This window comes from Actinomycetospora sp. C-140 (assembly GCF_054796175.1).
Genome location: NZ_JBTWNF010000003.1, coordinates 55377 through 110215 on the forward strand (window position 1 = coordinate 55377; position 54839 = coordinate 110215).

The following is a 54839-nucleotide window of genomic DNA, read 5'->3' on the forward strand; positions in this document are numbered from 1 at the left end:
CCTCGAACGTGCCGCCGACGAGCCGGACCCGGCGCGCCAGGCCGTCGAGCCCGACCCCGCCGCCGGTGGTGTCCGGCGCGGCGCGGTCCCCCGCCCCGTTGGTGATCGTCGCGGCCACGTGCCCGTCCTCGTGGCGGACCGCGACCCGCACCGGGGCGCCGGGAGCGTGCTTGCGGGCGTTGGTCAGCGCCTCCTGGACCACCCGGTGCAGGGTCCGCCGCACGGTCGGGCCGGGACCGCGGGGGTCGCCCGTGACGTCGAGGTCGACGTCGACACCGACCCGCCGGGACTCCTCCACGAGCGTGTCGATCACGTCGGTGCCGACCTCCGCCTCTCCCACGGAGCCGACGGAGCCCGCGGTGCGCCCGGCCCGCAGGACGCCGACGAGGTCGCGCAGCTCGCGCAGCGCCTGGACCCCGGCCGTCCGGACCTCCTCGGCGGCCGCGCGGACGGCCCGGTCCGCGCTGCTGACCTCCAGGGCCCCGGCCTGCAGGACCATGAGGTTCACGCGGTGGGTGACGACGTCGTGCATCTCGCCCGCGAGGCGGGTGCGCTCGTCGGCGCGAGCCGCCTCGGCGAGCAGCTCCTGTTCGCGCTCGGCCCGCTCGGCGCGTTCGACGGCCCCGGCGATCGCCTCCCGGCGGGTGCCCACGTAGAGCCCGGCCAGGGTGACGAGCGAGGCGACGAAGAGCAGGAACGCGTGGTCGTTGGGGCGGAAGGCCACCCAGCCCCGCTGCCCGACGAACGACAGGCCGACCACCAGCGGGGCGAGGAGCCACAACGTCCAGCGCCGGCGGGCGTACGCGCCCGCGGCGTAGAGCGCGGCGTAGGAGCACCAGTTGCCGGGCAGGGCGACCGAGATCAGCGCGACGACGACGGTGACGGTCACCGGGGCCCGCCGCCGGAACACCAGGGCGACGCTCGACACGGCGATGCAGGCGACGGCGGCTTCGCGCCCGATGCCGAGCAGCGTGCCCGTGATCGAGCCCGGGAAGGCCGTGACCACGACGACCATCGCGGCGCCGACGAGCAGCGCGAGCGCGACGTCGAACGCCCACTCCCGGCGGGTCATGACCGGCACCGTAGCCGTGATCACCCGCCCGTCACCGGCGCAGCGGGGCGAGCTGCCACCACGTGACGCACCGCCAGACCCACTCGGCCGGCCCGTAGCGGAAGCGGTCGAGCCACCAGCGGCTGGCCACGGCCTGGACCGCCAGGATGCCGACGGTCAGGCCCGCGATCGCGGCGCCGTCGTCGAGGGAGTCGATGCCGAGGAGGGCCCCGAGCGCCAGGAAGAGGACGGTCGCGGCGAGGTAGTTGGTGAGCGCCATCCGGCCCATCGGGGCGAGGACCCGCCCGATCGCCGCGCCCACCGGGGTGCGCAGGGCGAGCAGGACCGCGGCGGCGTAGGCGACGGCGGTCGTCAGGGCGGCCAGCGGCGGCAGGAGGCTCTGGAACCCCCCGAGCCCGCCACCGACCACGCTCACCCGCGGCGGGACCCAGCCGAGCGCGATCGCGACCGCCCACGCGAGGGCGAGCGTTCCGGTGACCGCGAGGACCGCGGCGACCCGCTCCGGGCAGCGACCCATCGCGGCGGGCAGGCCGAGCCGGGCCAGCGCGAAACCGAGTGCCAGCAACGCGACCGTGAGGCCGTAGCCCATCTGGATCTGTGGGGCGATGAGGAGGAGCACCAGCGCGACGGCCAGGCACGCCCGGGGCGGCAGGAAGCTCAGCGGGAGCAGCAGCACGAGCCCGGTCAGCGCGTACGGGACCAGCGCCTCGCCCGGCTGCAGGACCTGGTGCGCGAGCCCGATGACGAGCAGGACGCCCAGCCGGCGCGCCAGCACGACCCGGGGCCGGGCGGTCCGCGCGGCCGCCCGGTCTCCGAACAGGCCGAACCCGATCCCGAAGAGCAGGGCGAACAGCGACAGGAAGCGTTCGTAGAAGACCAGCTCGACCGGGAGCGGGAGCATGCGGGCTCCGCGGTCGGACAGCGGTACGAGCTGCTGGATGATGTTGACGGCCAGGATGCCGCAGAGCGCGAAGCCCCGGAGGACGTCGAGCTCGCCGATCCGGCGGCCCGGGGTCGAGAGGTCGGCCGTGCCCGCGTCCCGCGCCGCGGCGTGTCGCGTCATGGTGATCGACGCTAGGCAGCGCGCGGACCCGCGCGGCAGCGCCGGACGTCGGGGCCGCGCACGACGAAAGTCGGTCCGTCGGCGCTAGGTCTCCGCGGTGACGACCTGCTCCTCGAGGTCGAAGGCGTCGTCGCCGACCCAGACGCGCAGGCCGTCGCCGTCGTCGGTGATCGCGCCCTCCTCCTCCTCGGAGAGCTCGCGGGCGGCGCCGAGGGAGCGCTCGTCGTAGGCGACGCGGCCGTCGCCGAGATCGCGCGGGCGGTACTCCGAGGCCAGCACGGCCGTGCGGCTTCGCGTGGCGAGGAACCCCGCGTTGTCTTCTCCGACCTCGGCGACCCACCGCTGCTTGCGCACCCGTGACGGTGTACTCGACCGGGCGCGGCGGCACAACGGAAACCGGTGGACCTCGACCCGGGTGGACGTCCTACCGTCCGGGACGCCCGGATGCCGAGGAGGTCGATCGCGATGCGCGCCCTGCGCCCGCTGCGCCGGTCCGCCTACCGGCGCCTGGCGGTCGCGCTGGCGCTGTCGGTGCTGGCGGAGGGCCTGTTGACGCTCGCCGTCGTGTGGCAGGTGATCGAGCTCGGGGGCGGGCCCGCCGAGCTCTCGCTGGTCTCCGGCGCGCTCGCCCTGGGGTTGATCGTCACCGCGCTGCTGGGCGGGGTGCTCGCCGACCGTGTGCCCCAGAAGCGCATCCTCGCGGGCGTCCAGATCGCCCTGGCGTCGTCGATCGGCGTCGTCGCGGCCCTCGCGGCGGCCGGGGCGCTCGCCGTCGCCGTGCTGGTGGTCGTGGCCGCGGTGATCGGCCTGTCGATGGGCCTGTTCTTCCCCGCGTACTCGGCGCTCGTGCCCGCCCTCGTCGATCCCGACGACCTGCTCGCGGCGAACGGGCTCGAGGGCGTCGTGCGCCCCGTGCTCCTGCAGGGCGCGGGTCCCGCGCTCGCCGGCGTCCTGGTCGCCGCCTTCTCGCCGGCCGCGGCGCTCGCGGCGACCGCGGTGGCGTGCCTGGGCTCGCTGGTCGCGGTGCTCGCGCTGCCCGCGCACCCGCTGCGCCGTGACCTCTCCGCCGAGGACCGCGGGCACCCCGTCGCGGCGGTGCTCCGCGACCTCGTCGAGGGCTTCCGCTACATGGTGACGACGCGGTGGCTGCTCGTGACGCTGGTCTTCGCGTCGCTGATGATCCTGCTGGTGCTCGGGCCGCTCGAGGTGCTCGTGCCGTTCGCGATCATCGAGCGGGCCGGGGGCGGACCGGGCGGGCACTCGTTGGTGCTCCTGGCCTACGGGGCCGGCGGGGCGATCGCCTCGGTCGTCGTTTCCTCGCTGCGCCTGCCCCGGCGCTACCTCACGGTCATGATCGTGCTGTGGACCGCGGCGTGCGTGCCGATGGTCGTGTTCGGTCTCGCGACGTCCCTGTGGCCGATGATCGTCGCGGGATTCGTGGTCGGCGGGCTGTTCAGCGCCCCGCAGGTCCTCTGGGGCACGCTGCTGCAGCGCCGCGTCCCGCCCGCGCTGCTCGGGCGGGTCACGAGCCTCGACTTCTTCGTCTCGCTGGCGTTCATGCCCGTGTCGATGGCCCTGGCCGGGCCGGTCAGCGAGGGGGTCGGGCTGACGCCGGTGTTCCTGGTCGCGGGTCTGGTGCCGATCGTCTTCGGTGCCCTCGCCCTCGTCCTGGGGCGCCTGGGTCCCGACGAGATCGCGCACCCGCTCGACGTGGCGACGCCCGACGACGCGGCCGCCGGCGAGCCGCGCGCGGCCTGACCCGGCGGGGCGTGGACGCGTTACTGGCTGGTATCGCTCGCTGTGCGAGCGATACCAGCCAGTAGGCATGACTCAGGTCGCGGGCTGGGTCAGGTCGTAGACCGTGGTCCCGCCGACCGTCGTCGCCGTGTAGTGCGCGGCGACCCACGCGGTGATCTGGGTGCCGACGCCGTCGCCGCCTCCGGGACCGCCCTGCCCGCTGCCCTGGCCGCTCGCGACGAACCAGTGGATGTCGCCGGCGGCGACGGACGCCTGGAACTGCGCGAGGCTCGGCGCGGCGTCGGACCCGGAGAACCCGCCGATCGCCATCACCGCGGTGCCGCTCGCGAGCTCGAGGCTCGACGCGCTCTGGGCCGAGACGGTGGCCGCCGACCAGCGCGTCGCCGACGATGTGAGCAGCGCCGTGAGCTCGGTCGACGTCGTGGCCTCGCCGGGGCCGCCGCCCTGCCCGCCGCCCCGGGCGCCGTCGCCGCCGGGCGGTGCCTGACCGGCCGGGGGCTGCCCGCCACCCGGCCCGCCCTGGCCGCCACCGGGGCCGCCCGTCTCCTGGCCCGTCGAGGGCCCGGCGCTGACGATCGAGCCCTGGTGGGCGGTCGACGCGGTCTGCAGGGCGTAGGCGGTCGAGCCGCCCGCGCCGGCGAGCAGCGCGCCGAGCAGCACCACCGGCAGCGCCCACCGCCCGGTGCCGCGGACGGCGCGCCGCCGCAGCGACGCGGGCACGACGAGCGCGATCGTGACGACGAGGCCGGCGATCGCGACGACCCAGCGCAGCCAGGGCAGGAACTCCGGGGTCCGGCGCAGGAGCACGACGCTCCAGCCGGCGGTCACGGCGACCATGAGCGCGAGGGTCAGGTCGGCGGTCAGGGCACCCCGCCGGCGCCACACCTCGCGGCCGCCGACGACCAGCGTGCCGACGAGCCCGGGCGCCAGGGCGACGGCGTAGTACGCGTGGATCGTGCCGCTCATGAAGCTGAACACCAGCCCGGTCACGAGCAGCCACCCGCCCCAGAGCACGAGCCCGGCGCGGGCCCGGTCGGTGCGCGGGGCGCGGCGCGTCAGCCACAGCCCGGCGACGAGCGCGACGAGCGCCGCGGGCAGCAGCCAGCTGATCTGGCCGCCGAAGGAGGTGTTGAACATCCGCGTGATGCCGGTGCTGCCGCCGAAGCCGGTGTTCCCGCCGCCGGCGCCGCCCCCCGGACCGCCCCCGCCGCCGTTGCCCTCGCCGCCGAGGATGCGGCCGAGGCCGTTGTAGCCGAGGACGAGGTCGAGCAGCGTGTTGTCCGTCGAGCCGCCGATGTAGGGACGGGAGTCGGCCGGCCACAGGTCGACGAGCAGGACGTACCAGGCCACCGACGCGACGAGCGCTCCCGCGCCGGCCGCGAGTGCGGCGAGCCGGCGACGCAGCGGCGCGGCCGAGGCGAGCAGGAGCACCGCCGCGAGGGCGGGCAGGACGAGGAACGCCTGCATCATCTTCGTCAGGAAGCCGAGGCCGATCAGCGCGCCCGCCGCGGCGGCCCACCAGAGCGCGGCGCGGGTGGCGCCCGCGTCCACGGCACGCACGATCGCGAACGCGGCGGCGACGAGCGTCAGCACGAGCAGCGCGTCCGGATTGTTGAACCGGAACATCAGCACCGCGACCGGCGTCAGGGCCAGCGCCGCGCCGGCGAGGAGCCCGGCCCCCGGGCCCGCCCAGCGGCGGACGGTCGCGTGGAGCAGGCCGACCGCGCCGACGCCCATGAGCGCCTGGGGCGCGAGCATCGACCACGAGCTGAACCCGAAGATCCGTCCGGACAGCGCCATCACCCACAGCGCGGCCGGCGGCTTGTCGACCGTGATGAAGTTCGACGCGTCCATCGACCCGAACAGCCACGCCTTCAGGGACTGCGTCCCGGCCTGCACGGCCGCGGCGTAGTAGGTGTTGGCGTAGCCCGAGGCGCCGAGCCCCCACAGGTAGAGCACCGCGGTCGCGACGAGCAGCGCGATCAGGGCCGGGCGGACCCAGCGCGGGTCGGCGGCACGGCCGCGCCAGAACGTCGCCACGCGGCCCGGAGCGGCGTGGCGACCGGCGCCGGGTGCCGCGGCGGGGCGTGGCGCCGGCGCGCGCAGGGGCACCCGCAGCTCCGTGGTGTGGGCGTCTCGGACTGTCATGGTCACGAGGATCGGGACGGTGGATGTCGGCGCCGTGGGTCGAGGTTGTGCGTCGGCTGTGAACGCCGGCGGCGCCCTCACGCCGACCCGACGCGGAGGGGCCACGGGTCGCGGACGAGACCATCCGGGTGATCGCCGGGTGACGACTGTGGGGCGGTGAGGTCACGGATGGGTGTTCCACACTGAGATGCCCTGCACTGGGAGGTGACGGGGCGGCGGGATCCGGGAACGCTGGCGGGGTGACCGGTCCCTTCGCGCGCTCCCGGCGTGTGCGGTTCGTCGTCCGCACCGCGGTGGGCGCGTTGTCGGTGGCCGTCCTCGCCGCCTCGGCGCTCGGGTGGTTCCAACTGCAGGCTCTGGATCGATCCACGCCCGCGGCCGCCGTCATCGACGGGCCGTCACCCACCCCCTCGGGCGAGCAGAACATCCTGCTGGTCGGTCTCGACAACCGCACCGACGCGCAGGGGAACCCGCTGCCCGACGACGTCCTCGCGGCGCTCAACGCGGGCGCGAGCGATTCCGGCGGCGGCACCGCCGACTCGCTGACGGTCGTCCACATCCCGGCCGGGGGCGGCCGGGCGACGGCCATCTCGATCCCGCGCGACTCCTACGTCGACCTCGGGCAGGGCCTCGGGCGACACAAGATCAATTCGGCGTGGTCCCGGGCCGCGGCCCAGGCGACCGACGCGATGACCGGCTCCGGGCCCACCGGCACGACGAGCCTCTTCGCCGCCGAGGCCGCCGGACCGCCGTCGCCGCACGACCCCGCGGTCGTGCGCGCCGCCGCGGCCGCCGGCGCCCGCGCCACCATCGGCGCCGTCCAGCAGCTCACCGGGCTCCCGATCTCCCACTTCGCCGCGGTCAACCTCGCGGGGTTCGCCGACGTCAGCACGGCGATCGGCGGCGTGCCCGTCTGCCTGCGGGCGCCGACCCAGGACTCGTACACCGGGCTCTCCCTGCCGGCCGGTCCGCAGGAGGTCTCCGGCGCGCAGGCACTGGCGTTCGTCCGCCAGCGCCACGGCCTGCCCAACGGCGACCTCGACCGCATCGCCCGCCAGCAGGTGTTCCTCGCCGGCGCGACCGAGCGGCTGCTCTCGGCGGGCACGCTCACCGACCCCTTCGCCGTCGCGCGCATCACCGACAGCGTCTCGCGCTCGGTGACCCTCGACGCCGGCTGGGACGTCCTCGGGTTCGCCCGGCAGATGCAGGGCCTGTCCGCGGGTGCGGTCACGTTCCGCACCATCCCGACCGGCAGCACCGAGCTCAGCACGTCCTCGGACGGCACCGCGGTCGAGGTCGACCCGCGCAGCGTGCGCACGTTCGTCGCGACGGCGATCGCCGCCGACGCCGGCAACCCCGCGGCGGCCGCCGCGCTCATGCCGCCCCCGGCCGTCGGGTCCTCCGACGCCTCGGTCAGCGCGAGCCAGGACCGTCTCGCCGCGGCCTCCGACGACGCCGAGAGCTCGGACGACGGGTCGGGGAGCTCCGGCGACGACGAGTCCGGCGGCGGGAGCTCCTCGAGCGAGGACGGCTCCTCGACCTCCTCGGCCTCCTCCGCGGCCGGTACCAAGGCCGTCGTCTCGTCGACACCGCCGATCACCGCCGCCGCGCCCGGCTGCGTCAACTGACCCGCCTCAGACACGGGGCGTCGCGGACGGTGCCTCCGTCGGCAACACGAACGGCGCTCTCGCTGCTTCGGTAGCAGCGAGAGCGCCGTTCATGTTCTCCCGGGCGTGGCGTCCGGAGGAGACGCTCGCCCGGATGGCCCGCCCGGGGTGCGGTGCCCGGGCGGGAGCCCGGGTCAGCTCGAGCGTTCCGAGCCCAGGGTCACCGGGACCTGACGCGGCTGGCCGCCGGGCGAGGTGACCGTCAGGGTCACCGGGGCGCCGGGCTGCTGCGAGCGGATCGCGGCGACGAGGCTGTCGGCGTCCTGGATGGTCCGGTCGCCTACCTTGGTGACGACGTCGCCCTGGTTCAGCCCGGCGGCCGCGGCGGGCCCGCCCGGGGTGATCTGGCCGAGGGTCGCGCCACCCTGGCCGTCGGCCACGCTCACACCGAGCACGGCGCGGGTGGCGAAGCCCTGGGTGACCAGCTCGTTGCCGATGCGGGCGGCCTGGTCGATCGGGATCGCGAAGCCCAGCCCGATCGAGCCGGACTGCGACTGCTCGCCGCCGGAGGACTGGCCGCCCAGGGACGCGATCGCCGAGGTGATGCCCACGACGCGGCCCTGCATGTCGACCAGCGCGCCGCCGGAGTTGCCGGGGTTGATCGCGGCGTCGGTCTGGATCGCGTCGAGCACCGTCGCCTGGCCGCTCTGGGCGCCGCCGCTGGCGACCGGGCGCTGCAGAGCGCTGACGATGCCGGTGGTCACGGTGCCCGACAGGCCGAGCGGCGACCCGACGGCCACGACGTCCTGGCCCACCTGGAGCTGCGAGGAGTTCCCGATCGTCGCCGGGGTGAGCCCGGAGACGCCCTGGGCGCGGACGACCGCGAGGTCGGCGCTCGTGTCGGTGCCGACCACCTGGACCGGCGCGCGGTTGCCGTTCTGGAACACCGCGGTGAGGCCCTGGGCCTGGCCGCCGGGCACCGGAGCGCCGCCCTGGCCGCCCTCGCCCTGGCCGCCCTCGCCCCCGAGACCACCGAGTCCGCCGAGCGGCGACTGCTGCTGCTGGGCCTGGCCGGCCTCGAGCACGTGGGCGTTGGTGAGGATCAGGCCGTCGGCAGAGATGATCACGCCGGAGCCTTCGCCGGACGGGCCTTCGAGCTGCACGACGCTGGGCAGGACGGTGTTGGCGACCTGCTCGACCGAGCCGGCGGGTGCCGCCGCGGCGGGTGCCTCGCCCGAGCCGGAGGGCGCCGACGAGAGCACCGAGGTGTTGCCGCCACCGCCGGAGGACGCGGCCTCGTAGCCCACGGCACCGCCGACGCCGCCGGCGACGAGCACCGCGGCGAGCGCGCCGGCCACGAGGGCGACCGGCCGCCGGCGGCGCGGGCCGGACGGCGGGGGTGGGGTGGGGCCCGGGCCGGGCGAGGTCGGAGGCCCGGTCGGCGGGCCGCCGGGGACGTCGGTCCGGGCCCACGGGGTGCCGGCGGGGGGTGTGGTGCCGGCCGTGCCGCCGTGGCGGCCGAGGCCCGAGCCGTAGGGGGCTGTCGGGTAGCCGCCGGGCCACTCCCCACCGGGACCGTGGGGCAGCGTCCCGGCGCCGGATCCGCTCGCGGAACGCGACGGGTCGGAGGGGGAGGAGGGGCTGGTGTCGCTCACGCCTCCCAGGGTCGGCCCGCCGACTGTGCCGACACTGCGCTGTACCTACGCGCTTCCTGAGAGGTGGCTGCGAACCGGGACCGAACCGGACGAACCGTTCAGGCAGGCGACCGACCGGTCGGGCTCCGTCCTGCTCCGTCTCCCACGACCCGGTACCAGTGCCCGGTCTCCCCCGGGCAGCTGCTCGAGGCGCACGCGGTCGCGGGTGCGGCGCGGGAACATCCGCGTCCCGTCACCGAGCAGCACCGGCACGACGAACACGACGATCTCGTCGAGCAGCCCCGCGTCCAGGCACTGCGTGGCCACGTCCGCACCGAGGATGTTGACGTCGCGATCGCCGGCCAGGAGCTTCGCCCGGTCGACCGCCGTCGCGAGGTCGGTCGCGAACTCGACGCCGGGCACCGGGGTGGCCGGCGGCCGGTGGGTGAGGACGACCGCCGGCCCGTCGTACTGCCCGCCGAAGGCGCCCTCGGCCTCGGTGCCCGCGTTCGGGTCGTCGCCGTCGTGGGTCACGCGCCCGACGAGCAGGGCGCCCGTGCGGGCGAGCAGGCGGTCGGCCGCGGGGTCCTCCCCGCCGACGAACTCGGTCAGCCAGGACATGTCACCTCCCGGTCCGGCCATGAAGCCGTCGAGAGACACGGCCGCCGAGAAGATGAGCTTCGCCATCGGGGGACTCCTCAGCGGGCGACGTGCTGGTCCAGGACGGCCCCGACGAAGCGCTCCCACGTCGGGGCCGGCGGCAGCTGGTGGCCCATGTCCTCGATCTCCAGCAGGCGGGCGCCGGGGATGGCCGCGGCGAGCGCGCGGCCGTGCTCGAGCGGGAACAGCGGGTCGGCCGTGCCGTGGACGACGAGCACGGGGACACCGGCCAGCGCACGCAGGTCGGTGCTGGCCGGAGGCTCGAACTCGGCGAGGAAGAGGTTCCCCGCGGCGGCGAGGTCCCGGCTGCGCGCCACGACCCGCGCGGCGATCGTCCGCATCCGCGCCTCGTCGAACGCACCCGGTCCCGCGAAGGGGCGCTCGGCCTCGACGAGGGCGGTGACCGCGGCCTGCGGGTCGGCCGGGTCGGGGGCCGGTGCGTCGCCGGCGAAGGCGGCCGTCACCGCCGGGGCCGGGCCGGGCAGGTCACCGGCGGCGGGGTCGACGGGGGAGGTCGCGATCAGGGTCAGGGCGGCCACCCGCTCGGGGTGCTCCAGGGCGAGGCACTGGGCGACGCCGCCACCCATGGAGAGTCCCGCCACGTGCGCCCGCTCGATGTCGAGGGCGTCGAGCACCGCCAGCGCGTCGCGCCGCAGGTCGCCGCCGGTGTAGCCCGGAGCGCCCGGCGGCCAGGTGGTCGACGCGCCGGTGTCGCGCTGGTCGTACCGGATCACGCGCAGCCCCCGGGCGACGAGGAGCGCGCAGAGCTCGTCGTCCCACCAGTCCATCGACCAGCCGCCGCCGGCGAGGAGCAGCAGCGCCGGGGCGTCCGGCTCGCCGAGCGACTCCACGCAGAGGTGCACACCCGCCTCGACCTCGATGTCCATCGTCGCGCCCTTCGACCGGTTGCACGGTACAACCGGTACTGAAACGGACGCCGGCAGTGGTTGTCAAGTGCAACCGGTAGCGCGCGCACAGCTGGCACACAGGTCGCGTCCAGCACCGGGACAGCCCCGGGGACGACGGTGCTCGATCATGGCGTCCCCGCTCCTCGCCGCCCTGCGCACCCCGCTGCGGCCGTCCGCCCCGCGCGTCCCCGCCGTGGCGGACACACCGACCCGCCGTCTCGCGGGCCGGGGCGACCCGCGCTGGGCGCGCTGGGGCCTGCCGGCGCTGCTCGCCGCCACCGCGGTGCTCTACCTGTGGGGTCTCGGGGCGTCGGGCTGGGCCAACGCCTACTACTCGGCGGCCGCGCAGGCGGGGGCGACGAGCTGGTCGGCGTGGTTCTTCGGTGCGTCCGACTCCCCCGGCCTGATCATGGTCGACAAGCCGCCCGCCTCGCTGTGGGTCATGGGTCTGTCGGCCCGGCTCTTCGGCGTGAACAGCTGGGCGATCCTCGTGCCGCAGGCGCTCATGGGCGTCGCCGCGGTCGGTCTGCTGCACGCGACCGTGCGCCGCTGGGCCGGGCCCGCGGCCGGGCTGCTCGCCGGTCTCGTGCTGGCGCTGACGCCGGTGGCCACGCTGATGTTCCGGTTCGACAACCCGGACGCGCTGCTCGTGCTCCTGCTGGTCGCGGGGGCGTGGGCGCTGGCCCGCGCCGTCGACGCGGAGACCCCGCGCGGGGCGTGGCGCCGGCTCGCGCTCTGCGCCGTGCTCGTCGGCACCGGCTTCCTCACCAAGTCGCTGCAGGCGTTCCTCGTGCTGCCGGCGTTCGCCGCGGTCTGGCTCGTCGCCGGGCCGGGACGGGTGCGCGCCCGGCTGCTCGCGCTCCTGCCCACCGCCCTCGTGCTCCTGGTGGCCTCCGGCTGGTGGGTCGCCGTCGTGGAGCTCTGGCCCGCGTCGTCGCGCCCGTACGTCGGCGGCTCGCAGACGAACTCCGCGGTGGAGCTCCTGCTCGGCTACAACGGGTTCGGGCGCCTCACCGGCGACGAGACCGGTAGCGTCGGGCCCGGAGGCGTCGGTGGTGGCGGTGGCGGCCGCTCGAGCGGCTCGGTGCTGCAGCTGTTCTCCTCCGAGATGGCGAGCCAGATCTCCTGGCTGCTGCCCGCGGCCCTGCTGCTGCTCGTCGCCCTGCTCGCCCTGACGTGGCGGGCCCCCCGCACCGACCGCACCCGGGCCGGGGCGCTGCTGTGGGGCGGCGTCCTGCTCGTCACGGCCGCGGTGTTCACGCTCTCGCAGGGGATCATCCACAGCTACTACACAGTGGCGCTGGCCCCCGCGATCGCGGCGCTGGTCGGGATCGGGACGGTGACGCTCGCCCGCCGGCGGGACCGTCTCGCGTTCGTCGTCGCGGCGCTCGTCGTCGCGGTGACCGCGGTCTGGTCCTGGTCGCTGCTGCGGGAGACGCCGACCTTCGTCCCGTGGCTGCGCGCGGTCGTGCTCGCCGGAGGTCTGGTCGTCGCGGGCGGGCTGCTCGTCCTGGCGCTGCGTCCGGCGTGGGGCCGGGCGGGCGCGGGGCGGGTCGTCGCGGGCGGTCTGCTGGCGGCCGCGGTGGTGCTCGGCGTCGCCGGACCGGCCGCCTCGTCGGTGGTCACCGCGGCGACGACGCACGAGGGCGCGCTGCCCTCGGCGGGGCCCGAGAGCGGGCGGGGGCCCGGCGGTGGTCCCGGACGTGGGTTCCCCGGGCCCGGTGGTGGGCCCGCCGGCCCGGGTCGCGGCGCGGGCGGCCCGGGCCCCGACGGGTCCGCGTCGCCCGGTGCCGCACGGAACGGCCTCGGAGGAGGATTCCGCGGCGGCGGGATGATGACCCTGCTCCGGGCGAGCACGCCGTCGGCCGAGCTCACGACGCTCCTACGGGACGGCGCCGCCGGCCACACGTGGGTGGCGGCGGCCGTCGGCTCCAACGCCGCCGCGGGCTACCAGCTCGCGTCCGGGGCGCCGGTGATGGCGCTCGGCGGCTTCAACGGCACGGACCCGGCGCCGACGCTCGCGCAGTTCCAGGCCTTTGTCGCGTCCGGGGCGGTGCACTACTTCGTCGGTGACGAGAGCTCGGCGTCGATCTCCACCACGGACAGCGGCGGCAGCGACGACGCGGCACGCATCGCGGCCTGGGTGGCGTCGCACTACCGCGCCACGACGGTCGGCGGCACGGCCGTCTACGACCTGACCGCCCCGGCGGTGGTGTGACGTGCACAGGCACAGGACGGCCACAGGTTCGGCACACGAACGGTCCACGATCGACTCCGACGCTGCGATCATGACCGCAGCGACCCCGCTCCGCGCCACCCCGTCCGCAGGCCACTCCGCCGTCCGGGAACCCATCGAGGCGACCGGAGGCGCCGTGCTCGACGTGGTCGTGCCCGTCTTCGACGAGGAGCGCGACCTCGGTCCGTGCGTGCGGCGGCTGCACCGACACCTGACCGACGAGTTCCCCTACCGGTTCCGCATCACCGTCGCCGACAACGCCAGCACCGACGCGACCCTGGCCGTCGCCGAGGAGCTCGCCGGCGAGTACGACGAGGTCGCGGTGTTCCACCTCGACGAGAAGGGCCGTGGCCGGGCGCTGCGGGCGGTGTGGTCGGCGTCGGACGCCCCGGTGCTGGCCTACATGGACGTCGACCTCTCGACCGACCTCAACGCCCTGCTGCCGCTGGTGGCGCCGCTGATCTCCGGGCACTCCGACCTGGCGATCGGGTCCCGGCTCTCGCCGGCGTCGCGGGTGGTGCGCGGGGTGAAGCGCGAGGTGATCTCCCGCTGCTACAACGTGCTGCTGCGCGGCACCCTGCGGGCGCGGTTCTCCGATGCCCAGTGCGGGTTCAAGGCCATCCGCGCCGATGTGGCCCGCCGGTTGCTGCCGCTGGTCGAGGACACCGGCTGGTTCTTCGACACCGAGCTGCTGGTGCTCGCCGAGCGCTCCGGGCTGCGCATCCACGAGGTGCCCGTCGACTGGGTCGACGACCCGGACTCGCGCGTGGACGTCGTGTCGACCGCGATCGCCGACCTCAAGGGCGTCGCCCGCGTCGGGCGCGCGCTCGCCACCGGCGCGCTGCCGGTGGCGCGGCTGCGCGAGGAGTTCGGTCGCGAGCCCTTCGCGGAGCTCTCTCCCGACGAGATGGCCGGCGTGACGCCCGGCCTGACCGGGCAGATGGTGCGCTTCGCCGCGATCGGGATCGTGTCCACCCTCGCGTTCCTGCTGCTGTACACCCTGTTCCGCGGCGTGCTCGGCCCGCAGCCGTCGAACCTGCTCGCGCTGGTGATCACCGCGATCGCCAACACCGCGGCCAACCGGCGCCTGACCTTCGGCATCCGCGGGCGCCGCCACGCCGGACGCTCGCAGGTCGAGGGCCTACTGGTGTTCGGCCTGGGGCTCGTGCTGACGTCGGGCTCGCTGGCCGTGCTCGGCGTCCTCGCGCCGGCCGCGTCGCACGTCGTCGAGCTCGCGGTCCTCGTCGTGGCGAACCTCGTCGCGACCCTCCTGCGCTTCGTCGCCTACCGCGCCTGGGTCTTCCACCCCCGCCGCCAGCGCGCGTGACAGCCGGGGTTGTCAGCGAAGTGCCGTCACAGGCACTCAGCGTCCGTATCCGTACTTCGATCATGAACCCGGAGAACCGATGAGCACCGCGACCGACCCCGACGTGGTCGCCGAGCCCGGCACCGAGACGACCGCGGTCCCGAGCGCACCGTGGGTGCGGCGGGTGTGGCGCGGGCGCGCCGACGACCCGCGCTGGGTGCGCCCGGCGCTGCTCGGCCTGCTCACCGTCACCGCGGTGACCTACCTGTGGGACCTCGGCGCCACGGGCTACGCGAACACGTTCTACGCGGCCGCGGTCCAGGCCGGGACGCAGTCGTGGAAGGCGTGGCTGTTCGGTGCCCTCGACGCCCCCGGGCTGATCACCGTCGACAAGCCGCCGGCCTCGCTGTGGGTGATGGCGCTGTCCGGGCGGATCTTCGGGTTCGGCCCGTGGTCGATGCTCGCGCCGCAGGCCCTCATGGGCGTCGCGTCGGTCGGCCTCGTCTACCTCACCGTGCGGCGCTGGGTCGGCCCGCGCACCGCGCTGGCCGCCGGGACGCTGCTCGCGGCGACGCCCGTCGCGGTGCTGATGTTCCGGTTCGACAATCCCGACGCGATGCTCGTGCTGACCATGGTCGCCGCGCTGTACACGACGACCCGGGCGATCGACGCCGCCGGGCGCCGCCCCGGCACGTGGTGGATCGTCGCCACCGGCGCGCTCGTGGGCCTGGGCTTCCTCACCAAGCAGCTGCAGGTCATGCTCGTCGTCCCCGCGCTCGCCCTCGGGGTCCTCGTCGTCGCCCCCTCCCGGCTGCGGCGCCGGATCGGCGATCTCGTCGCCGGCACCGCCGCGATCGTCGTGTCGGCCGGCTGGTTCGTCGCGCTCGTCGAGATCTGGCCGGCCTCGTCGCGCCCCTACATCGGCGGGTCGACGACCAACTCCCTGCTCGAGCTCGCCCTCGGCTACAACGGCCTCGGCCGCATCTTCGGCAACGAGCGCGGCGGGGGTGCTCCGGATGGGGGACCCGGCGGCGGTGCACCCCCCGCGGGCGCACCCGGCGCCGCGGGCGGTCCCGGCGTGATGGGCGGTCCCGGTGGTCCCGGCGGGGGCTTCGGCGGGCAGGCCGGGCTCGAGCGGCTGGTCACCGCGGAGTTCTCCGGCCAGGCGTCCTGGTTGCTGCCCGCCGCGATCGTGCTGCTCGTCGCCGCGCTCTGGGCCCTGCGCCGGGCCCCGCGCACCGACCGCACCCGGGGACTGCTGGTCCTCGGCGGCGCCTGGATGCTCGTGCACGCCCTGGTCTTCAGCTACATGAGCGGGATCATCCACCCGTACTACACCGTGGCCCTGGCCCCCGGGATCGCCGTCACCACGGCGGTCGGCGCGTCGGTGCTCTGGCGGCGCCGGACCGAGCTCTGGTCACGGATCGTGTTCGCGGTCGTCGTCGCCGGCACCGCGGCGTGGAGCGCGGTGATCCTCACCCAGCACGACTGGCTGCTGTGGGCGCGCTGGGTGCTGCTCGTCGTCGGCGTGCTCGGCACCCTCGCCGTGCTCGTCCCGCCGGCCCGCTGGGGCCGCGTGGCGACGGTCGGGGTGCTGGCCGCGCTGGTCGCGGTGCTGGGTGGTTCGACGGCGTTCGCCGCCGACACGGCGGTGACCCCGCACCGGGGCTCGATCGTCAGTGCCGGCCCGAACGGCGGCACGGGCCCGGGCGGGCCCGGCGGCCGGACCCGTGACGGTGCCGCGCGGGACGCCGACCGCGGCGGCGCGGTGCGTGGCGCTGCGGGCGGCATGGGAGCTACGGGCGGCCCCGAGGGCGAGACCCCGTCGCCGCAGCTCGTCGCCCTCCTGCGGAGCGCGGGCACCCGCTGGGCGGCCGCGACCGACGGTGCCATGAACCAGGCGAACCTCCAGCTCGACAGCGGGGTGCCGGTGATGGCGATGGGCGGCTTCATGGGCAGCGACCCGGCGCCGACGCTCGCCGAGTTCCAGGCGTACGTCGCGTCCGGGCAGGTGCGGTACTACATCGAGGGCGGTGGCCCTGGTGGCCCTGGTGGCCCTGGTGGCCCTGGTGGCCCTGGTGGCACGGCCGGAGACGCCGGACAGCCCGGCGCGCAGGCCGGTGGTCAGACCGGCGGACGGGGCGGCCGGTTCTCCCGCGGTACGGCCGGGGAGATCCGGACGTGGGTCACCCAGCACTTCACGCCGATCGACGTCGGAGGGCGCACCGTCTACGACCTGAGCGCCCCGACGTCCTGACCCGGACCACCGGCACGGCCGGTGCCCGCGAGGGCCGTGCGGACTCTCCCCCCGAGTTCGCGCGGCCCTCGCCCTGCTCGTCAGGCGGTGCGGTAGGCCGAGGTGAGGTGGGCGAAGACGACGACGTTGTCCACGTAGCTGCCGGCGCCGCCGTCGAACTCCCCGCCGCAGGTGATCATGCGGAGCTCCCCGTCCGGCGTCGGCGCGTACACGGCCTCGGTGGGGAACGCGGACTTCGCGACCTGCTCGACGCGGTCGACGGTGAAGACCGCGGTGGTGTCGTCGTCACGGTGGACCTCGACGGCGTCGCCCGCCTTCATCCGCCCGATGTGGATGAACGCCCCCTGCTCGCCGCGGTAGTTGACGTGTGCCGCGAGCACGGCCGGGCCCACCTCGCCGGGGCTGACGCCGCCGTCGTACCACCCGACTGTCTCGGCGTTCCGGGGCACCTCGAGGGCGTTGTCGGGCCCCAGTCCCAGGTCGGTGGTCTCCCGGGTGGAGAGCCCGATCGTCGGGGCGTCGACCCCGGTGATGTCCGCGGCGGGCAGCGGCACGGGGACGGGCACCCGCGTGCCGGGCGGGACCGGCGGACCGGCCGCCGCGGCGGGATCGGCCGGGCCGCTGCCCTGCCCGACGAACGCCACGAGCACGCCCACCGCGAGCACGGCGAGCACGAGGGCGGCGATCCGGCCGTTCACCCGGTCGAGCATGCCCCCACGCAGCGGTGACGGCGTGGGTCGGACCACCGGCGTGTCGGTCGGGCCGCTCAGATCGGCCGGTACGCCCCGGTGAGGTGCGCCCGGACGACGACGTTGTCCTGGTAGCTGTGGGTCCGCTCGTCGAACGCGCCCCCGCAGGTGATCATGTGGAGCTGACTGTCGGGCGTCGGGGCGTAGACGGCGTCGGTGGGGAAGGCGTCCTTGGCGAACCGGTCGACGCTCTCGACGGTGAACACGGCGGTGGTGTCGTCCGCCCGGTGGACCTCCACGGCGTCGCCCGGGCGCAGCTGACCGAGGTGGGCGAAGGCGCCCTGCTCGCCGCGGAAGTCCACGTGCGCGGCGAGCACGGCGGGACCGACCTCGCCCGGGCTCGCGCTGCGCTCGTACCAGCCGACCGTGGCCGCGTTGCTGGGCACGTCGAGCGAGTTGTCGTCGCGCAGGCCCAGGCTGGTGGTGTCGCCGGTGCTCAGCCCGATCGTCGGGGCGTCGATCCCCGTGATCGGCGCCGCCGGCAGCGGGGTCGGCAGGCTCACGCGCTCGGCCGGGGGCAGCGACGTGCTCCGCGGTCCCTCCGGTGCGTCGCCGCCGCCGGTGACGAACGCGATCACGACGCCCACGGCGAGCACCGCGAGCACGAGGGCGGTGATGCGGCCGGTCGCCCGGTCGAGGACGCCCTCGCGACGGGACGGGGTCTCGGGTGGCGCCTCGGGCGCGGCCACCTCAGACCGTCCGTCGCCGGGCGGCGACGACCTGGCCGCCGCGCACGACCCCGGCGCCCGCCCCGATGCCCGCGATCACCAGGAAGGCGACCTGACCGAACGTCACGCCGGAGCCGGAGCCGTCGCCCGTGGCGACGCCGCCGACGGGGTAGCCGTGGTAGTAGCGGGGACCGCCGACGCCCCACTCGCACGCCCGGCCGTCGTTGTCGCCGTCGAGGTTGTTCGGGTCCGACGGGTCGGCGATGAGCACCGCCTGGGCGTCCGCCCGGTCCGCGAAGTCCCAGCAGTTCAGCAGGTACACGGGACGCGCCGGGACCACGTAGTGGTAGTACGGGCTGCCCGGGCCGTAGCGCGCCGGCGGCACGGTCACCGTCTCGGTCTCCGTCGTGACGCTGGTGGACGGCGAGGTGGTCGGCGACGACGAGCTCGACGAGCCGCCCGTGCCGGGGAGCGGCAGCGAGGGGATCTCCGGCAGCGGCGAGGAGCCGTCGCCGCCGAGGAGCCCGGTGAGATCGTCGATCAGGCCGCCGATGACCGTCCCGAGGCTGCTGTCACCCGAGCCCGAGCCGCTCCCGCCGCCGTCCCCGTCCTCCGCGACGGCGATCCCGGCGGTGGAGATCATCCCCGCCGCGACCAGCCCGACCAGCGCGCTCGCCACGCGCCGACGCCCGTTCCCCATGTCCCGACCCGATCTGTTCGCCCGTGTGCTCCGATCGCCCTAACGGCGTGCGCCTCGGATGGGTACGGATGTCGGCCTTGCCGTCTTCGTCGGGCCGCCGCACCGTGATCACCTGCGATGACGTCGCGCCGTCACCTGAACGGGTGGTCTCCCGACGCGGCCCAAAGATCCGGTAACGACGGTGACTCTCCGTGCGAAGCGTGGGTCATACGGCTGAGAGCACTCGGCCGCAGGCACCCGATGAGGAGTACGGATGAGGGGTCGACGGAGCAGCCGCAGCGCCGCGGTGGTGCTGGCCGGCTGCGTGGGACTGGCGGTGATCGCCCCGGGTCTCGCGCTCGCGGCGCCGATCACGAGCGCGACGACCGAGGCCGAGTGCGACGCCGCCGGCGGGTCGTGGATCGGCGGGGCCTGTGAGGACACGAGCTCCACGACGACGACCACGTCGACCGCGGCCGACACCGACACCTCCAGCTCCGTCCCCTCGGGCGGCGTCGCGCCGGTCATCCCGGCGGAGGGCACCACCGACGTGGTCGACGGCGGCGGGTCGAGCCTCCCCGGTTCCGGGAGCGAGCGGTCGAGCGCCGCCCGCACCGGGCCGACCGCGACGGAGCCCACGACCGAGACCACCACGACGACCGCGCCGACGACCACGGGCGGTGACGACGCCACCGGCGCCGGCGCCCCGGTGGCCCGCGCGACGGTCGCCGACACCGGCCAGCAGCTCGCCCAGCAGCTCACGACCATCCAGCTGCCGGACGGCACCACGCTCCCGATCACCTTCGAGCCCGGGAAGGGCAACCTGCCCCTCGGCGGGAACCGCCTCACCGAGCTGCCGTCGAACCCGACCGCCCAGCAGCTGTGCCGGTTCTTCGCGAGCGGGCTGTCCGTGCCCGACGCGCAGGTCACGCAGGTGAGCCAGGCGCTCACCGGCCTGTGCGACCGGCTCGCGGTCAACGGCACCGCCGACCCCGGGCAGGTGCAGCAGGAGGTCGTCCGCTGCTACCACGAGTGCGTCACGTTCGACGTCCGGACGGTGTACTTCAGCTACTGGAACCACCGCTACGACGTCGACTGCGACGAGCTGAGCTACGACGAGGCCAACGCGATCCTCGACTGGGACCGCTCCGACCCCTTCCGCCTCGACGCGGACGGCGACGGTGTGGCGTGCGAGTGGAACGCGCACGACGACGACGAGGTCGCCTACGTCCACTACGACGGCTACCCCGAGGGTGGCGTCTCGACCGGTGACGGCAGCACGGAGACCGGCGCGTCGGACGTCGAGGTCGCCCTGGCGGCCGGCGCCCTCGCGGGCCTCGGCGTCACCAGCATGGTCGTGGTCCGCCGCTTCGCCCGGCAGGGCTGAGCGCCGTGACCACGACGACCGACCGCACCCCGGAACCGCGGGCCGACAGGACCGCGAAGGGCTCCGGCGTCGGGACCCGCGCGACGATCGGCATCCTCGTCGTCCTCGTGCTGCTCGCGGTGGTGGCCTACGTGCAGGGCACCTCCTCGCAGCGCACGGGCCCGGCGACCGTGCCGCTCCCCGCCCAGCGGACCGCGGTGGCCCTGCCGCTCGAGCCCGCGGAGACGGCGGCGCTGCGCATCCCGTCGATCGGGGTCGACACCCGCCAGCTCACCGAGCTGGGCCAGACCGAGGACCGTCGCCTCGAGGTCCCGGGCGACGCCACGACCGTCGGCCACTACCGCGGCGGCGCGGCACCCGGCCAGACCGGCCCGGCGATCTACGCGTCGCACGTCAACTACCACGGGGCGCAGGGCGGCTTCGCCCGTCTCGCCGACGTCGCGGCCGGCGACCAGGTGCTCGTCGAGCGCACCGACGGCGTCACGGTCGTCTACGCCGTGGACCGGGTCGACGAGGTGTCCAAGAACGCCTTCCCGACCGCGCAGGTCTACGGCCCGACCGGTGACCCGGCGCTGCGGCTGATCACCTGCGGCGGCGCGTTCGACGCCGACGTGCGCAGCTACGAGGACAACATCGTGGTGTTCGGCCACGCCGTGGAGGCCTACCGCGCGTAGGCGGAGCACGGCACGCGAACGACGGCCGGGTCCCTCTGCAGGAGGGGCCCGGCCGTCGGCGTGTCGGGCGAACGTGTCGCCGCGACCGTGTGGCCCTACGGACCCTGGCTGTCTGCGGTGGCCCACCGCCGGCGGTTCTCAGGTCCCGTACAGGAAGCGGTCAGCCGGGCCACACCGTGCGCGCGCAGCGTGGTGGTCATGACGTCGATCGCGCACGCCCGGACCGTGCCCCTGCTCGACGCGCCGCCGCGGCGGGCCGGGCGGGCCGGGACGGTCGCCGGGCTGGTCGCGGTCCTCCTCGGCGTCGGCACGGTGATCGTCTCCTACGTGGCGGGCGTGCTGGACGCGTCCGGCCGGGCCGTCGACGACGCCGTCCTGCGCGCCGCGCTCGGGCTCGGGCTGCGCCGCGAGGCCCTCGATCTCCTGGAGCTCGTCGGCATCCCGTCGGTCGCGCTCGCGGTCGTCGCGCTCGCCGGCCTGGCCCTCGCCCGCGGACGGGGCGACCGGGCGGTGGCCGTCGTCGCCCTGGTGCTCGGCGCCCAGCTGATCACGCAGGTGCTCAAGGCGGGCCTGGTGCGCCCCGACTCCACGGACGCCAACTCGCTGCCCAGCGGGCACGTCACGCTCGTCGCGTCGCTCGGCGTCGCCCTCGTGCTCGTCGTCCCGCGCGTGCTGCGGCCGCTGGCGGTCCTCGCCGGGCTCGCGGTCACGGGGATCGCGGGCGTGGCCACGATGGTCGCCGGGTGGCACCGTCCGAGCGACGTCGTCGCCGCTCTCGGCGTGGTCCTGGCGACCACCGGGGCGATCACCCTCGCGGGGGCGCTGCTCCGGGGGCGACCGCATCGACGATCTGCAGCACCGAGTCCCATCGCGTCGTGACCCGCACGAACCCGTGGCGCACGAGGGCGTCGGCCATCTCGCCGCGACGGAACAGCCGCGCCTGACCGCCGCGGGCGAGCCCCTCGGTGAGCAACCGGAACGGGCCGCGGCCGTGGGCCGGCACGGTGACGGCGAGGCGCCCGCCCGGGCGCAGCACCCGCCGGAGCTGGGTCAGGGCCGTCTCGAGGTCCGGCACGAGCTGCAGGCACAGCGAGCAGCACACGGCGTCGAGGGACGCGTCCCGCAGCGGCAGCGTCATCGCGTCGGCGCGCGCGAACACGGTGTTCGCGGCGGTGATCGCGCGGGCGGCGCGGGCGAGCATCGCGGGGGAGAGGTCCGCGCCGATCACCAGCCCGTCGGCGCCGACGCCGTCGGCGAGGTGCCCGGTCAGCGTCCCCGGCCCGCAGGCGAGGTCGAGCACCGTCTCCCCGCCGACGAGGTCCAGGCGTCGGGCGACGCCGTAGAAGTCGCGGAACACCCCGCCCCCGACGAGGTCCGGCACGTGCGCGCCGTACCGGTCGCCGGCGCCGACCACCCAGTCGTAGACCCCGGCGCCGCCCCCGGACTCCCACAGGTCCTGGATGCGTCCGCGGGAGCCGGGCCGGCCCTCGACGAGGTCGACGTACGGCGCGTCCCCGTCGGGCAGCGGGACGGTGAGCAGCGGCGCCAGACGCTCGCGGGCGGTCACGCGTCCCCGCCGGCGCGGACGGCGTCCCGCAACGCGTCGAACTCGGCGATGATCGCGTCGGCGAGGTCGGGCAGGTCCGGCAGGAGCTCCGCGCACCCGAGCAGGCCGAAGTCGAGCTGGTCGACGTAGCTCTGCACCGTGACGTTGAGCCCGACGCCGTCGGCCACCGCGGACACCGGAACGTAGTGCGTCATGGCCGCGCTGCCGAGGTAGAGCGGCTCCCGCGGCCCCGGGACGTTGGAGACGATGAGGTTGAACGGCGCCGGGCCGACCGTCGACCACCGTGTCACCGCGCGGCTGATCGCCGTGGTCATGAGCGGGGCGCCGAGCCCGACGACGTCCGGGGTGAGCTCGCCGGGGAGGGCGGCGAACACCTGCTTGGCCAGGGCGAGTGCCTCGTGCGCCGCGCTCAGCCGTGCGAGCGGGCCGTCGACGTCGGTGGGCAGGGCGGCGACGGTGCCCGAGACGCGGTTGGTCCACCGGTCCTCCTCGTCGCCGCTGCGCAGCGACACCGGGACCATCGCGGTCAGCGGGTCGTCGGGCAGCTCGCCGCGGTCGAGCAGCCAGCGCCGCAGCCCGCCGCCGCACAGCGCGACGACCACGTCGTTGATCGTCGCCCCGGCCTCCTTGCCGACCGCCTTGACCTCGGCCAGCGGCAGCGAGCGGTGCGCGAACCGCCGGTAGCGGCTGATCGGCCGGTTGAACGGCGTCGGCGGCGACGTCAGGGGCGGCAGCCGCGGCAGCCGCCCGTCCTCGTCGCGGGCGCGACCGGCGTTGAGCAGTGAGCCCAGCGGACCCCGCAGCGTGCCCCGCACCCGGTCGGCCAGGTCGATCACCGACGGGTTGCGCGTGGCCCGCGCCAGGCTCTGGCCGGCGCGGGCGGCGAGCAGCAGCCCGCGGGCGGGCCGGCGCACCCCGTTCGCCGCGGCCCGGGCCAGCACCTCGGTGGTCGACGGCGCCGCCTCGGAGCGCCAACGCCCCGCACCGTCGGGCCGTTCCGCGTCGGGCGTGTCCTCGAGCATGAGCTCGAGCAGCTCGGCGCCCGCGGCCCCGTCGACGGCGCTGTGGTGGATCATCGTGAGGATCGCGAAGCGGTCGTCCGAGAGCCCCTCGATCACGTGGGAGACCCACAGCGGGTGGTCGCGGTCCATCGGCGCCGCGATCAGCCGGCCGACCAGCTCGTCGAGGTCGTCGTCGGAGCCCGGCGGCGGCACCGCGCTGCGCCGCACGTGGAAGTCCAGGTCGAAGTCGGGATCGGCGATCCAGTAGGGGTGGTCGAGGCCGAACGGCACCTCGACCAGCCGGCGGCGCAGCGGCTCGAGCTGGTGCAGGCGGTCGGCCAGCTGGCGTCGCCACGCCGCGTGGGGCTCGAAGTCCGCCGACGGCCGCTCGAGGATCAGCAGCTGGCTGATGTGGGTGTACTGGTGGTCGTCCTCCGCGTCCAGGAACAGGGAGTCCAGACCCGACAGCTGCTTCACGGCGGTGACCTCCTCGTCGGCGGGCGCCCAGTCTGTGGCCGGACGGGTGCGGGGGCCAGCCGAGTCCGGTTCGTGCGAACGGGCCCGCTAGGTTCACCTCATCGATGGACTCAAGCCCGGATGACCGTGATGCGTAACCTGCGAGCGCGGGCGGCCGTTGAGCGTTCCGGAGGGGCGTTCACCCGATCGGTTGTTCATCCCTGACAGGCGAGCGGACGGAGAGCCAGGCATGGGCAGGCACCAGATGGCGGGCGCGTCCTCGGCGCGCACGCGGGTGGCCCTCGGCGCGCTCCCCCTGGTCGCCACCGTCGGTGCGATCGGGATCGGCTCCGTGGTCATGAGCCCCGTCAGCTCCGACGCGCCCCTCGAGCCGCCGGCCGGTGGGTCCGCAGGCGGCGGGTCCCTCCCGGCGCCCTCCGTGCCCGTCGGCCCGGGCCTCGCGCCCGCGCCGGTCCAGGTGCTCGACCTGGCCGCGACCGACGGCGCGGTGACGCCCGACCGCGGCGGTGCCGGCGGCACGATCGGCGGCACGCGGGCCGGTGTGAGCGGCGACGGCGCCACCACCGTCCGCCGCACCACGGGTGGATCCGGCGGCGCGGACACGACCGCGGCGCGCACCGCCTCGGGTCGTGGCACCGGTGCCGCCGGGGGCACCTCCGGTGGGGGCGGCACCGCGGGCGGCGGGGCGGGTGGCTCCGGCGGCGGCTCCGACCACGGCTCCGGGGGTTCGGGCGGCGGTTCCGGCAGCACGGGCGGCTCCGGCGGGTCGGGCGGGTCCGGCGGGTCCGGCGGCTCGGGCGGCTCGGGCGGTGGCCTGATCGGCGGCGTCGTCGGCGGCCTGGGCTCGACGGTCTCCGGCGCGACCTCGTTGCTCTCGTTCGGCGACTCGTCCTCGGACGCGTCGCTGCTGTCCTTCGGTTCCTGAGCGCGCTCCCGTCCCGCGACCACCTGCGGCGACGTTCACATCGACCGTTTATATAGTTAGGTGATACAACGGTCGGGTGACGACAACGATCGACGAGCGCCTGGCGACCGCGGCCGCGCTCGACACCTTCGCGGCGTGGGCGATCCGGTCCACCGCGAGTCGTGACCTCAGCCTGACCACGGCCTCGACCCTGGCCACGCTCGACCGCGACGGCCCGCAGCGGCTCTCCGATCTCGCGCTCCGGGAGGGCGTGACACAGCCGAGCATGACCGCGCTGGTCACGCGGCTCGAGCGCGACGGGTTCGCCGTCCGCGGCGACGACCCGAGCGATCGGCGGGCCGTGATCGTGTCGCTGACCGACGCCGGTCGCGAGGTCCTCGTCACCCGGCGCACGCGGCGGGCGTCCCGCCTGGCCGCGCTGCTCGACGCGCTGGACCCGGAGGAACGCGCCGCGATCGACGCGGCCGCCGGTGCCCTCGCCCGCCTGACCCGCAACCGCACGGACCCCGCTCGAGGAGAGTCGTGAGCACCCCGCACGCCGGATCGCAGACCGGCAGCACGTTCCGCCAGCCGAAGGCCGTCTGGGCGGTGGCGTTCGCCTGCGTCATCAGCTTCATGGGCATCGGTCTCGTCGACCCGATCCTGCCGGCACTGGCCACCCAGCTCTCGGCGACGCCCGCGCAGGTGTCGCTGCTGTTCACCAGCTACCTGCTCATCACCGCGGTGATGATGCTCGTGACCGGCTGGGTCTCCAGCCGCATCGGCGCCAAGGCCACGCTGATCACTGGTCTGACGATCATCGTGGTGTTCTCCGCGCTCGCCGGCGCCTCCGGCTCCATCGGGGAGATCGTCGGGTTCCGCGCCGGCTGGGGTCTCGGCAACGCGCTCTTCATCGCGACCTCGCTGGCGGTGATCGTCGCGTCGGCCAGCGGCGGCTTCGCCGGCGCGATCATCCTCTACGAGACCGCGCTCGGCGTCGGGATCGCGCTCGGGCCGCTGGTCGGCGGGCTGCTCGGCTCGGTGAGCTGGCGTGCCCCGTTCTTCGGCGTCGCCGTGCTCATGGCGGTCGCCCTGATCGCGACGCTCGTGCTGCTGGACAAGACACCGAAGCCGGCGAAGAAGATCAGCCTGCTCGACCCGATCAAGGCCCTGCGTCACCGCAGCCTCGCGACGATCGCGCTGACCGCCTTCGCCTACAACTGGGGCTTCTTCACCCTGCTCGCCTACTCGCCGTACTCGATGGGTGGGCTCGACGAGCTCCAGCTCGGTGGGGTCTTCACGGCCTGGGGCGTGCTCGTCGCGATCTTCGCGGTCTTCGTCGCGCCCTGGCTCGAGCGCCGCTTCGGCACGGTCCGGGTGCTCTACTGGGTCCTCGGCCTGCTGGCGGTCGACCTCGCCGTCATCGCGTACTGGAACGACACACCGGGCGTGGTCATCGGCGCCGTGATCGTCGCCGGCGCGATGATCGGCCTCAACAACACGCTGGTCACCCAGGCCGTCATGTCGGTCGCGCCGGTCGAGCGCCCCGTGGCGTCGGCGTCGTACAGCTTCGTGCGCTTCCTCGGCGGCGGCCTCGCCCCTTGGGTCGCCGGCCTCATCGCCGAGGCCTTCCTGCCGAACACGCCCTTCTGGGTCGGCGCCGTCGTCGTCGCCGTGGGCATCCTGATCCTGGCCACCGCGCACCGGCTGCTGCGCTCGGTCGAGACCGCCGAGGTCGCCGAGGACGCGGAGCCCGCCGACTCCTCCGCGGAGGTGGCCGTGCCCGACGAGGCGCGCCCGGTCCTCGTGGCCGTCGACGGGGCGCCGCACGCCCCGGCCGTCGCCGCGGCGGGCGGGCGGCTGGCGGCGCTGCTCGGTGCGCCGCTCGTCGTCGTCCACGTGCCCGAGAGCGCCGTCGTCGACGCGGCGGCCGCCGACGACACCGACCTGGGCCTGGACCGTTCGGTCGCGGCCGCCCGCGCGGCACTGGACCCGTCGGCGTCGGTGACCACCGAGACGCTCGCCGCGGTCGGCACCCACGGCGACGTCGGTGGCGAGCTCGTCGCCGTGGCCCGTCGCCGCGACGCCCGCGCGGTCGTGGTGGGGCGTCCGCAGGGTGGCGCCCTCGCGGGCCTGGCCTCGCCGAGCGCCGACCGTGTCCTCTGGACCGACGGGCCGTGCCCGATCGTCGTCGTCCCGGACGGCGTCGGTGATCGACGTCCCGATACGGACGCTGAGCGTCCGCAACGGCACGTCGCTGACACCCCCGGGCCGTCGGTGCGCGGGCGGGTCCGCGACGGGGACGGGCACCCGCGCCGGGCCGTCGTCACCCTCATCGACCCCGACGGCCAGCAGCTCGGGCGCACCGAGGCGGGGCCCGACGGCGCCTACCGGCTCGAGGTCACCGGGCGGCGCGCGGGCACGGCGCTCCTGCTGGCCCGCGGGCGGGACGACACCCACGGCCACGCCGAGCCGACCGTCGTCCCGGTGGCCCTGGACGGCGAGGTCGTGCACGACGTCGTGCTCGCGGGAGCCGCGGTACCGGCCGGTCGCTGACCCCCGCACACACGACAGGGCCCGGTCCACCGCGAACGGTGGACCGGGCCCTGGCGTCGGGAGGTCGACTCAGACCTGCACCGGCACGTTCGACAGGTCCGGCAGCCCGCCGACGACACCGTTGACGATGTCGCTGATGGCCTCGGCGTCCGGCACGGCCGGCGCGGGCAGCGTCGGCAGCTCGGTGCCGTTGAGCGTGTTGCCCTCGCCGTTGTGCTGCCCGGTCGTGTTGCAGCGCTCCTGGCCGATGTTGTTGGTCTCCGACGAGACGTTGCAGTCGTCGGAGCCGTGGTGGTGCGACTCGCTGGCGGAGGCGAAGGGCGCGGCGGCCACGAGGCCGGCGGTGACGCCGACGGTGACGATGCCCAGCTTCTTCAGCACGGGAACTCCTGGGGTGTCGGGGGATGGGGCGCAGTGCCGCCGTACGGATGAGGAGCGCGGCACCGACGTCTCGGGTGGTCCAACGACGTCGTGACGTCGTCGTGACCTGAGCCGGTCCGATCCACCCGAACGAGCGATCGACCAGCAGGAACACGTCGGCCCGGCCACCGATCGGATGGCCGGGCCGACGTGGGTGTCGCAGCGACGATCAGAGCGCGACCGTCTGGTCCCCGAGGTCGCCGGCGCCCGCGGGGGCCGTCGTCTCCGGGGCCGTGGCCTCGTCCTCGTCCGGGCTCAGCACGCTCAGCGAGAGGTGGTTACCGCTGATGTTGTCGTTGAGGATGTCGTTGCAGACGATGTTGCCGGTGTTGAGGCCGCCGACCGGGGCCTGCGCGAGGGCACCCGCGACGGCGTCGCCGCCGATGCCGCCGTTGGCGGTGGCGTCGCCGCCCTTCACGTTGCAGTCCGACCCACCGTGGCCGTGGCTGCCGTGACCGCCGTGGTGCCCGGGGTCCGGGGACTCGCCGGCCGAGGCGAACGGCGCAGCGACGAGCAGGCCCGCGGTGACGCCCACGGTGACCATGCCGACCTTCTTGAACACGTGTGTTCTCCCAGAGGGTGAGTCAGATGTTGCTGGAGTGAGGTTCGGGTCCGTTCGGGGCGGACCCACCGGGACGGACCGCCCGCGGGCGGTCCGTCCCGATCACGCCGTGGCCGGCCCGGAGGCCGGCCCGGACGTGAGGTCTCAGGAGGGCGTCTCGGCGGGGGCCGCCGGGAGCGTGATGGGCAGCTCGGGCAGGCCGCCGCCGAGGATGTCGGCGTCGACGACGTTGCCGCTGAGGTTGCCGTTGAGGATGTCGTTGCAGACGATGTTCGCCGCGTTGGCGCCGCCGACCGGGGCCTGCGCGAGCGCGTCGGCCACGAGCGCGTCGCCGTCGACGCCGCCGTTGGCGGTGGCGTCGCCGCCGGTCACGTTGCACGAGCCCGAGTCCTTGTGCCCGTGGCCGTGCTCGCCGCCGTGGTGGGACTCGGTGGCGGACGCGAACGGAGCGACAGCGACGAGGCCAGCGGCCACACCGACGGTCACGACACCCAGCTTCTTGATCACATGAACTCCTCGAAGAGCTTGTCGGGGGAGCGGGACGCATCGGCGGGGTCCGCCCGTCGCGGCGGGCAAGGACGCTGGCGATGTGTCCCCGAGGAGCCACCGCCCGGGCTTGATCGGCCCCGGGGGTGACGTCACGGGGTCCAACGAGGTGGTCACGGCGCGGTTACGCAGCGAAATCGCGAGCGGGATTTTGGTGACTCCGGGTACACGATCCGCGGCGTCGACAGCCCGCTGACCGCCACACCGCCGAGTGGTGCGGGCTCCCGGACGGCCCAGCCGATCACCAACGCGTGGAGGGACGTGCCCGTCACGCCCCCCGATCGGGCGTCACGATGTGGTCCACGCCGCTCCGGTGCGGCCCTCGCCGACCGTGACGGCGCGGTCGGCCGCCCGCTGGGCCGGACGTGGGGGACGATGCCGGGGCTCGGCGAGGGTTTCGGCGAGCGGGTCCGGCGACCGGAAGGCGGTGGGTGTGGGTCAGGCGCTGCGTGAGCTCGTCGACGACGTCCTCGATCTCGAGCGCATCGAGCGCGACATCTTCCGGGGCCGCAGCCCCCGGGAGTCGCTGCTGCGGGTGTTCGGTGGCCAGGTGGCGGGGCAGGCGATGGTGGCGGCGGGCCGCACCGTCGAGGAGGACCGCGGCGTCCACTCGTTGCACGGCTACTTCCTGCGCCCCGGGGATCCGTTCGCGCCGATCGTCTACGAGGTCGACCGCACCCGCGACGGCCGCTCGTTCACCACGCGACGGGTCACGGCCGTCCAGCACGGCGAGACGATCTTCACGATGTCGGCGTCGTTCCAGCGCCCGGAGGACGGCGTCGACCACCAGGCGCCGATGCCGGACACGCCGTCCCCCGACGGGCTCCAGCGCCGCGACATGGCCCCGGTGCCGGGCGACCGCCCCGCGTACACGACGACCGGGCGGCGCCTGACCTGGCCGCTGGACGTCCGCTATGTCGATCACTCGCCGTGGGACGAGACCGCCGAGCGCGACCCGTGCAACCGCGTCTGGGTCCGCGCCGACGGCGAGCTCCCCGACCCCGAGTCCGCCGGCGGGCGCCTGCTGCACGTCTGCGTGCTCACCTACGCCAGCGACCTCACCCTGCTCGAGGCGGCAGTCTTCCCGCACGTCGTCGGCGGCGCGGCCTCGGGTGAGGTGAGCCTCGCGAGCCTCGACCACGCCGTCTGGTTCCACCGCCCGTTCCGCGCCGACGAGTGGCTGCTCTACGTGCAGGAGTCGCCCAGCGCCGGCGGCGGCCGAGGACTGGCGAGCGGGCGGTTCTACACGCGCGACGGCGTCCTGGTGGCCTCCGTCGTCCAGGAGGGCCTCATCCGCCGGCGCCGTTCCTGAGGTGCGGAGCTGCTCGCCGACGCACGGGGTGGTGTCAGCCTCGCGTCCAGGCTGACGCTCGATGTCAGGAAAGCCACCACGATCTCCGGCGGATCGAGCGGGGTGATTTCCTGACGTCCAACGTCAGCGTGGACGCCACGCTGACACGCCCACCCCGGACCTCGCCGCGTGTCAGCCGACGGGGACCGCCGGTGGCAGGACGGCGGGTGCGACGGACGACGCGTCCGGGGGCGCTTGGTCCGCGGCGTCGGCCGCTCGTCCGAAGAACTCGAAGTCCTCGGGGGCGAAGCGCCGGGTCTCGAGCCAGTACCGCACGGTGTAGCCGGGCCAGATCGTGCGGTTCACGCCCTGCGCGTCGAGGTACCAGCTCGTGCACCCGCCGCGGGTCCAGATGCCCTTCGCGAGCCGTCGCTGCACGCCGGCGTTGGACCGCTGCTGCACCTCGGCGCGGACGTCGAGCCCGCCCATCCCGGTCTCGTGCACGGCGCGGACGGCCTGCGCGACGTAGCGGGTCTGGCACTCGATCATGAACACGACGGAGTTGTGGCCCAGGCCGGTGTTCGGGCCGAGCAGGAAGAACAGGTTCGGGAAGTCCGAGACGGTGATGCCGAGGTGGGTCGCCATGCCGCCGGCGGCCCAGACGTCCCGCAGCGTCCGGCCGCCGCGCCCCCGGATCTCGAGACCGTCGAACGCGTCGGTGACGTGGAAGCCGGTGCCGTAGATGATCACGTCGACGTCGCGCTCTGTGCCGTCGCCGTCGACAATCGACGAGCCCCGCACCTCGTGCACCCCGCCGGTGATCACCTCGACGTCGGGGCGGGCGAGCGCGGGGTAGTAGTCGTTCGAGACCAGCACGCGCTTGCAGCCGATCGAGTAGTCGGGGGTCAGCCTGGCGGCGAGGTCGGGGTCGTCGATCTGGCGCTCGATGTGCTTCGTCGCGAGCCACTCGACGGGCTTGAGCAGCGCCGGGTCGGCGTTGAAGCCCACCGCGCGCGACTCGAGCGCGGTGTACATCGCGGCCCGGTAGGCGCGGTGGACGCGCGGGTGGCGGGCGAAGAAGGCGCGCCGGCGCTCCGAGAGAGGCCGGTCGCCCTTGGGCAGCACCCAGGCCGGGGTGCGCTGGTAGAGCTGCACCTCGGCCGCGACCCCGGCGATCTGCGGGACGAACTGGATCGCGCTCGCCCCGGTGCCGATCACCGCGACCTTCTTGCCGCGCAGGTCCACGTCGTGGTTCCACTGCGCGGAGTGGAAGGCGGGGCCGGCGAAGGACTCCGCGCCGGGGAGGTCGGGCGTCTTCGGCAGGTGCAGGGCCCCGACGCCGGACACGAGGAAGCGCGCGGTCCACGTCCGCCCGCCGCGGGTGTGCACCGTCCAGGTGCGGCGCTGCTCGTCCCAGCTCGCCCCGGTCATCTCCTGGCCGAAGCGGACGTGACGGCGCAGGTCGTTCTCGTCGGCGACCCGCTCGAGGTAGGCGCGGATCTCGGGTTGGGGTGAGTAGGACCGCGACCAGTCGGGGTTGGGCACCGTCGAGAGCGAGTACATGTGCGACGGGATGTCGCACGCGCAGCCGGGATAGGTGTTGTCGCGCCACGTGCCGCCGAGGGTGTCGGCCTTCTCGAGCAGCACGACGTCGTGGATGCCCGCGCGGCGCAGCGCGAGGAGCTGGCCGAGCCCCGAGAACCCGGAGCCGACGACGAGGACCTCGTGCGTGGGCTCCTGGTCAGGCGCTGACACGGGTGACGTCCTCCTGGGTGATGACCTCGGGGGTCGTGATCAGTGGCGCGGCGAGCAGGCCCGCGACGTGGGCGGCGACCTCGTCGGCGCGCTCGAGATTGATCATGTGGCCGGCGCCCGGGAGCAGCACCAGCCGGGCGTCGGGCAGCGCCGCCGCGATCGCCCGGGCGTGGCGCTGCGGGCAGAGCCGGTCGCGGTCGCCCACGAGCACGACGGTCGGGGTGCCGGTCAGCGCCGCGAGCGCGGTGCGGCGGCGGTGCTCGGCGATCGAGGCGCGGAACGCCGCCACGCTCGGCGGGTGCGCGGCGAGCGCCTGCTCGGCGACCGACAGGACGTCGGCCCGCCGGGGCCGGTGCCCGAAGACGAGGGCGCGCACGGCGGGGGCGAGCAGCGTCGCCCGGGAGCGGGGGCGGGCCCCGCCGGCCCGGCCGACGTCACCGATCTCGCCGGCCGGCGCGCGGTGGCCCAGGCGCGCGGTGAGCGGTCCCAGCGCGTGCTCGACGCGGCCCACGGCCTCGCCGCGCCGGCCGGGCAGGGCGAGGTCGAGCCGCGCCATGTCGTCGCTCGCCGTGGCGACGAACGCGATCCCGACGACCCGCTCGGCCACCAGCCGCGGGTGGCGCTCGGCGAGCGCCATGAGCGTCATGCCCCCCATGGAGTGGCCGGCGAGCACCAGCGGGCCGTCCGGGACGCGCTCGGCGAGCAGCGCGGCGAGGTCGTCGGCGGCCGTCTCGATGGTCGCCGTGCCCCGGGGCGCGGCGTCCGACCCGCCGTGCCCGCGGTGGTCGTAGCGCACGACGCGCGAGGTCACGCCGGTGCGGCGCAGGTCGTCGACGACCCGGTCCCAGGTGCGCAGGTCCTGCGACCACCCGTGGACGAGCACGAGGGTCGGGCCGTCGGTGTCCCCGGTGTCCCCGGTGTCCGCGACGCGCAGCCGTGTGCCGTCCGGCGTCCTGAAGCGTTCGACGCGCTCCTCCACGCAGGCTCCCTCTGTCGTCGCGGCGGTCTCTAGTCCCCCAGGAGAAACGACCGGCGCCACCACGTCATGCCCGGGTGACCGACGAGACCCGCCTCGTCGAGGAACGGCATGATCTTCTCGCCCGCCCAGCGGATCATCTCGTGGTGGTGCGGGTTGCCCAGGGCGGCGCGGCGACCCTCGGCGGGGTCGATCCCGACGCTGCGGTAGACCTTCGGGTTGATCAGGCTGCGGACCACGAACATCGAGATGTAGGCGATGATGAAGCGCTGGTAGGCCTTCTCGGTGCGCGAGAGCTCGGCCATCCCCCGGGTCACCTCGTCGCGGGCGAAGGAGACGTGGCGCGCCTCCTCCATGATGTGGATGCGGTTGACCTGGCGCATGAGCGGCTGGATGCGCTCGTCGTTCGCCTGCTCGCGCTGCAGCCGGTCGAGCACCTCCTCGGCGACGAGGATGGCGCCGTAGGACGCGGGGCCCCAGCTGACCACGGAGAAGAGCTTGCCGAGCTGGCGGATCGACTCCTGCGGCCCGTACGGCTCGACGCCGGCGGTGTCGACCATGCGCGCGAACATCTGCGAGTGGCGGCACTCGTCGGCGACCTCGGTGAGCGCGAACTGCGCCCGCGGCGTGGTCGGGTCCTCGGCGTAGAAGTCCTTGAGCAGCCGCTGCATGAGCAGGACCTCGAACCACAGGCCGACGGAGGCGACGCTGCACGCCTCGTGCTTGCCCAGCTCCACGCGCTGCTCCGGGGTCATCCGCTCCCAGAGCTCGGTGCCGTAGAGCGAGACGCGGTGCTCCGGGACCCAGATCTTGTCCGCGGGCAGGGGGGCGTCCCAGTCGATGTCGACGGCGGGGTCGTACGACTTCTTCGCCGACGACTTCAGGAGGCGCTCGGCCGTCACATGACGATCGGCAGCGTGGCGATCGGTCGTGGGGGCGCTCATGGCTGGGTGGTCCTCCTGCTCGCCGCTACTGTGTCCCGTACATCCGGTAACCCGCACCCGGTGTACGTCTTACCGCTGGTAACTGTAACCAGTGGTAGCGTGCGGACCCGTGCCGGACGATGTCAAGCCGAACCGCCCCGGATCCCCCCCAGCGCGTGACGGGCGTCGCACGCGGTGGGAGAAGCACCGCGCGCAGCGGCGCGCCGAGTTCGTCGAGGCCGCGATGCGCGTGCTCGCCGACGTCGGTCCGGACTTCGGCATCGAGCAGGTCGCGGTCGAGGCCGGCGTCACCAAGCCCGTGCTCTACCGGCACTTCTCCGACAAGGCCGACCTGGTCGAGGCCATGGGCGAGCGCGCGACGGAGATCCTCCTCGACCGCCTCATCCCGGCGCTGAACAGCGAGGAGGCGCCGCTCCCGCGCATCCGCAAGTCGATCGACGCCTTCTTCGGGACGCTGGACGACTACCCGAACCTCTACTGGGTGCTGGCCCGGCACACGCCGATCGACGGCCGCGGCTCCGACGTCGTCCGCGAGGACAAGGAGATCATCGCGACCGCCCTGTCGGCGATGCTGGGCGACTACCTGCGCGCCTTCGGGCTCGACTCCGGTCCCGCCGAGCCGTGGGCCTACGGCGTCGTCGGCTTCGTCCAGAACACCGCGGAGTGGTGGCTCGACCGCCAGTCCATGAGCCGGGAGTCGGTCGTCGAGTACCTGACGACGCTGGTGTGGGCGGCCATCGACGGCTTCGCCCGCCAGCGCGGCGTCACGATCGACCCCAACGTCCCGCTCGAGATCAACAAGGTGGTCCAGCTCAGGGCCGGCGACAAGAACGCGAGTACCGATCGAGCAGTGAGGAGCCCGGAGCGATGACGCCGGCGGCAGCACCCGAGCACGATCACGAGCACGACGAGGACGGCTACACCGGCCCGGCGACCCTGGTGGTCGACGACGTCGAGTACGCCGTGGAGGTGACCCTCATCGGGCACTTCGAGCCCCTCGACGGCCGCTACCACTGGTACGGCCGCGTCGCCGTCCACGCGGAGCTGGACGCCGCCCTCGGCGGGAAGAAGCGTCCGGCCCGGGTCACCACTCCGGCCGGGGACGCCGACGGCGAGCTGTCCGACGTCGACCCCTGGGGCCGCTACCGGCTCGCGGGCACGTCGACGCCGCCGTTCGCGGTCGAGTCGGCCGGCAGCCCCGAGACGGCCTCCGAGGTCGCCGGGGCCTCCGCCTGATGGCGGCCCGCGACGCGCCGAGCCGCGCGGTCGCCGAGCGCGAGGCCGCGGCGCACGGGCTCGACCTCGACACCGTCCTGTCCCTGGCCACGCCGCAGCGCGCGGTCCGGGTGATCGGTGGCCTGATCGGCGACACCGTGGCGTTCGGGCCGGTCCCGGCCGGGCCGCACGACATGGCGACCGCGTCGGCCACCGGCACGGTCGGGCGGCTGACCGCGTGGCGCGACGGCGTCACCCGCGTGATCGTCTGCGTGCCCGTGGCGCTCGACCTCGCCGTGGACATCGGGTCGCGCCGCGTCCCGGCCGAGGTCGACCTCGTGGTGCGCGTCGGTCTCGTCGGCCGCGCGGCGCCGGGCGCGGTGGAGATCGACGTCGACACGATCGCGCACGAGGACATCGACGCCGACATCCGCACGCGCGGCGTGGGCGGGGTGTTCCTGCGCCGCCTCGGCGACCTCGACGCGGAGATCCGTCACCACGTCGGCGTCTACGTCTCCACCCTCCTCGCGACCCCCGAGGCCATGGCGGAGTGCCGGATCGCGGTCTGAGCTACGTGAGCGAACTTCGGTGCTATAGCCCCGAAGTTCGCTCACGTTGGGGTCAGGGGCGGGACAGCTTGATCATCTCGTCGCGGTCGACGACCTTGACCCGCGGGCGGCCGTCGGGCTCTCCACGGCCGCGCTCGTGGGCGTCGATGGCCTCCCAGCCGGTCTGGTCGACCAGGTCGGGGCAGCGGTCTCGCAACCAGTCCTCGACGTCGTCGGGATGATCGACCGGGGCCTGCTCGGCCAGGTCGGCGAGCAGGTGGCGGACGGTCTCTCCTGCGTCCTTCTTGTTGGTGCCGATGATCCCGGTGGGCCCGCGCTTGATCCAGCCGACGACGTACTCGTGGCGGTGCTCGTCGCTGTGCTCGCCGATGCGGCCCTCGGTGTGGGGCACGGTGCCGGTGTCCTCGTCGAACGGGACGCCGGGCAGGGCGAGGCCGCGATAGCCCACGGCGCGCAGCACGAGCCCGGTCGGGATCGTCTCGCGCTCGCCGGTGTCGACCGCCCGGGTGCGGCCACCGTCGTCGGTCTCGAGGCGGTTGACCCCGAGCACGATCTCCTCGACCTTCCCGTCACCGCGGATCTCCACCGGCGAGCGGTAGAAGCGGAACTCCATCCGGTGGCGGGCGTCGGGGTCCGGGCCCTTCTCGGCGAACCCGCGCAGGATCTCCAGGTTGCGGCGGGTGCCCTTGGCGAGCGTGTCGGCGTCGGCGATGCCGGCGGGCACCTGCTCGGGGTCGACCACGACGCCGAGGTCGTCGATGTCGGCGAGCTCGCGCAGCTCGGTGGTGGTGAACGACGCCTGGACGGGGCCGCGGCGTCCGCAGATCAGGGCCTCGCGCACGTCGGAGCCGACCAGGGCGTCGAGGGCGTGGTCGGCGGTGTCGGTGGCGCGCAGGTCCGCCTCGGTGAGCAGGACCATGCGGGCGACGTCGAGGGCGACGTTCCCGGCGCCGATCACCACGACCCGCTCGGTGCCCAGCGGCGGCGCGAGGTCGACGTAGTCGGGGTGGCCGTTGTACCAGCCGACGAAGTCGACCGAGGCGATGCTGCCGGGCAGGTCCTCACCGGGGATGCCGAGGCGCCGCTCGGTCTGCGAGCCGACCGCGTAGACGATCGCGTCGTAGCGCTCCAGCAGCTCGTCGCGGGTGATCACGCCGGGCTCGGCGGGGTCGTCGCCGAGGTGGACGTGGCCGAAGAACCGGAACCCGTCGCGCTGCGCGGTCTTGTCGTACTGGGCGCTCACCGACTTGATCTTCGGGTGGTCCGGGGCGACGCCGGCGCGCACGAGGCCCCACGGGGTGGCCAGCCGGTCGAACATGTCCACCCGCACGTCGGGTCCCTCGTTCGCCGCAGCGTCGAGCAGCGCGGCCGCGGCATAGAAGCCCGACGGCCCGGAACCGACGATCGCGACGTGGTGGGGTCGCGTCGTGTGATTCTCCACGCGGATCATCGTGGCCCACCCGGCCGCCGGGCGCACCCGTCCGGCCCAGGGACGCCACGCGGCACGCCCGAGCCCGACACGCCGTCGGACGAGTGATCCCGAGCCGGGGCGTGGCCCCGAAGCGCTCCGGTCGAGTGGTCACTCCATGGGATCATCGAGCGCGAGAACGACGCTTCACCAGGGCTAACGTCCCTTCCGATGATCAGCGACGAAGTCGGCGCGCACGACGACGCCGCGGTGGCGGGCGGTGGCCCGTGGCGCCGCGGGCTCGATGTGCTCGACGACTACTCCGGTGGGGGCGTGCTCTCCGAGGAGCTCGCCGACGACCTCGTCAACGAGCTCGCGGGTCTCGTCGGGAGCACGCGTCCGCGCCGCGGCCGCCGCGGCCCGCACCCCGCCGGACGGCCCGGGCCGCAGCCCAGCCGGCCCGCCGTCACGCCGCCGGCGATCCGGCCGCGGCTGACGCTGGTGCACGGCGGGGCGTGAGCGGCTACTCCTTGACGGCCACCAGCACGAGGTAGAACAGCTCGGTGCCGGCCATCGAGACCCGGTGCCGGAAGCGGCGGCGCACCACGGTGCGCGACGGGTGCGCGCTGCCGGCGGTCGCCGCCAGCATCGCCTCGACGTCGGTGACGTCGTGGTCCTCGTCGCCCGCGGCGAGCGTCAGCGCGAGGTACGACCCGGGCGGGAACGCCTCCCACAGCTGCGCGAGGGCGTCCACCGGGACGTGCCCCTGGCCGACCGCGCCGGCGGCGACGAGCGCGGTGAGCCCCTCGTCGCGGACCAGGCGGGTGACCTCCTCGACGTCCAGTCGCTCGCCCACGAGGTAGTGCGCGTAGAGCCCGGGCCGGTCACGGTGCGCGGCCTCCCGCGCCTCCGGGACGCCGTCGGCGCCGGCGACGACCGTGACGCCCCGGTCGCGCAGCTCCTCGCCGACCACACCGTTGCCCGCGCCGAGGTCGAAGGCGCGCATCCCCTCGACGCCACGCTCCCCGGCGGCCTCGACCAGCGCCTCCGCCACGGTGGCCGGTGAGGCGCACTCGAGGCGGCGCTGCACCACGTCCTCGTACAGTCCGGGCACCGAGTACACCCGTGCGTAGTCGTGCAGGGTGATCCGTTCGGTCTCACCGTCGGGGTGGCGCAGCAGGAACTCCTCCTGCGCCTGTCGACGCCCCGGGGTCGTGTCGAGCTCCACCGTCCAGCCGGCCGCCGGCTCCCTCGCTGTGGCCATGGCGGCCATCATGCCGGTCACACGGGCGCCCGACCCTGTGGCGAACGTCCCCGTCGGGGCGTTGTGGCCTGGGTCCCTTGTCGTTCCCCGCGCGATCCGGGGCGGTCACCCTCGGTGGTGCCAGGACGCGCCGACGTCGTCGCGGCGCACGACCCGGTCGGGACCGGACCGCCGGTCACCGCAGGGGAGGTCCGTCATGAGTGTTGTTCCCGCCCACTCGCCCATCGCGCAGCTGATGCGCCCGGGCGCCCGTCCCCGCGCCGCGGACATCCCCGTCGACGACCGTGAGCACGCGGTCACGGTCGTGGCCCACCTCCTGCACGCCGAGTGCGAACAGTGGAGCTGGACGACCCACATCGCCGACCACCACCGCGCGGACGCGCTGCGCATCGTGGGTGCGCTCACCCGGGAAGGGTGGGCTCCGCGCTCGGCCGCCTGAGAGGGCGTGCCCGCGACCCCGATCGGCCGGTAGATTCCTGCTCCGATCGGCTCACCGGAGCCGTGAAGGGGTGGGCATGGCCATCGAGGTGGACGGCGTCGAGCTGAACGAGACGTCGCGGGGGTCGGGCGCTGCCTGGCGCTGGAGCACGCAGGGCCAGGACCCGATCGACTACGAGATCCAGTGGGTCGAGAACAAGGACACGTTCCTCTACTCGACCCGCGTGCGCCCGGGCGGGTGGAACGTCTCCCAGCTGGACCCGAACACGTGGGTCGGCGACGGGACGCTCGAGGGCGCCCGGGACATGGTCAAGCGCGGGCTGCCGACGCTGCCGCACTGAGGCCTCGAGAAACGAACGGCGCTCCCGCTGCTCCACACGCAGCGAGAGCGCCGTTCATTCGTGCGCGGGACTCAGCTGCCGCCGAGGACCCCGGACTTGCTCAGCTGCTCCATCACGGCGTTCGGGCCGTCGAACTGCTGCTTGTCGAGGCCCTTGAGGGTGTCGACGAGCTGCTGGTCGGCCCCCTGCGAGCCCGCGTGGTCCGCGAGCTCCTGCGGCCCGCCCGGGTACTGGAACCCGGCGAGCGACTTCTGCACCTGCGTGACGTCGTAACCCATGCGCGCCGGGTCCCCGACCGCCCGTCCCTCGAACCGTTGCCACACTCGGCGCCGTGACGCCTGCGTTCCCCGTCGTCGTGTTCGACCTCGACGGCACGCTCACGGTCCCGGGCACGACGCGCCCGGCGCCCGGAGCCGTCGCCCTGGTCGAGACCCTGCGCCGGGAGGGCACCGAGCTGGCCCTGGCGACGTCCGCGTCGACGCGGGTCGCGCGCCGGGTGCTCGACGAGCTGGGCGTCGGCGGGTCCTTCGCCCACGTGGCCGGGCTGGACGGCGGCGGCGGCAAGGACGCGGCGGTGGCCGAGGCCTTGCTGGGTCTGGGCCGCGCCGACGCCCCGGCGGGCTCGCTGCTCGTCGGCGACGGCCCGGCCGACATGCACGCCGCGCTCGCCCACGGGCTCCGGCCGGTCGGCGCCGGGTGGGGCGGCTCGTCGGCCGACGAGCTGCGCGCCGCGGGAGCGACGGTCGTGCTGGGACACCCGGACGAGCTGTGGTCGCTGCGGGCATCCTGACGTCGTGCCCCGCTGGGTCCTGCACCTCGACCTCGACTCGTTCTTCGCGTCGGCCGAGCAGCTGACCCGTCCGACGCTGCGCGGGCGCCCGGTGCTCGTCGGCGGGCTGGGACCGCGCGGGATCGTCGCCGGCGCGAGCGGCGAGGCGAAGGTCCACGGCGCGCGCTCGGCGATGCCGATGGGACAGGCTCGCCGGCTCAGCCCGCACGCCGTGGCGCTGCCGCCGCGGACCGCGCTCTACCGGGTGCTCTCGGAGCGCTTCTTCGGCGTCGTGCGGGCGTGGGCACCGGTGCTCGAGCAGATCGCCTACGACGAGACCTTCGCCGAGCCCGAGGCGCTCGCCGACGCCGACGCGGACGACGTGCGCGCCTTCGCCGAACGCCTGCGCGCGGAGGTCCGCGAGGTCACCGGGCTCGCCGTCTCGGTGGGCGCCGGGTCGGGCAAGCAGGTCGCCAAGATCGCCTCCGGGCGCGCCAAGCCGGACGGCGTGCACGTCGTGGCCCAGGGCGGCGAGCGGGCGCTGCTCGACCCGTTGCCGGTGCGGGCGCTGTGGGGCATCGGGCCGGTCGCCGAGACCACCCTGCACCGCGCGGGCGTCGACACCGTGGCCAAGCTCGCGGCACTCGAGACCGGCGAGGTCACCGCCCTGCTCGGCGTCGCGGTCGGGACCGGGCTGCACCGGCTCGCCCGCGGGATCGACGACCGCCCGCTCGTCGAGCGTGGCGAGGCCAAACAGGTGAGCGCGGAGACGACGTTCGACGAGGACCTCTCCGACCTCGGCGCCGTGCGGGCCGCGGTCGCCGAGCTGGCCGAGGGCGCGCACCGGCGCCTCGTCGCGTCCCACCGCGCGGCCCGCACCGTCAGCGTCAAGATCCGGAGCGCGTCGTTCGGGACGACGAGCCGGGCCGAGACCCACGCCGAAGCCACCACCGACCTCGCGACGCTCACCGACACCGCCCAGCGCCTCGCCGTCGCGGCGCTGCCGGACGCGGGCGTGCGCCTGGTCGGCGTCTCCTTCTCCGGGCTGACGACGGCGGTGCAGGAGGCGCTGTTCCCGGGGACGGCGCCGGAGCCCGCGCCCGCTCCCGCTCCCGTCCCCGCCGACCGGCCCGAGCCCGAACCGGAGCCGCCACCCGGCCGCGAGTGGCGCACCGGCGACGACGTCGCCCACCCCGGGCACGGCCACGGCTGGGTCCAGGGCAGCGGGCACGGCCGCGTCACCGTCCGCTTCGAGACGGCCTCGACCGGCCCCGGCCGCGCCCACACCTTCCGCGCCGACGACCCCGCCCTGACCCGCGCCGACCCCGTCGCGAGCCTCGGCTAGGTGCCTGCGGCATGTGAGCACTTCGGAGTGCTCCAGCACTCCGAAGTGCTCACATGCGCGGAGCGCACCGGGTAGTCGGGCAGAGCAACGATGTCGACCGGCAGGGACGGGTCGAACACGCCGAGGCGGGCGAGGGTGCTCCCGAGCGGTCCCCCCGCGACACGGAGCCCGGCCCGGAGGAGCCGCCGGTGCCACTCGACGCGCGGGTGTCCGACGCGCGGGACGAACTCCTGCGCACGGTCGACCTGGGGCCGCAGCAGGCGCTCGTAGCGCGTGAAGGCCGCGGGGACGTCCCCGGGGGTCGCGCCGAGCTCTCCGGCGAGGAGGTACGCCCCGGCCAGCGCGCTGGTCGTCCCTGTGCCGAACGGACCGGCGCACCACGCGGCGTCGCCGAGGACCGCGACCCGGCCCCGGTGCCACGACGGGAGACGGACCTGCGCGATCTGGTCGACGTGCAGCGAGTCGTCGTCGAGCCCGGCCAGGACGCGGGGGGCCTCCCACCCGACGTCGGCGTACGTCGCCCGCAGGACCGCCACGATGCCCTCGCGGTCGAGCTGGTCGAGCCCGCGCAGGTCGGTGTGGACGCTGAGCATCGCGCGGGTCGTCCCCACGTTGTCGGGACGCAGGTGCACCAGACGCCCGCGGCCGCCGAAGTGGATGCGCCACTGCCGGTCGTCGTCGGCGGTGCGCGGGATCGTGAGGTACGCCGCCAGCAGGCCGAGCTCGTCGATCCGGGCGTCCGGGAAGACCAGGTCGCGGGTGCGGGAGCGCGAGCCCTCGGCGATCACGACGGCGTCGAACCGCCGGGCCGGCCCGCGCGCGAACTCGACGTCGACGCCGTGCCCGTCGTCGTGCAGCGCCGTGATCCGGTCACCGAAGAGGTACTCGGCCGAGCGCGCGGAGTGGTCGAAGAGCAGGCGCGCGAGCTGCCCGCGCAGGATCTCCAGCTCGGCCGTGGGGCTGCTGTCGGTGTCGTCGGCGCCCGCCGGGAAGGAGGCGTAGGCACGGCCGCGCTCGTCGACGAAGGCGAGGCCGGTCTCGCTGGTGTGGTGGGCGCGGACGGCCTCCTCGAGCCCCATGCGCCGCAGCACCTCGCGTCCGACACCCCGGACGTCCACGTTCTGGCCCTCGTCGCGCAGTCCACCGGCGCGCTCGACGACCGTGACCCGCCACCCCGCGGCGGCCAGCCACGACGCGGCGGCGGGTCCGGCGATGCTCGCACCGGAGACCAGGATGCTGGGGCTGCCCATGGCGGCATCTCCTCGACGACGACGATGATGCCCGGCGGCTACCCGGTAGATAAACAGTTTAACGATTTCTGGATGATGGGATGCGCCACGTGAGCGACGAGCAGATCCGCCAGGAGCCGGGACTCGAGGCGGTGGACGACACGACCCTGGCGGTCCGTCGTCTCATCGGGGCCGCCCAGGATCTCACCGTCCGCACGGCTCACGGCATGGCCATGAACCTCAGTGACATGACCGCGATCATGCAGCTCAGCGAGCACGGGCCGATGGGCGTGGCGGAGCTCGCCCGGCGCCTGGGGGTCACGTCGCCGGCGACGACCGTCCTGGTCGACCGTCTCGAGCGGGCCGGGCACGTCGAGCGCCTCCGGGACGCCGTCGACCGTCGGCGGGTGACGATCACCGACACCGCCGCGGGTCGGGCGGCGACGCGGCAGGCCTGGTTGCCCGCGATCCGCCGGATCGACGAGGTCTGCCGGTCGCTCTCGGCGTCCGAGCAGGTGTTCGCCCGCGAGCTCCTGGCCCGACTCGCCGCGGCGATGGTCGGCAGCACCTGATCGGGTCTCACCGGATCGCGGCCCGCCCGACCAGCGCGCGAGCGGCGTCGTGGGCGACGCGGAGGGCCGTGGGCTGCCCCGCGACGGCGTGGGCGACCAGAGCGCCCTCGTGGAGCACGAGCAGGTGCAGCGCCAGGTCGTCGGCGTCGTCGGCCCCGGCCGCGGTGAGCTCGGCGGCGAAGAGCGCCCGCAGCCACTCCTTCTCCGCGGTGATGACCGCGCGCCCGGGGTGCTCGGGGTCGTCGAGCTCGGCGAAGGCGTTGACGAAGGCGCACCCGCGGTCGGCGGTCCAGTCCTCGAGCACGGTGAACGGTGCCAGTGCCCGGCGCCCCGGGTCGGTCTCGGCCTCGACCGCGGCGGTGACCCGTCCCCGCCACCGCTCGTCGCGGGCCCGCAGGTACGCCGCGACGAGCTCGTCCTTCGAGCCGAAGCGGTCGTAGAGCGTCCGCTTGGTGACCCCGGACTCAACGGCGATCGTGTCGACTCCGACCGCGTGGATCCCGCGCTCGTAGAACAGCTCGGACGCGACCTCGAGGATGCGGCGGGCGCCGGGGGTCAGGGTCATCGGCTTGCCTTCACAGGTCTGTGTACCTACGGTGGGGACTTCACAGATCAGTGTAGTCGGGAGGACGGCGATGGTCCCGGAGACGATGGACGCGGCGGTACTGACGCGGCACGGCGGGCCGGACGCCCTGGAACTGCGCACGGTGCCGGTGCCGCGGCCGGGCGACGGCGAGGTGCTGGTCCGCGTGACCGCGGCCGCGCTCAACAACACCGACATCTGGACGCGTCAGGGCGCCTACGGTCTCCCCGGCGACCCGCAGGCCCTCGCCGGCTGGCGCGGCCCGATCACGTTCCCGCGGATCCAGGGCGGCGACATCGCGGGCGAGATCGCGGTGGTCGGCGGCGGGGTCGACCCGGCCCGCGAGGGCCGGCGGGTCGTCGTCGACAACGCGTTCTACGAGGGCGACGGTCCCGACGCCGGACCGATCGGGCTGCTCGGCAGCGAGGCGGACGGCGGTTTCGCGCAGTACGTGGTCTGCCTCGACCCGCGCGCCCACGACGTCGGGGCGTCCCCGCTGTCCGACGAGGAGCTCGCCTGCCTGCCGGTCGCCTACGGCACGGCGGCCGGGATGCTCGCGCGCGGCCGGATCACGGCGGGCGAGACGGTGCTGGTCACCGGGGCCTCGGGCGGTGTGGGTCTCGCGGCCGTGCAGCTCGCGGCGGCCCGGGGTGCGCGCGTGGTGGCGCTGACCGCGCCCGGCAAGGAGGAGGCGCTGCGCGAGGCCGGCGCGGCGGGGGTGGTGCTGCGCGGCCCGGAGCCGGGCGCGGTGGCCGACGCCGTCGCGGACGCCGCCGGCGCCCCGCTCGACGCCGTCGTCGACGTCGTCGGCGGGCCGTTGCTGCCGGCCCTCCTCGACCGGATCCGCGACGGCGGCCGCTGGGTGATCGCCGGCGCGATCGGCGGCCACACCGTGGACCTCGACCTGCGCAGGCTCTACCTGCACAACGTCAGCCTCGTCGGCTCGTCGATGCACACCCGGACGCACTTCGCCGAGCTCGTCGCCGACGCCGTCGCGGGGCGCATCCGACCGCGGATCGCGGCGCGCTGCGCCCTGGCCGACATCCACGCCGCGCAGGAGGAGTTCAGCGGCTCCGCGTACGTCGGGAAGATCGTCGTCACGCCGTGATCACCGTCTTCCGGTCCGTGATCAACGGGGACTTCGTACGCATAGAAGCAGCGAGATACCCGTTCGCTGCGACTCACGAGGCGAGCGCGAACGCCGCCCGCAGCTCGTCGACGAAGTCGCCCGGCACCTCGAGGGACGCGAAGTGACCGCCGCTGGGCAGGGCGTTCCAGTAGCGGAGGTCGGTGTAGCGCGCCTCGACCCACGCGCGCGGCAGCTTGACCATCTCGGCGGGGAAGTACGACACCGCGCTCGGGACGGTGACCGGCGTGGTGACGTCGACGCCGGCGAAGCTCTCCCAGTACAGCCGCGCCGAGGACGCCCCGGACGCGGTGAGCCAGTAGATCGTCGCGTTGTCCAGCACGCGGTCGCGGGGGACGCCGCCGAAGCCGTCGCCGTCGGTCCAGACGACGAACTTCTCGGCGATCCAGGCGAGCTGGCCTGCCGGGGAGTCGACGAGGCCGTAGCCGAGCGTCTGGGGGCGGGTGCGCTGCTGCCCCGAGTAGCCCGACCCGACGCGCACGAACTCGCGGCCCTCGGCGAGCCAGCGCTGCTCGGTCTCGTCGAGGGTCGCGTCGTCGAACCCCTCCGGGCGCGCGGCGCGCGGCATCGTCGTGTGCATCATGACGACGCGGTCGGGGTGACGGGCCGCGAGCGCGGTGGTGACCATCGCACCCCAGTCGCCGCCCTGGGCGAGGAAGCGCTCGTAGCCGAGGCGTGACATCAGCCCGGCCCAGGCGTCGGCGATGCGGTCGACGCCCCACCCCGGACCGGTCGGCTTGTCGCTGAACCCGTAGCCCGGCAGCGACGGCGCGACGACGTGGAAGGCGGGCAGCGAGGGGTCGCCGGGGTCGGTCAGGGCGTCGAGGACGTCGAGGACCTCCACCACCGACCCGGGCCACCCGTGGGTGACGATCAGTGGCTGTGCGTCATCACGTGGTGACCGTACGTGGAGAAAGTGGAGACCGAGACCATCGATGGCGGTGCGGAACTGGCCCCGCCGGTTCAGTTCGTCCTCGACGCGACGCCAGTCGTGCTCCTCGAGCCAGGCGCGGCAGAGCTCGGTGACCGCGTCGAGGCCGATGCCCTGCGCCGGGTCGGTCGCGGGCTCCGGCAATCGGACGCGACGGAGACGTTCCCGCAGGTCAACGAGCTGCTCCTCGGGGACGTCGAGCACGAACGGCACGACCTCGACGGTCGGGTCCCCGGCAGGCACGGGTGCTTCGGCGGCCACGGATCGCACACCGTATCCACCCGCGCCGACACCCGCCGAGTGGTCGTGCGTCAACGCCTCCGTTCTGGTGGCGACGCGACACGCCGACGGCTGGTGTTCGTGACCCGAACGAGCCAACTTCGCGCCGAGGTGTCACACGGGGCCTCATGGTGGCGATGCACGAGGTGGAGGTGATCAGCGTGCTGAACGATCGGTCGGCGGCTCTTCTCGCCGCGGCTGCGGATCTGGACGAGTGTGACGGCTACGTCGTGCTCGTCTTCGACCCGGAGACCGGGGAGCTCGATGCCCACGGGCCCTACGAAGGGGTCGAAGCCACACTCCGCGCGGAGGAGATGCGGCGCGAGTTCGACGACGACGGACTGCGCGACGTGCTCATCCGCGTCTCGCGTCTCCACCGGCCGCGCTGACACCGGCGGACCCGTAGCGGAACCCGCGCCGTCCCCCGGCGTGGTCCGCTCCCGCCGGGGTACACCCCCACCGCGACGATCCGGCGGTGACGGGAGGCCCTGAGGTCATGGCGGTGGCGAGCGGGACGGGGCGGCGCACGGTACGGGAGGCCTCGCTCGAGGTCTTCCGGGCGCACGGCATGACGACCGTGTTCGGCAACCCGGGGTCGACGGAGCTCCCGATGCTCGCGGAGCTGCCCGACGACTTCCGCTACGTGCTCGGCCTGCAGGAGGCCGCGCTGGTGGGCATGGCCGACGGCCACGCCCAGGCCACCGGGCGTCCGGCGCTGGTCAACCTGCACACGGCCCCGGGCGTCGGCAACGCGGTCGGCGCCCTGGTGAACGCGGCGGCCAACGGCGCGCCGCTCGTGGTCACCGCCGGGCAGCAGGTCCGCCCGATGATCAATCTCGAGGCGCTCCTGACGAACCCGGACGCCACCGTGCTCCCGCGTCCCGCGGTCAAGCTCTCCCTCGAGCCCGCCCGGCCCGCCGATGTGCCGGCCGTGCTCGCGCGGGCGGTCCACGCGGCGACGACCCCGCCCCTCGGACCGGTGTTCGTGTCGATCCCGATGGACGACTGGGACGCCGAGATCGACCCGGCCACGGAGCCGGCCGGGACCGTCGCGGCCCGCCGCGTGCACCGGCGCGCGGCCCCCGACCCGGCCGGGCTCGACGACCTCGTCGAGGCCCTCGACGGCGCCCGGGCGCCCGCGCTCGTGATCGGGGGTGACGTCGACGCCACCGGCGGGTTCCACGACGCGGTCGCGCTCGCCGAGCGCACCGGCGCCGCGGTCTACTCCCCGCCCGTCGAGGGTCGCGTCGGCTTCCCGACCGGCCACCGGCTCTACCAGGGCTCGCTGCCGATGGCGATCGACCCGGTCGCGCGGACCCTCGCGCCCTACGACGTGGTGCTCGTCGTCGGCGCCGCGGTGTTCCGCTACTACCCCTACGTGCCCGGCCCGTTCCTCGCCGCGGGGACACGACTGCTGCACGTCACGGCCGACGCCGACCAGGCCGCCCGCGCCCCGGTGGGCGACGCGGTGGTCGCCGATCCGACCCTGACCCTGCGGGCCCTGCTGGAGCGCGTGGGCCCCGGTCCGGCCGAGCGGGCGTCGCCGCCGGAGCGCGCGGCCCTGGAGGCGCCCCGGGCCGGTGGGGACGGACGGCTGTCGGCCGAGGAGCTGTTCGCCACGCTCGCGCAGGAGTGGCCCGAGAACGCCGTGCTGGTCAACGAGTCGCCGTCGCACCGCGCGGTCCAGCAGGCGCGACTGCCGATCGACCGGCCCGGCAGCTCGTACTTCACGGCCTCGGGCGGGCTCGGCTTCGGGCTCGCCGCGGCCGTCGGGGTGGGCCTCGCGGAGCCCGCGCGGCCCGTCGTCGCGGCCATCGGCGACGGCTCGCTGCAGTACGCGGTCCAGGCGCTGGCCACCGCGGCGTCGCTGCAGGTGCCGGTGACGGTGCTGGTGCTCGACAACCGGGAGTACGCGATCCTCAAGTGGTTCGCGGCGCGCGAGCAGACCCCGAAGGTCCCGGGGCTCGACCTGCCCGCCGTCGACCACCTCGCGCTCGCGCAGGCGTACGGCGTGCCCGCGGAGACCGTCGGCACCGTCGACGAGCTGCGCGCCGCGTTCCGCCGCGGAGTCGCCGGCCCGGGCCCGCGGCTGGTCCACGTCCCGGTGCCGCCCTCCGGGAGTTGACCTCGACCTTTCTCGAGGTCCGAGGGTGGTGCGCATGACGACCACCACGGGGCACCGAAATCGACAAGAGGGCCGTCGGACCCCCGGCGTAGCGTCGCGACGGCGTCCGCTGCACGGGTCGGCGGCCGGGGGAGGACCACGGGTGAGCACGGACACGGCCGCGCGGCCGGCGAGCGAACGCACCGACGGCACGGCGCCGGCCGTCGAGGTCCGCGACCTCGTGAAGCGCTACGGGCGCAGCCGCACGGCCGCGGTCGACGGCCTGGGCTTCGCGGTGCGCCGCGGCGAGGTGTTCGGGCTGCTCGGCCCGAACGGCGCGGGCAAGACCACCACGGTCGGCGTGCTCACCACGCGCGTCACCAAGACCTCGGGGCTCGCGACGGTGGCGGGCATCGACGTCGCGGCCGACCCGGTCGGGGCGCGAGCGGTGCTCGGCGTCGTCCCGCAACGGCCGAACCTCGACCGCTCGCTCGACGCGCGCGGCAACCTCGTCTGGCACGCCGCGTACCACGGGGTGCCGCGGGCCCGGCGCCGCGCGCTGGCCGACGAGCTGCTGGAGCGGATGGGGCTCGCCGAGAAGGCGAGCACCAATCCGGACGAGCTCTCCGGTGGCCAGGCCCAGCGCCTGATCATCGCGCGTGGGCTGATGCACGACCCGCAGGTGCTCTTCCTCGACGAGCCCTCCACCGGGCTCGACCCGCAGGCGCGGCTCTTCGTGCACGACCGGGTCACCGAGCTCGCCGCGTCCGGCGTCACCGTGGTGCTCACGACGCACGACATGGACGAGGCGGCCAAGCTGGCCGACCGGGTCGGCATCGTCGACCACGGCAAGCTCCTGGCGCTCGACACCCCCTCGGAGCTGGTCGCGGCCCTGCCGGGGGAGGCGACGATCGACCTGACGCTCACCGGCGCCGACGTCGGAGCCCTGCGCGGCCGCCTCACGGAGGTCCGCGGGGTGGCCGGGGTCGAGGAGATCGCCGCGGAGGCCGGCCTCGACGGTGGGGCCACCCACCTCCGGGTCAGCGTCGACGGCGAGGCCGGCGCCGCGCTGCCGCCGGTGCTCGGCACGGTGGCCGACGCCGGCGCCGCGGTCTCGCAGGTGGAGCTGGGCGAGCCGACGCTCGAGGACGTGTTCATCGACCTGACGGGGAGGGGCCTGCGATGAGCGCACCGACGACGGGGGTCCCCGCGGCGGGGGCCCCGGCGAGGTCCGCGGGTCCCGGTCAGGGCCGCGCGTTCCTCGGGGTCCTCGGCCGCGACCTCGCGGTCACCGGCAAGGAGTTCGGCACGTTCCTCAGCCAGGTGCTGATGCAGCCGTTCTTCCTGCTGTTCGTCTTCGGCGTGGTGCTGGGCCAGCTCGGCTACGTCACGCCGGGCTACGCCCAGCTGCTGCTGCCCGGGCTGCTGGCGCTCAACGCGTTCTTCGTGGCGGTGCAGGCCACCGCGATCCCGCTGGTGATCGACTTCTCCTACACCAAGGAGATCGAGGACCGCCTGCTCGCGCCGCTGTCCACGCGCCTGGTGGCCGTCGAGAAGATCGTGTTCGGGGCCTCGCGGGGCCTGTTCGGCTCGCTGGTGATGATCCCCGTCGGCTACATCGTGCTCGACGAGGTCACGTGGGACCTCTCGGGCCTGCCGATCGCGGCCGTGCTGCTCGTGCTCGGCTCGCTGGCCGGCGGGGCGGCCGGGCTGTGCATCGGCACCCTGGTCTCGCCCCGGAAGATCAACGTCGTGTTCGCCCTGGTGATCACGCCGCTGCTGTTCACGGGCTCGACGCAGTTCCCGTTCCTGCAGCTCGGGAACCTGCGCTGGTTCCAGGTGATCTGCGCGCTCAACCCGATCACCTACGTCTCGGAGGGGCTGCGCGGCGCGCTGACGCCGGCAGTGCCGCACCTGGCCGGCTGGGTCTGCCTGCTGGCGCTGGTGGCGGCCTGCGCGCTGTTCGGCGTGATCGGCATCCGGGGGTTCGTCCGCCGGGCTCTCGACTGAGGGGCGCCCGGTGACCGAGGCCGCGTTCGCGGCGCTCCGCGCCCGGCTCGCCAGGGTCCTGGCCGACGGCGGACACCCCGGGCCGGCGGCCCTCCTCGAGCGCCTGACGTACCGGCCGGGCGACTCCTCGGCCGCGGCGCCACCGGTCGTCACGCACCTCGGCGACGCCCTCGTCCGGGCGGGCGAGGAGGTCGACGCGGCGCTCGCCGGGACCCTCGCGCCGCTCGCGACCGCCGCCGCGTGGCAGCAGACGGCGTCCTATGTGCAGGACCCGCCCGACGCGACGTTCCTCGACCTCTACGCGCACGCCACCCTCGCCGAGGCCGACGACGTCGCGCTCGGCCTCGTGCTGCTCGGCCCGGGCGTGCACTACCCGCCGCACCACCACCCGGCCGAGGAGTTCTACCTGCCGGCGGGGTCGATCCGGTGGCGGCACGCCGCCGAGGGCGAGCCGGCACCGGAGCCGGCCGGTGTGCTCGTCCACCACGCGCCCTGGCAGCCGCACGCGATGACCACCGGCGACCGTCCGGTACTCCTGGTCTACGTCTGGACCGGTCCGGTGGGGACGCCGTCGGTGTTCGTCTGACGGGTCGGTCCGGGTAGGCCCCGATCATGCGACACCAGGAGTTCCTCGCGGGCGTCGCCACCCGAGGTGGCTTCGCCGAGACCGACGAAGCCCGCCGCGCGGCGGACGCCGTGCTGGCGACGGTGGCCGAGCACCTGCCCGCCGACGACCGCGACGCGCTCGCGGCCGCCCTGCCGTCCCTGCTCGAGCAGGAGTCGGGCGTCGACCGCGTGGGCGGCGGCGGCACCCCGACCGAGGCCGGGCTCGTCGACGACGTGGTGCGCCGCACCGGGTGGTCGGCCGAGCGGGCCCGCTACGCGCTCGTCGCCGTCACCGGCCAGCTGACGGCCGAGGACGGGGATCTCGGGGCACGGATCGGGCGCGTCCTGCCGATCGAGCTGCACGGCGGCGGCCCGACGCTGCCGCCCGACGCCGCGTCCGAGGGCGCGCAGGGCCGCCCGCAGCCGGTCGACGCCGACGAGCTCGACCGCGCGCTCGGACAGCGCCTGCCGGAGTGGTCCGGCGACCGCTCGGGCATCCAGCGCACCGTCTCGATGCCCGCCGAGCGCGTCGACCTGCTCCTCGAGCGCCTGCGCGCCGTGGAGCACCAGACCGGCCACCGGCTGCGCATCGTCGACCGCACGCCCACCTCGCTGACCGTGCGCGCCCGCAACGAGCGCCAGGAGATCGTCACCGCCTCCGACCTCGACCTCGCCGCCCACTTCGACGAGGCCGTCGCGGCGGTCGGCTGACTACACCACCGTGAAGCCCGGCGGGGTGGGGGCGCGGCCGGTGAGGGCGCGCAGCAGCACCGCGCCGTGCCCGAGCCGGACGCCGGTGCGGGCGAGGACACCGACCGCCTCCCCGACCGTCTCCTCCGGGAAGGCCACGTCGAGCCCCGCGGCGGCGGCGATGTCGTGGCCGTGCACCACGAGCTCGACGGTGCGGGTCGGGACGTAGGAGCGCACCCGCAGGCCGCCGGCGATCGTGGTGATGAGCGCGTCCGGGTCGGCGGCGCGGGCGGCCGCGACGGCGCGGGCTCCCAGCTCGGCGAACGCCGCGGCCGGGTCCGCGCCGAGCGCCGCACCGGCGTCCCGTCCCCGCTGGGCCACCGCCGACTGGTCGATGCCCTCGCCGGTCATCGACGGCAGCAGGGCGTAGTAGCCCTCGGGCGCGTCGATGTCCTCCCGCTCGGCGGGCCGCTCCAGGTACGTCAGCACGGTGACGAACGCGCGGCTGGTGTGCCCGACCAGCGCGCGCAGGTCCCACTCGCCCAGCCCCGGGCCGTCCCATGCGCCATCCGGGATCCGCCGCACCAGCTCCACGACCGTCTGCGCGGCCTCCGCGTACGCCTCCATGTGAGCGATTGTCGCCGCCATCGGGGCGACGACCACTCACACGAGGAGGTCAGGCGATGAGCTTCGCCGCGATCTGGGCCAGGCGGGTGCCCTGGACGCGGGCGGCCTGCAGCGCGTCCTCGTCGGGGGCGGCCGACTTCCGAGACACCCACGACGCCCCGTACGGGTTGCCCGACGACATCAGCGACGGGTCGGCGGCGTAGCCGAGGGGCATGACCAGCGCACCCCAGTGGTAGAGCACGTTGTTCATCGACAGGATCGTCGCCTCGAGCCCGCCGTGGCCGGTGGAGGCGCTGGTGAACGCGGTGCCGACCTTGTCCGCCAGCTTGCCCTGCGCCCACAGCCCGCCGGTGGTGTCGAGGAACGCCTTGAGCTGCTCGGCGCTGTTGCCGAATCGGGTCGGGCTGCCGAGGGCGAGCCCGTCGGCCCACTCGAGGTCGTCGAGCGAGGCGAGCGTGTCGTACGGGTTGTCCTCGACCCACGCCTTCCAGCGCCGGTTGTTCTCGATCGCCTCGGCCGGCGCGCGCTCGGCGACGGGCCGCACGCGCGTCTCGGCGCCGGCCTTGCGGGCGCCCTCGGCGAGGGCCTCCGCGAGCGCGGCGACGTTGCCGGTCGCGGAGTAGAAGACGACGGCGATGTGCGGCGCCCTGGCAGCGTCGGGCACGGGGCCTCCCCGGATCGGTGACATCGGTGGTGAGCGCCCCGATCCTCACCCGGGCCGGCGGTCGGCGCCGCCGCGGGGTCCGTTGCGTTCCGCGCATCGAGGCCGCCGACGGGGGAGACTGGGTGACGTGACGGCGCGGGAGGCGGGGGCGACGGTGCCCCGACCGAGGGCCGGGTCGACGGCGGGCACCGACCCGGCGGGCCCGCGCGGGCTCGTCGCGCTCTACCGGCGCCTGTCCGGCCTCGTCGCCGCCGCGTCGGCCGACACCCAGGCGGTCGCGTCGGTGGTGGCCGGCGAGCTCGGGGTGCTCGCCGCCGTCGTCGGGCCCCGCCGCGAGGTGCTCGCCGCCGCGGCGCCCGGCGTCGGCGTCGCCGAAGCCTCCGCGCTCGTGCGTGCCGACGCCCGCAGCGGCGTCTGGCCCCGCGTGCTCGACGCGGCCGCGGCGGCGGGACGGGCGCTGCGCGTGCCCGGGCCGGGGACGCGCGTGCAGGTCGTCGCCCCGGTGCTGCTGGGCCGCGAGGTGCCGGCGTTCCTCGTGGCCGAGGAGGACACCGCGGCCCGCGACCGGCCCGAGGCCCTCGCCGGCGACGACGTCCTGCTGCTCGTGGCCGAGCACGCGGCGACGGTGGTCGGCGTGCTCGCCGGGCGCGACCGGGTGCTCGCCACGGCCGCCGGGCAGGTGCGCGGCGACCTCGTGTCGGGGCTGCTGCTCGACCGGGCCCGCGACGCCGACCAGGCCGCCCAGTGGGCCGAGCACGTCGGCTTCGACCACGGCGTCGCCCACCGCGTGGTGGTGGTGTCACCGGACGACGACGACGCGTACGGGGCCGGCCCCGCGAGCCTGCTCGGCGAGGCGGAGGAGCACCTCGGCGCCGCGGCGCCCGCCGCCCTCACCGTCGTGCGCGACACCGAGACGGTGGCGGTCGTGCCGGAGCCCGCCGACCCGGTCGCGGTCGGCGCGGCGTGCGCCCGCCGTCTCGCGCGGGGCCGCGTGCCCGACCCGGACGCGTACTGGCCCGTCACGGTGGCGGTCGGCGGCACGCTGTCGGCGCCCGAGGAGATCGCCCGGTCCTACGACCAGGCGCGCCGCACCCTGCTCGCCGCCCGCCGTCTCGGCCGCGGCGGGCGCGTGGTGCGCTTCGACGACCTCGGCGTGCACCGGCTGCTGCTCCAGATCCCCGACCCCGAGGCCGCCCGCGCGTTCGCCCGCGAGGTCCTCGGGCGGCTCGCGACCGACCGCTCCGAGCGCACCACCGAGCTGCTGCGCACGCTCGCGCGCTACTTCCGCGAGGACGGCAGCCCGCAGCGCGTCGCCCGCGCGCTCAACGTCCACCCCAACACCGTCGGCTACCGGCTGCGCCGCGCCGAGGAGCTGTCCGGCCTGCACCTGGACTCCTACCGCGACCGTCTCTCCGCGCAGGTCGCGCTGGAGATCCTCGGGGAGATCGAGGCGTGAGCGAGTCGTTCGCCGACGCGCTCGCCCGGCGCGTGCTGCTCGCCGACGGCGCGATGGGCACCCTGGCGCGCGCCAGCGGACGCCAGGTCGAGGGACCGGGCGTGGAGCTGTGCGTCGTCGCCCCCGAGCTGGTCACGGCCCTGCACGAGCGCTACCTCGCCGCCGGCGCCGACGTCCTGCAGACCCACACCTTCGGCGCGTCGCGGACCCGGCTGGAGCGTCACGGGATCGCCCGCCGCACCCGGGAGATCAACCTGGCGGGCGCCCGCCTGGCGGCCGCCGCCCGCGACGGTGCGGGCCGGGCGGCCTGGGTCGCGGGCTCGGTGTCGCCGGCGACCCCGCCGGGCCAGGCGACGCCGGTGGACCCGTCGCGCGCGGCCGCGGCGATCCGCGAGCAGGTCGCCGCGCTCGTCGAGGGCGGGGTCGACCTCGTGCTGCTGGAGACGTTCAGCCGGGCCGACGAGCTGCTCGCGGCCGTCGGCACGGTCCGCGAGGTGACCGACCTGCCCGTCGTCGCGCAGGCGACCTTCGTCGACGAGGACGGCACGCCGCTGACGGCCACGGGCGAGTCGCCCGCGGACGTCGTCGCCCGCCTCGCGGACGCCGGCGCGGTCGCCGTCGGCAGCAACTGCACGCTCGGGCCCCAGGGGCTGCTCGACGTGGTGCGCGGCATGGGCCCGACCGGGGGCCCCGCCGTCTCCGCCCAGCCGAACGCCGGTCTGCCGCACGTCGTCGCCGACCGCAGCGTCCGCTTCGCCGGCGACGCCGAGCACTTCGCGCGCTACGT

At 75.2% G+C, this 54839-nt stretch carries 56 protein-coding genes (2 of these 56 cut by a window edge); 30 read left to right on the top strand and 26 right to left on the bottom strand.

Annotated features, from left to right (window positions below):
• The 3 genes from ACR9E3_RS05885 to ACR9E3_RS05895 all read right to left on the bottom strand — a co-directional run.
• Positions 1–1072: the 5' portion of a sensor histidine kinase gene (locus tag ACR9E3_RS05885; RefSeq protein ID WP_460379133.1), read on the bottom strand. 86 nt of this gene lie to the left of the window's left edge; the window shows 1072 of its 1158 coding nt (coding positions 1–1072); the start codon lies at positions 1070–1072; its stop codon lies beyond the left edge, outside the window.
• A gap of 31 nt (positions 1073–1103) precedes the next feature.
• Complete coding sequence (locus tag ACR9E3_RS05890; protein ID WP_460379134.1) at positions 1104–2135, bottom strand: DUF418 domain-containing protein; 1032 nt, start codon at positions 2133–2135, stop codon at positions 1104–1106.
• A gap of 84 nt (positions 2136–2219) precedes the next feature.
• Positions 2220–2489 carry a hypothetical protein gene (locus ACR9E3_RS05895; RefSeq protein WP_460379135.1) on the bottom strand — a complete coding sequence of 90 codons (270 nt, stop codon included), beginning with the start codon at positions 2487–2489 and terminating at the stop codon, positions 2220–2222.
• Between the two features lie 111 nt (positions 2490–2600).
• On the opposite strand from ACR9E3_RS05895, the gene ACR9E3_RS05900 reads away from it, so the two are divergent.
• Positions 2601–3893 carry an MFS transporter gene (locus ACR9E3_RS05900; RefSeq protein WP_460379136.1) on the top strand — a complete coding sequence of 431 codons (1293 nt, stop codon included), beginning with the start codon at positions 2601–2603 and terminating at the stop codon, positions 3891–3893.
• Between the two features lie 72 nt (positions 3894–3965).
• Here the strand turns inward: ACR9E3_RS05900 and ACR9E3_RS05905 are convergent, their stop codons facing one another.
• On the bottom strand, positions 3966–6041 hold the full coding sequence (locus tag ACR9E3_RS05905) for an ArnT family glycosyltransferase (RefSeq protein WP_460379137.1): 2076 nt from the start codon (positions 6039–6041) through the stop codon (positions 3966–3968).
• A gap of 239 nt (positions 6042–6280) precedes the next feature.
• On the opposite strand from ACR9E3_RS05905, the gene ACR9E3_RS05910 reads away from it, so the two are divergent.
• Complete coding sequence (locus ACR9E3_RS05910) at positions 6281–7669, top strand: LCP family protein (RefSeq protein WP_460379138.1); 1389 nt, start codon at positions 6281–6283, stop codon at positions 7667–7669.
• 173 nt (positions 7670–7842) lie between these two features.
• Here ACR9E3_RS05910 and ACR9E3_RS05915 read toward each other — a convergent pair whose 3' ends face one another.
• The 3 genes from ACR9E3_RS05915 to ACR9E3_RS05925 are packed head-to-tail and all read right to left on the bottom strand — an operon-like array spanning position 7843 to position 10829.
• Entirely contained in the window at positions 7843–9303 is a 1461-nt protein-coding gene (locus tag ACR9E3_RS05915; RefSeq protein ID WP_460379139.1) for a S1C family serine protease, read from the bottom strand.
• A gap of 45 nt (positions 9304–9348) precedes the next feature.
• Complete coding sequence (locus tag ACR9E3_RS05920; protein WP_460379140.1) at positions 9349–9969, bottom strand: dihydrofolate reductase family protein; 621 nt, start codon at positions 9967–9969, stop codon at positions 9349–9351.
• Between the two features lie 11 nt (positions 9970–9980).
• Complete coding sequence (locus tag ACR9E3_RS05925) at positions 9981–10829, bottom strand: alpha/beta fold hydrolase (RefSeq protein WP_460379141.1); 849 nt, start codon at positions 10827–10829, stop codon at positions 9981–9983.
• 148 nt (positions 10830–10977) lie between these two features.
• Here ACR9E3_RS05925 and ACR9E3_RS05930 point away from each other — a divergent pair, with 148 nt between their 5' ends.
• The 3 genes from ACR9E3_RS05930 (at position 10978) to ACR9E3_RS05940 (ending at position 16649) form a co-directional block, all read left to right on the top strand.
• A complete protein-coding gene (locus tag ACR9E3_RS05930) occupies positions 10978–13068 on the top strand; it encodes an ArnT family glycosyltransferase (protein ID WP_460379142.1) in 2091 nt (696 codons plus the stop codon).
• Between the two features lie 70 nt (positions 13069–13138).
• On the top strand, positions 13139–14413 hold the full coding sequence (locus ACR9E3_RS05935; protein ID WP_460379143.1) for a bifunctional glycosyltransferase family 2/GtrA family protein: 1275 nt from the start codon (positions 13139–13141) through the stop codon (positions 14411–14413).
• A 79-nt stretch (positions 14414–14492) separates the two neighbouring features.
• A complete protein-coding gene (locus ACR9E3_RS05940) occupies positions 14493–16649 on the top strand; it encodes a glycosyltransferase family 39 protein (RefSeq protein ID WP_460379144.1) in 2157 nt (718 codons plus the stop codon).
• Positions 16650–16729: 80 nt separating this feature from the next.
• On the opposite strand, the gene ACR9E3_RS05945 is transcribed toward ACR9E3_RS05940, so the two are convergent.
• The 3 genes from ACR9E3_RS05945 to ACR9E3_RS05955 are packed head-to-tail and all read right to left on the bottom strand — an operon-like array spanning position 16730 to position 18745.
• The gene (locus tag ACR9E3_RS05945; protein WP_460379145.1) at positions 16730–17359 is read right to left on the bottom strand and encodes a class F sortase; all 630 of its coding nucleotides are present in this window, start codon (positions 17357–17359) and stop codon (positions 16730–16732) included.
• Positions 17360–17415: 56 nt separating this feature from the next.
• A complete protein-coding gene (locus ACR9E3_RS05950; RefSeq protein WP_460379146.1) occupies positions 17416–18087 on the bottom strand; it encodes a class F sortase in 672 nt (223 codons plus the stop codon).
• A 1-nt stretch (position 18088) separates the two neighbouring features.
• A complete protein-coding gene (locus ACR9E3_RS05955) occupies positions 18089–18745 on the bottom strand; it encodes a hypothetical protein (RefSeq protein ID WP_460379147.1) in 657 nt (218 codons plus the stop codon).
• A gap of 274 nt (positions 18746–19019) precedes the next feature.
• Here ACR9E3_RS05955 and ACR9E3_RS05960 point away from each other — a divergent pair, with 274 nt between their 5' ends.
• The 3 genes from ACR9E3_RS05960 to ACR9E3_RS05970 all read left to right on the top strand — a co-directional run bounded on the left by ACR9E3_RS05960 (position 19020) and on the right by ACR9E3_RS05970 (position 21685).
• A complete protein-coding gene (locus ACR9E3_RS05960; RefSeq protein WP_460379148.1) occupies positions 19020–20132 on the top strand; it encodes an excalibur calcium-binding domain-containing protein in 1113 nt (370 codons plus the stop codon).
• Between the two features lie 5 nt (positions 20133–20137).
• Positions 20138–20806, top strand: a complete 669-nt coding sequence (locus ACR9E3_RS05965) for a sortase domain-containing protein (RefSeq protein ID WP_460379149.1) — start codon at positions 20138–20140, stop codon at positions 20804–20806.
• Positions 20807–21004: 198 nt separating this feature from the next.
• Positions 21005–21685: a phosphatase PAP2 family protein gene (locus ACR9E3_RS05970; protein ID WP_460379150.1), complete on the top strand. Its 681-nt coding sequence runs from the start codon at positions 21005–21007 to the stop codon at positions 21683–21685.
• Here ACR9E3_RS05970 and ACR9E3_RS05975 read toward each other — a convergent pair.
• Both ACR9E3_RS05975 and ACR9E3_RS05980 read right to left on the bottom strand, forming a co-directional pair.
• Positions 21612–22373: a class I SAM-dependent methyltransferase gene (locus tag ACR9E3_RS05975; protein WP_460379152.1), complete on the bottom strand. Its 762-nt coding sequence runs from the start codon at positions 22371–22373 to the stop codon at positions 21612–21614. The genes ACR9E3_RS05970 and ACR9E3_RS05975 overlap by 74 nt on opposite strands.
• Positions 22370–23851 (bottom strand): WS/DGAT/MGAT family O-acyltransferase, encoded by a 1482-nt coding sequence (locus ACR9E3_RS05980; protein ID WP_460379154.1) that lies wholly within the window; start codon positions 23849–23851, stop codon positions 22370–22372. Before ACR9E3_RS05980 ends, ACR9E3_RS05975 begins: the two co-directional genes overlap by 4 nt.
• Before the next feature lie 229 nt (positions 23852–24080).
• Between ACR9E3_RS05980 and ACR9E3_RS05985 the strand changes: the two genes are divergently transcribed.
• The 3 genes from ACR9E3_RS05985 to ACR9E3_RS05995 all read left to right on the top strand — a co-directional run bounded on the left by ACR9E3_RS05985 (position 24081) and on the right by ACR9E3_RS05995 (position 27311).
• Complete coding sequence (locus tag ACR9E3_RS05985; protein WP_460379155.1) at positions 24081–24776, top strand: hypothetical protein; 696 nt, start codon at positions 24081–24083, stop codon at positions 24774–24776.
• A gap of 76 nt (positions 24777–24852) precedes the next feature.
• Positions 24853–25302: a MarR family transcriptional regulator gene (locus tag ACR9E3_RS05990; protein WP_460379156.1), complete on the top strand. Its 450-nt coding sequence runs from the start codon at positions 24853–24855 to the stop codon at positions 25300–25302.
• Positions 25299–27311 (top strand): MFS transporter, encoded by a 2013-nt coding sequence (locus ACR9E3_RS05995; protein ID WP_460379158.1) that lies wholly within the window; start codon positions 25299–25301, stop codon positions 27309–27311. The genes ACR9E3_RS05990 and ACR9E3_RS05995 overlap by 4 nt, the downstream gene beginning before the upstream one ends.
• Before the next feature lie 69 nt (positions 27312–27380).
• Here ACR9E3_RS05995 and ACR9E3_RS06000 read toward each other — a convergent pair whose 3' ends face one another.
• From ACR9E3_RS06000 to ACR9E3_RS06010, 3 genes are all read right to left on the bottom strand, one after another.
• Positions 27381–27692, bottom strand: coding sequence for a hypothetical protein (locus tag ACR9E3_RS06000; protein ID WP_460379159.1), 312 nt, complete (start codon positions 27690–27692; stop codon positions 27381–27383).
• 208 nt (positions 27693–27900) lie between these two features.
• Complete coding sequence (locus ACR9E3_RS06005; RefSeq protein ID WP_460379160.1) at positions 27901–28293, bottom strand: hypothetical protein; 393 nt, start codon at positions 28291–28293, stop codon at positions 27901–27903.
• A gap of 144 nt (positions 28294–28437) precedes the next feature.
• Positions 28438–28800 carry a hypothetical protein gene (locus tag ACR9E3_RS06010; RefSeq protein WP_460379161.1) on the bottom strand — a complete coding sequence of 121 codons (363 nt, stop codon included), beginning with the start codon at positions 28798–28800 and terminating at the stop codon, positions 28438–28440.
• A 472-nt stretch (positions 28801–29272) separates the two neighbouring features.
• Between ACR9E3_RS06010 and ACR9E3_RS06015 the strand changes: the two genes are divergently transcribed.
• Entirely contained in the window at positions 29273–30151 is an 879-nt protein-coding gene (locus ACR9E3_RS06015; RefSeq protein ID WP_460379163.1) for an acyl-CoA thioesterase, read from the top strand.
• 171 nt (positions 30152–30322) lie between these two features.
• Here ACR9E3_RS06015 and ACR9E3_RS06020 read toward each other — a convergent pair whose 3' ends face one another.
• From ACR9E3_RS06020 to ACR9E3_RS06030, 3 genes are read right to left on the bottom strand one after another with little or no spacing between them, the layout of a single operon-like run.
• A complete protein-coding gene (locus ACR9E3_RS06020; protein WP_460379164.1) occupies positions 30323–31885 on the bottom strand; it encodes a flavin-containing monooxygenase in 1563 nt (520 codons plus the stop codon).
• Positions 31872–32864, bottom strand: a complete 993-nt coding sequence (locus tag ACR9E3_RS06025; RefSeq protein ID WP_460379165.1) for an alpha/beta fold hydrolase — start codon at positions 32862–32864, stop codon at positions 31872–31874. Before ACR9E3_RS06025 ends, ACR9E3_RS06020 begins: the two co-directional genes overlap by 14 nt.
• A 29-nt stretch (positions 32865–32893) precedes the next feature.
• Positions 32894–33805 carry an AurF N-oxygenase family protein gene (locus ACR9E3_RS06030; protein WP_460379166.1) on the bottom strand — a complete coding sequence of 304 codons (912 nt, stop codon included), beginning with the start codon at positions 33803–33805 and terminating at the stop codon, positions 32894–32896.
• Between the two features lie 109 nt (positions 33806–33914).
• Between ACR9E3_RS06030 and ACR9E3_RS06035 the strand changes: the two genes are divergently transcribed.
• Genes ACR9E3_RS06035 through ACR9E3_RS06045 form a run of 3 tightly spaced genes read left to right on the top strand, consistent with a single transcriptional unit; the run spans position 33915 to position 35589 of the window.
• Positions 33915–34676: a TetR/AcrR family transcriptional regulator gene (locus ACR9E3_RS06035; RefSeq protein ID WP_460379167.1), complete on the top strand. Its 762-nt coding sequence runs from the start codon at positions 33915–33917 to the stop codon at positions 34674–34676.
• Positions 34673–35041, top strand: a complete 369-nt coding sequence (locus ACR9E3_RS06040; protein ID WP_460379168.1) for a DUF4873 domain-containing protein — start codon at positions 34673–34675, stop codon at positions 35039–35041. The genes ACR9E3_RS06035 and ACR9E3_RS06040 overlap by 4 nt, the downstream gene beginning before the upstream one ends.
• Positions 35041–35589, top strand: coding sequence for a hypothetical protein (locus ACR9E3_RS06045; RefSeq protein ID WP_460379169.1), 549 nt, complete (start codon positions 35041–35043; stop codon positions 35587–35589). The genes ACR9E3_RS06040 and ACR9E3_RS06045 overlap by 1 nt, the downstream gene beginning before the upstream one ends.
• 52 nt (positions 35590–35641) lie before the next feature.
• On the opposite strand, the gene ACR9E3_RS06050 is transcribed toward ACR9E3_RS06045, so the two are convergent.
• Positions 35642–37030, bottom strand: a complete 1389-nt coding sequence (locus ACR9E3_RS06050; RefSeq protein WP_460379170.1) for an FAD-dependent oxidoreductase — start codon at positions 37028–37030, stop codon at positions 35642–35644.
• Between the two features lie 198 nt (positions 37031–37228).
• Here ACR9E3_RS06050 and ACR9E3_RS06055 point away from each other — a divergent pair, with 198 nt between their 5' ends.
• Positions 37229–37516: a hypothetical protein gene (locus ACR9E3_RS06055; RefSeq protein WP_460379171.1), complete on the top strand. Its 288-nt coding sequence runs from the start codon at positions 37229–37231 to the stop codon at positions 37514–37516.
• 4 nt (positions 37517–37520) lie between these two features.
• Here the strand turns inward: ACR9E3_RS06055 and ACR9E3_RS06060 are convergent, their stop codons facing one another.
• Positions 37521–38261, bottom strand: a complete 741-nt coding sequence (locus ACR9E3_RS06060) for a class I SAM-dependent methyltransferase (RefSeq protein WP_460379173.1) — start codon at positions 38259–38261, stop codon at positions 37521–37523.
• A gap of 196 nt (positions 38262–38457) precedes the next feature.
• On the opposite strand from ACR9E3_RS06060, the gene ACR9E3_RS06065 reads away from it, so the two are divergent.
• Both ACR9E3_RS06065 and ACR9E3_RS06070 read left to right on the top strand, forming a co-directional pair.
• Positions 38458–38700 (top strand): hypothetical protein, encoded by a 243-nt coding sequence (locus ACR9E3_RS06065; RefSeq protein ID WP_460379174.1) that lies wholly within the window; start codon positions 38458–38460, stop codon positions 38698–38700.
• Positions 38701–38776: 76 nt separating this feature from the next.
• A complete protein-coding gene (locus ACR9E3_RS06070) occupies positions 38777–39040 on the top strand; it encodes a hypothetical protein (RefSeq protein WP_285651912.1) in 264 nt (87 codons plus the stop codon).
• A 71-nt stretch (positions 39041–39111) separates the two neighbouring features.
• Here ACR9E3_RS06070 and ACR9E3_RS06075 read toward each other — a convergent pair whose 3' ends face one another.
• Positions 39112–39318, bottom strand: a complete 207-nt coding sequence (locus ACR9E3_RS06075) for a DUF2795 domain-containing protein (RefSeq protein ID WP_460379175.1) — start codon at positions 39316–39318, stop codon at positions 39112–39114.
• Between the two features lie 53 nt (positions 39319–39371).
• Here ACR9E3_RS06075 and ACR9E3_RS06080 point away from each other — a divergent pair, with 53 nt between their 5' ends.
• Both ACR9E3_RS06080 and ACR9E3_RS06085 read left to right on the top strand, forming a co-directional pair.
• The gene (locus tag ACR9E3_RS06080) at positions 39372–39830 is read left to right on the top strand and encodes an HAD family hydrolase (RefSeq protein ID WP_460379178.1); all 459 of its coding nucleotides are present in this window, start codon (positions 39372–39374) and stop codon (positions 39828–39830) included.
• Positions 39831–39834: 4 nt separating this feature from the next.
• Positions 39835–41154 carry a DNA polymerase IV gene (locus ACR9E3_RS06085; protein WP_460379179.1) on the top strand — a complete coding sequence of 440 codons (1320 nt, stop codon included), beginning with the start codon at positions 39835–39837 and terminating at the stop codon, positions 41152–41154.
• Here ACR9E3_RS06085 and ACR9E3_RS06090 read toward each other — a convergent pair.
• Positions 41151–42404, bottom strand: coding sequence for an FAD-dependent monooxygenase (locus ACR9E3_RS06090; RefSeq protein ID WP_460379180.1), 1254 nt, complete (start codon positions 42402–42404; stop codon positions 41151–41153). The two genes, ACR9E3_RS06085 and ACR9E3_RS06090, sit on opposite strands and share 4 nt — an antisense overlap.
• An 89-nt stretch (positions 42405–42493) precedes the next feature.
• Between ACR9E3_RS06090 and ACR9E3_RS06095 the strand changes: the two genes are divergently transcribed.
• Entirely contained in the window at positions 42494–42955 is a 462-nt protein-coding gene (locus ACR9E3_RS06095; RefSeq protein ID WP_460379182.1) for a MarR family winged helix-turn-helix transcriptional regulator, read from the top strand.
• Between the two features lie 7 nt (positions 42956–42962).
• Here the strand turns inward: ACR9E3_RS06095 and ACR9E3_RS06100 are convergent, their stop codons facing one another.
• Positions 42963–43520: a TetR/AcrR family transcriptional regulator gene (locus tag ACR9E3_RS06100; protein WP_460379183.1), complete on the bottom strand. Its 558-nt coding sequence runs from the start codon at positions 43518–43520 to the stop codon at positions 42963–42965.
• 70 nt (positions 43521–43590) lie between these two features.
• Between ACR9E3_RS06100 and ACR9E3_RS06105 the strand changes: the two genes are divergently transcribed.
• A complete protein-coding gene (locus ACR9E3_RS06105; RefSeq protein ID WP_460379184.1) occupies positions 43591–44646 on the top strand; it encodes a zinc-binding dehydrogenase in 1056 nt (351 codons plus the stop codon).
• 73 nt (positions 44647–44719) lie between these two features.
• Here ACR9E3_RS06105 and ACR9E3_RS06110 read toward each other — a convergent pair whose 3' ends face one another.
• Positions 44720–45877 carry an epoxide hydrolase family protein gene (locus tag ACR9E3_RS06110; RefSeq protein WP_460379185.1) on the bottom strand — a complete coding sequence of 386 codons (1158 nt, stop codon included), beginning with the start codon at positions 45875–45877 and terminating at the stop codon, positions 44720–44722.
• A gap of 146 nt (positions 45878–46023) precedes the next feature.
• Between ACR9E3_RS06110 and ACR9E3_RS06115 the strand changes: the two genes are divergently transcribed.
• The 6 genes from ACR9E3_RS06115 (at position 46024) to ACR9E3_RS06140 (ending at position 51326) form a co-directional block, all read left to right on the top strand.
• The gene (locus tag ACR9E3_RS06115; RefSeq protein ID WP_460379186.1) at positions 46024–46284 is read left to right on the top strand and encodes a hypothetical protein; all 261 of its coding nucleotides are present in this window, start codon (positions 46024–46026) and stop codon (positions 46282–46284) included.
• 86 nt (positions 46285–46370) lie between these two features.
• Positions 46371–48020 (top strand): benzoylformate decarboxylase, encoded by a 1650-nt coding sequence (gene mdlC / locus ACR9E3_RS06120; RefSeq protein WP_460379187.1) that lies wholly within the window; start codon positions 46371–46373, stop codon positions 48018–48020.
• Between the two features lie 142 nt (positions 48021–48162).
• The gene (locus tag ACR9E3_RS06125; protein WP_460379188.1) at positions 48163–49185 is read left to right on the top strand and encodes an ABC transporter ATP-binding protein; all 1023 of its coding nucleotides are present in this window, start codon (positions 48163–48165) and stop codon (positions 49183–49185) included.
• Entirely contained in the window at positions 49182–50009 is an 828-nt protein-coding gene (locus ACR9E3_RS06130) for an ABC transporter permease (protein WP_460379189.1), read from the top strand. Before ACR9E3_RS06125 ends, ACR9E3_RS06130 begins: the two co-directional genes overlap by 4 nt.
• A gap of 10 nt (positions 50010–50019) precedes the next feature.
• A complete protein-coding gene (locus ACR9E3_RS06135; RefSeq protein ID WP_460379190.1) occupies positions 50020–50595 on the top strand; it encodes a dimethylsulfonioproprionate lyase family protein in 576 nt (191 codons plus the stop codon).
• 26 nt (positions 50596–50621) lie between these two features.
• Complete coding sequence (locus ACR9E3_RS06140; RefSeq protein ID WP_460379191.1) at positions 50622–51326, top strand: DUF2267 domain-containing protein; 705 nt, start codon at positions 50622–50624, stop codon at positions 51324–51326.
• Here ACR9E3_RS06140 and ACR9E3_RS06145 read toward each other — a convergent pair whose 3' ends face one another.
• Positions 51327–51932 (bottom strand): maleylpyruvate isomerase N-terminal domain-containing protein, encoded by a 606-nt coding sequence (locus tag ACR9E3_RS06145; protein WP_460379192.1) that lies wholly within the window; start codon positions 51930–51932, stop codon positions 51327–51329. It lies immediately after the preceding gene.
• Positions 51933–51981: 49 nt separating this feature from the next.
• Complete coding sequence (gene wrbA / locus ACR9E3_RS06150) at positions 51982–52596, bottom strand: NAD(P)H:quinone oxidoreductase (protein WP_460379193.1); 615 nt, start codon at positions 52594–52596, stop codon at positions 51982–51984.
• 127 nt (positions 52597–52723) lie between these two features.
• Here wrbA and ACR9E3_RS06155 point away from each other — a divergent pair, with 127 nt between their 5' ends.
• Together ACR9E3_RS06155 and ACR9E3_RS06160 are read left to right on the top strand one after the other, a co-directional pair.
• Complete coding sequence (locus ACR9E3_RS06155) at positions 52724–54052, top strand: PucR family transcriptional regulator (RefSeq protein WP_460379194.1); 1329 nt, start codon at positions 52724–52726, stop codon at positions 54050–54052.
• A protein-coding gene (locus ACR9E3_RS06160; protein ID WP_460379196.1) for a homocysteine S-methyltransferase family protein crosses the window boundary here: on the top strand, positions 54049–54839 show its 5' portion. 1183 nt of this gene lie beyond the right edge of the window; 791 of the gene's 1974 nt are visible here — the first part of the coding sequence; its start codon is at positions 54049–54051; its stop codon lies off the right edge, out of view. The genes ACR9E3_RS06155 and ACR9E3_RS06160 overlap by 4 nt, the downstream gene beginning before the upstream one ends.

What these genes read in the sequence shown, in the direction of transcription:
- ACR9E3_RS05890 (WP_460379134.1), bottom strand. Translation starts at nt 2,135, where the DNA reads ATGACGCGACACGCCGCGGCGCGGGACGCGGGCACGGCCGACCTCTCG.
- ACR9E3_RS05900 (WP_460379136.1), top strand. Translation starts at nt 2,601, where the DNA reads ATGCGCGCCCTGCGCCCGCTGCGCCGGTCCGCCTACCGGCGCCTGGCG.
- ACR9E3_RS05905 (WP_460379137.1), bottom strand. Translation starts at nt 6,041, where the DNA reads ATGACAGTCCGAGACGCCCACACCACGGAGCTGCGGGTGCCCCTGCGC.
- ACR9E3_RS05920 (WP_460379140.1), bottom strand. Translation starts at nt 9,969, where the DNA reads ATGGCGAAGCTCATCTTCTCGGCGGCCGTGTCTCTCGACGGCTTCATG.
- ACR9E3_RS05925 (WP_460379141.1), bottom strand. Translation starts at nt 10,829, where the DNA reads ATGGACATCGAGGTCGAGGCGGGTGTGCACCTCTGCGTGGAGTCGCTC.
- ACR9E3_RS05930 (WP_460379142.1), top strand. Translation starts at nt 10,978, where the DNA reads ATGGCGTCCCCGCTCCTCGCCGCCCTGCGCACCCCGCTGCGGCCGTCC.
- ACR9E3_RS05935 (WP_460379143.1), top strand. Translation starts at nt 13,139, where the DNA reads ATGACCGCAGCGACCCCGCTCCGCGCCACCCCGTCCGCAGGCCACTCC.
- ACR9E3_RS05940 (WP_460379144.1), top strand. Translation starts at nt 14,493, where the DNA reads ATGAGCACCGCGACCGACCCCGACGTGGTCGCCGAGCCCGGCACCGAG.
- ACR9E3_RS05945 (WP_460379145.1), bottom strand. Translation starts at nt 17,359, where the DNA reads ATGCTCGACCGGGTGAACGGCCGGATCGCCGCCCTCGTGCTCGCCGTG.
- ACR9E3_RS05960 (WP_460379148.1), top strand. Translation starts at nt 19,020, where the DNA reads ATGAGGGGTCGACGGAGCAGCCGCAGCGCCGCGGTGGTGCTGGCCGGC.
- ACR9E3_RS05970 (WP_460379150.1), top strand. Translation starts at nt 21,005, where the DNA reads ATGACGTCGATCGCGCACGCCCGGACCGTGCCCCTGCTCGACGCGCCG.
- ACR9E3_RS05985 (WP_460379155.1), top strand. Translation starts at nt 24,081, where the DNA reads ATGGGCAGGCACCAGATGGCGGGCGCGTCCTCGGCGCGCACGCGGGTG.
- ACR9E3_RS06030 (WP_460379166.1), bottom strand. Translation starts at nt 33,805, where the DNA reads ATGAGCGCCCCCACGACCGATCGCCACGCTGCCGATCGTCATGTGACG.
- ACR9E3_RS06040 (WP_460379168.1), top strand. Translation starts at nt 34,673, where the DNA reads ATGACGCCGGCGGCAGCACCCGAGCACGATCACGAGCACGACGAGGAC.
- ACR9E3_RS06045 (WP_460379169.1), top strand. Translation starts at nt 35,041, where the DNA reads ATGGCGGCCCGCGACGCGCCGAGCCGCGCGGTCGCCGAGCGCGAGGCC.
- ACR9E3_RS06055 (WP_460379171.1), top strand. Translation starts at nt 37,229, where the DNA reads ATGATCAGCGACGAAGTCGGCGCGCACGACGACGCCGCGGTGGCGGGC.
- ACR9E3_RS06060 (WP_460379173.1), bottom strand. Translation starts at nt 38,261, where the DNA reads ATGGCCACAGCGAGGGAGCCGGCGGCCGGCTGGACGGTGGAGCTCGAC.
- ACR9E3_RS06065 (WP_460379174.1), top strand. Translation starts at nt 38,458, where the DNA reads ATGAGTGTTGTTCCCGCCCACTCGCCCATCGCGCAGCTGATGCGCCCG.
- ACR9E3_RS06070 (WP_285651912.1), top strand. Translation starts at nt 38,777, where the DNA reads ATGGCCATCGAGGTGGACGGCGTCGAGCTGAACGAGACGTCGCGGGGG.
- ACR9E3_RS06075 (WP_460379175.1), bottom strand. Translation starts at nt 39,318, where the DNA reads ATGGGTTACGACGTCACGCAGGTGCAGAAGTCGCTCGCCGGGTTCCAG.
- ACR9E3_RS06090 (WP_460379180.1), bottom strand. Translation starts at nt 42,404, where the DNA reads ATGGGCAGCCCCAGCATCCTGGTCTCCGGTGCGAGCATCGCCGGACCC.
- ACR9E3_RS06100 (WP_460379183.1), bottom strand. Translation starts at nt 43,520, where the DNA reads ATGACCCTGACCCCCGGCGCCCGCCGCATCCTCGAGGTCGCGTCCGAG.
- ACR9E3_RS06105 (WP_460379184.1), top strand. Translation starts at nt 43,591, where the DNA reads ATGGTCCCGGAGACGATGGACGCGGCGGTACTGACGCGGCACGGCGGG.
- ACR9E3_RS06115 (WP_460379186.1), top strand. Translation starts at nt 46,024, where the DNA reads ATGGTGGCGATGCACGAGGTGGAGGTGATCAGCGTGCTGAACGATCGG.
- ACR9E3_RS06130 (WP_460379189.1), top strand. Translation starts at nt 49,182, where the DNA reads ATGAGCGCACCGACGACGGGGGTCCCCGCGGCGGGGGCCCCGGCGAGG.
- ACR9E3_RS06140 (WP_460379191.1), top strand. Translation starts at nt 50,622, where the DNA reads ATGCGACACCAGGAGTTCCTCGCGGGCGTCGCCACCCGAGGTGGCTTC.
- ACR9E3_RS06145 (WP_460379192.1), bottom strand. Translation starts at nt 51,932, where the DNA reads ATGGAGGCGTACGCGGAGGCCGCGCAGACGGTCGTGGAGCTGGTGCGG.